The sequence below is a fragment of the Aureimonas ureilytica DSM 18598 = NBRC 106430 genome (assembly GCF_000382705.1).
Lineage (GTDB): Bacteria > Pseudomonadota > Alphaproteobacteria > Rhizobiales > Rhizobiaceae > Aureimonas > Aureimonas ureilytica.
Genome location: NZ_ARQE01000002.1, coordinates 454,989 through 508,915, shown reverse-complemented (window position 1 = coordinate 508,915; position 53,927 = coordinate 454,989). Strand labels below are relative to the sequence as shown.

The following is a 53,927-nucleotide window of genomic DNA, read 5'->3' as shown; positions in this document are numbered from 1 at the left end:
AAACGGCCTTCGCAGAGATCGTTCAGATCCTTGCGGATCGTCTGGACGCTGACCTCGTAGCGCTGGGCCAGATCGTCCACCTGAACGCGGCCCTGCCGACGGGCGAGGTCGAGGATCTGGGTCTGGCGGTCGGTGAGCACGGGCGCCCCTCCTTCGAAGGCGGGACGAGTCTTAAAGCGAAAGTCCGCTCGCGAGAAGCGAAACCGAAGCGGCTCGAAACGAAACCCGACCTACCAGCCGTAGCTGAAGGTCGCTCCGCTCCGCCCGTTGCCGTTCTGGACCACCGCGTCGCGCGCGTTCCGGCCGAACTGGAAGAGCCCGTAGGTGTTGTCGTCGCCATTCTGCTGGAGTTCGGCCGAATGCCCGTCGCCGCGCTGGCGAACGAGACCGAGATTGCCGCGCCCGCGCTGGGCGAGACCCGCGACGTTGCCGAAGCCTTTCTGATCGATCGAGCCGTTCCGCAAGTCGCGGCCGATCGCATAGAGGCGCATGCCCGTCGACAGGATATCGGCCTGCCCGCGATCGGCCGGCGCGATCGACCAGGAGACCTGACCCCCGGCGACGGCCGGGCTCGCAAGCGGCGCGAGGCCGGCAAGAGCAAGGGCGAGAGACAGGGGCTTCAGGGCGATGCGGCGCATGGGAGATCTCCAGACTGTTCGGGGCTCGTGTCCGATGCCGCCATCCTCGCATGGCCCGGCTGAACCGGGTCGGAGGGCGGCATTCAAGCGGGGTTCAGGCGATGGGTTCGTGGGGTCGGATCAGGTTCGGTCGCCGACCCGCTCGTCGCAGGACACGGTGCGCCCGCCCACGGTGACGTCCAGCGACACGTCGTAGAGCGCGCCCTGGCCGTTCAGCGTCACGGAGCCGAGCGTCAGCGCCCGTCCGGGCTCGGCCGTGAACGGGCCGCCCTGGCTCAGCTGCGTGCCGCCGCCGCGCCCGGCGCCCTCGACATCCAGCGTATAGCGTCCGGAGACGCTTCTGTCGGTTTCGACGAGGGCCGTCAGCGCCAGGAGGCCGCCCTGCGGCACGGCGCGGATTTCGCAGCGCACCGGCCCTTTGGTGGGTGCGGCGCCGGCTGACATCGTGGCGAAGGCGGCGGCCGGGACGAGGACGAGGCCGAGCACCAACACGGCCCGGCGGGACGAGGCGGAAAGTCGGGGCATGGGCATCTCCTTCGGAATTTCTACGCGGCGGTTTGTGGCGATCCGGCAAAGCGGGGATAAGCGGTCGGGGAGAGAGCGGCGCGGGGCTATCGGAGCCCGCGCGCCGATGCGGGGGCTCAGTCGCAGGTCTGAACGAAGGCCGCGACATTGTTGCCGCCGCCCTGGGCGACGTTCGCCGCGCAGCCCCGGCCGATCTGCACGCCGGCCGCGATATTGCCGTTGCCGTCCTGCGTCAGGATCGTCGTGTGGTTGGAGCCGAACTGGCCGACGCCCGCGACATTGCGGTCGCCCCGCTGGTAGGTCGCGGCGGAGTTGCCGTAGCCTTCCTGGCCGACGCCCGAGAGATTGTCGCGGCCATATTGCTGGCCGGTCATGCCGTTGTGGCCGCCGTTCTGGTAAACGCGGATGCGGTTGCGCCCGCCATGCTGCGAGCCGCCGGCCGAATTGGCCCAGCCATATTGCTCGATGCGCACGTCGTTGGCCATGGCCGGCACGGCGGCGGTGGCGCCGAGAAGGGCGGCGAGGGCGAGGGTGGCGAAGGACTTGGGCGTCATGGAGCGTCTCCGCGAAAAGGGTGGAACGGGGTGTTCACGCCCCCTTTCTGCGCCCCCGCGCCGGAACCCTCGCTGAAGGCCGCGTTCAGGAAGGGTTCACTCGTCCGCCAGCCCTACGATCACGGCTCTTCGGGCGCTCATAGGGTGCCTCCGCCGGCCGGATGTTGCGAGCCGCAGCCCTCTCAGAACGGCAGGGCGAACTGCGTGTCGTCTCGCTCGGCCTCTGCATCCTCGCCCGTCAGCGCCGACAGGGACACGCCGAGAAGCCTGACGCCGCGCCGGTCGAAGGGGCGGTCGTGCAGGAGGTGATGGGCGACCTGCGCCAGTTCGGCGCGGTTGGACACGGGCAGGGCCATCGACTGGCTGCGGGTGATCTGCCGGAAGTCGGCATATTTGATCTTGAGCGTCACCGTGCGCCCGCGCACCCCGCTTGCCTCGCAATAGTGCCAGACCTTGTCGAGGATCGGCACCAGCGCCTCGCGCATGTCCTCGGTCTCGAACAGGTCGGCTGCGAAGGTGTTTTCCGCGCCGACCGACTTGCGAACGCGGTTGGCCCGCACCGGGCGCTCGTCCACCCCGCGCGAGATGCCGTAGTAATAAGGCCCGATCTTGCCGAAATGCGTCTGGAGAAAGGGCAGGGTGCAGGCGCGCAGATCGGCCCCCGTGTGGATGCCGAGCCGTTCCATCTTCGCGGCGGTGGCCGGCCCGACGCCATGGAAGCGCCCGACGGGAAGCGATTCCACGAAACCCGCGCCCATGGCCGGCGTGATGACGAAGAGCCCGTCCGGCTTGCGATGGTCGGAAGCGAGCTTGGCGAGGAACTTTTATAGTTAGGTTCGGCTGTCAACTGAGAGAGAGAGCGTTGATAATGCTCATCGTTTCGGGTCAGTTTACGAAAAGCCGTGAACTATTCGTGGCCGACATGGTGCGATCTGAAGAACCCACCGACGGCGACGGCCACATTTGACACCCCATCAGTTGTGGATCGCATGACTCGCCCCGGTTGAGCCGAGTTCGTCCGTGGAGTACATTTCGTGAACACGGAGCGCATGGGGGAGCTCAAACTCTGGGGAATGCAAGGCCCGGCAATGCCCGACACTGACCCGGACCATACGCAGGCCGCACTTGCGTCGGATGCGCTCCGTGAGCCGGCGCGTCAGCGTAAGGTCATCCATGTCGACATGGACGCTTTCTATGCGAGCGTGGAGCAAAGGGATAACCCAGCGCTGCGCGGCAGGCCCGTCGCCGTCGGAGGATCGCGGGAACGGGGCGTGGTCGCGGCGGCGAGCTACGAAGCGAGGCGCTTCGGGGTTCACTCGGCCATGCCGTCAGTCACCGCGAAGCGCTCGTGCCCCGAACTCGTGTTCGTGAAGCCGCGCTTCGACGTGTACAAGGAAGTCTCGCTTCAGATCAGGGCGATTTTCTCCGAGTATACGTCCTTGATCGAGCCGCTGTCGCTTGACGAGGCGTACCTCGACGTCACCGAGAATCTGAAGGGTGTCGAGTACGCCACCCAGATCGCGAGGGAGATACGGGCTCGCATCTGGGACGAAACCAGCTTGACAGCGTCTGCTGGCATCAGCGTGAACAAATTTTTAAGCAAGATGGCATCCGACCAAAACAAGCCGAATGGCCAGTTCGTTATTACTCCGGATATGGCTCCATCGTTTGTCGCCAGCCTCCGTATCGGCAAGTTTCATGGCATCGGACAAAAGACCGAGGAGAAGATGAATCGTCTCGGCATCTTCACTGGCCTGGACTTGCGGGCGAAGTCGGTTGATTTCCTCCGACAAAACTTCGGGAAATCCGGGATTTACTATTATTGGATCGCCCGAGGTATCGACGAGCGCCCAGTCCAACCGGATCGCGTCAGGAAGTCCGTTGGTGCCGAGAACACCTTCGAGCACGACCTCTCCTCCTACGAGGAGATGACTGAAGTCCTGGCTCCGATCATCGACAAGGTATGGAACCACTGCGCGAGAACCGGGATACGCGGACGTACCGTCACCCTGAAGGTCAAGTACCAGGACTTCCAGCAGATCACGCGAAGCCGGTCGGTGCAGGACGAAGTCCAGAGTAGGGACGGCATCGCCCGGATCAGCGCAGAACTGCTCGCGGGTCTCTTCCCCATGCCAAGGCCCGTCCGTCTCCTCGGCGTTTCCCTTTCGGGTCTCAACACCGAGGCCGACGAGGTCGGGACGGATGATGGCCCCCAGCTCTCGTTGGCGTTCTAGGAAAGTCGAACCAGGCGCCGGGGCGAGAAGCTCCGGTCCCGTGCATCGGCAACCCGTACCGCACGCCATGCGCGCCATCGGCAGAGGTGCAGGTTCGGCTCGGGCGGCGACCGATATGCGCTTCGTCCAGTCGTTGTCCCATCGGGCGCCCCTGACCGATGCCCGCGCGCCCGCCAGTGGGCGGTGAGGGCATCCGAATGGAGCATTGGGGATGCCTGCCCATTCCTCCCGCGCCGGCCCCGACCTCCGAGCGCTTGCTGCGGTCGAGGACGCGGATCGAGGCCCACCCTTCCTTGCCGCCCCGTGCCTGGCCGGCACCCCCTTGCTATCATCTGAAGCTAAGGTGCTGACCTCCCGCCCCATCCGCAGTCGCCACGACCTGACGTCGAACGTGCCGCGCGCCGAACATGGAGTCCAGTTGGGTCAGGCCGCTCTCGAATGGAGGTGGCGGGCGGACTGCTATCAGGTTTCAGGTTCGGCTTGGTTCATCCGGCTGCGACGCTGGTCAGCTCGTTTCCGCGTCCAGTCCAAACCGGTTTCGCGAGAGACGCGAACGCCAGGACCATGCGACTCCGTCTCGCCCAAGAAGATCACGCCCTCTTCCTCCAAGACCTGCTTCAAGATCTCCAACGTGGAGAGCAGGCAGTCGGGATTGCCCGCCTCCAAGTTCAGGAGCGAGCGGCGCGACACCTGGGACCGTTCCGCCAACTCGTCGAGGGAGAGTTTGGCCAGCAGCCGCGCGGCTTGGAGGAGGTTCGGATCGAAGGGCATCTGCGCCTGAGCATCGCCCCTGTGCCACTTTTGTCAACAATTAGCGAGGCCGTGCGTTCCGCTGCACCTGAGGTGCAGTGCGTTAGCTTGAGAGTGCAGTCCATTGCATGTTTCGTTTCCACGTCGTAAGGAATCGCCATCGAACGACGGCGTCGCCGATTCGCGGGGGACGACCCTTCCCGCGGCGGGGCGCGCGAGCGGAGGTCGATGACGTGCCCCCAGTCCCACCCATTCACGAAGAGATCCTGGGAATGGCCCAGGCACGCCGCGACCGGAGGTCCGCGCGCCATGCGGACGAGGCGAACCGTCGGGAGACTTCACTCGGGGCACGCCTCCCGTCCGCCGAAGAGCTCCTGCGCGGCCATCCGCTCCTCGGGAAAGACATCAGGCGCGACATTGAAGGATTCGTGGATAGCGCCTTTGTAGAGCTGACGGACGAGGAGGCGGCAGCCTCGCTGCGCCGGCTTGCGGAGGCATCGCGCGTCGGCAAGCAGGACGGTGAACCGGACGACACGGCCATCCTGAGTGCGCTGCGGGCATGCCGCCTGTCGTCCGAAGCAGACGCAGACGGTAGCATTCGCCTCCGCTGCGTGATCTACGCCGCACTGCTGGGCGACGTCGACGCCGCGCGTGCCGTTGCCGCGGAAGCCGCGCTCGCAGCCTACGTACAGGACTGGCACCTCGAGGGCGACGGCAGCGAGCTCGTCTGGCAGGCCGCGGCATGGTCCGCCTATGCCGCGGCCCAAGTCGGCCCCTTCAGGCGGCTGCCCTACGCAATCACCGAAATGCCGTCGGCCAGGGAGCGCGTGGACGCGTTTGCCGACGAGTTCCGCCTCAGGGTTGGCCGCGTGGCGGTCGAGGTGGACTGACCGTGCGGTCCGTTCCGAAGGCAGGCTTGGCGGAGGCAAGCGCCCCGCAGGCGCCGCACCGGGGACTGGCACCTTGTCGGGTCCTGTGGCACCAAGCGGCGCCGGGTCTAGCCATCCCCACCGCACGGATATGCCTCGCCAACTGACGCCCACCATCGTCGGTACCGCGCCGCCGCGAGCGGCCAGAGCGAGAGCACACCCCATGACCATCCTTCTGACCGCTCCTGGGTGGCGAGACCAGCTCGACACCGAGATCGAGCGAGTTTCCGACCTCCTGCGCGACCTTTGCCACCTTCGCGATCGCGGCTTGCCCCGGGGTCACATCTTGGCCGCCGCGCCCCTTCTCGACGACGGGTCCCCGGCCGCGCGCAAGGTCCCTTGTCTCGTGGGACGCCCCCACGGCCATCCGCACGTCTCCGGACGAAAGGCTGCCGTGACGTCCCCGCTGTGCTTTCTGTCCCTCGAGCAAGGTTTCGCCCGCACCGCCAGCCGCTTCTGGCGCCTGGGCGACGCCGCGGCGGAGGTGTCCGATGTCTAGGCGCCTCGACATCACGCCCAACTCGATCGCCGGACGCCTGATGCCCGCAACGAGGATCGCGGACGAACTGCTGCGGGCGACGTTCACCGAGGGTCGATTTCCTCAGGCCCTGTCGCGAACGGCGAGCCTCGTCGTCGTCTACGGAATTCGTCCCGACGACGCCGCCGTCCTCAACCTGGCCGCGCAGGACCTGATCGGCGGCACCGAGGACGACGCCTGGAGCGTGGATGCCAAGGTGCGGGATTGGACGGACTTGGAGGGGCAGCGTCCAGACTACATCCAACGTCTCTTGAACGAGGCCAGCGTCGCAACCCGCACAATGATCGTGCTTTGCACGAAGCGTTCGGAGGTGCCGGCCGTCGTGGCCACCGTCGCCGACGCCGTCCTGCCGCTCGCGAGTCGCACGGCGGTGGTTGAGTGCTTCGTCGAGGAGATCGGCAAGTTTCGGGCCGACGAGGCGCTCGTCAGGCGCCTGTCGGCGTTGCCGCTCACGTACCTCAACCTTGTCCTGCGCCCCGGGGCGTCGCGCGAGCGCATGTGGACCGTCGCCGGTCGGCTGCGGCGAACGGCGAGCGGGAACGGGGACGGCAAAGCAAAGCCGCACGGCCAGAAGCAGCGGAGGACGCCGGAAGTCATTCGGCCCGTTTCCCCGTCCGGCGACGGACACCCCGAACGGCTTGAGGACCTGCACGGCATGGGGGAGGGGCAGCGGTGGGGCCTGTCGCTCGCCGCCGACCTCGCGCGTTACCGGGGGGGAGCCTTGCCGTGGTGCGACATCGAGAACGGTGCCATCCTCCATGGTCCGCCCGGGACGGGGAAAACGTTGTTCGCCCGTGCGTTGGCGGGGTCCTGCGGCATCCCGCTGTTTTCGCATTCCTTCGCTTCATGGCAGGCCAAGGGCCACTTGGGCGACTTGCTCAAGGCGCTGCGCGCTGCCTTCGACGAGGCCCGCAAGTGCGCGCCGTGCGTCCTCTTCATCGACGAGCTCGATTCCGTCGGGAGCCGGGACGAGCCTGTCGGCGACCACAGCTCCTACCAGCGACAGGTGGTGAATGGTCTCCTAGAGTCTCTCGACGGAACCGTCGGGCGTGGCGGGGTGGTAGTCCTCGGAGCCACAAACAAGTTGGATAGCATCGATCCTGCGATCCTGAGGCCCGGCCGGCTCGGCCGCATCGTCGAGATCCAGCTTCCCGACCTCCAGGGCAGGCTCGGCATCCTGCGACATCACTTGCGCGGCGAGCTGGCGGACGTCGATCTCGGTGGGCTGGCGGACGAGGTGGGAGGGGCGTCGGGTGCCGTGCTTGCCCAAATCGTTCGCGAGGCGCGTGCCGCGGCCCGGCGGGAGAGCCGTCCCCTGTCCGAGGCCGATCTTTGGGCCGCCGTTCCAAAGGGCGTCGAACTCACCGAGGCGTCGTTCCGGCGCGCATGCGTGCACGAGGCCGGGCATCTCGTCGTCGGGATGGAGTTGGCACCCGTTTCGGGCCTCGTCCCCACCGGCGCGTGTGTCCGGCGCCACGTCCGGCACGGCAAGGCGAACAGAACCGACTTCCGGATGGTCGAGGGGTTCGACAGGACGCGGGAGTGCGTCGAGGCTATCCTGATGGTGTTCCTGGCAGGCATGGCAGCGGAGGAGGTCATCCTCGGTTCTCGCGGCGACGTGTCGGGCGGCAGCGCGGACGCGGATCTCGTGAGGGCGACGAGGCTCGCCCGGTCGGCGGAGCGCTCGCTCGGACTGGGCGAGAGGCTGTCGTCCGTGCCGAAGGAGGATCTCGCAGCGGGCGACGATCCCGACTTGCCAAATCGCGTCGAGCGTCTCCTGTCGACGTGCCTGGCGGAGGCGCGGCTTATCGTCGAACGTAGGCGCGACGAGGTAGGGGCCCTTTCAGCAAAGCTGGCCGAGCTCGGAACGGTCGACCTGATCTGACGCAGCGGATGGCATCCGCCGTCACCTCCGGGGAAACCGTCGACGCCACGGCGCCCGGCTCGCGTTTCCGGCGGCCTGGCCCACAATCGGGGGTGGTGCATTCGATTGTAGGATCCGGTGCGGCTTGTTAGGGATTCGACGGAAGCGCGTCGGAGGAATCATGCTCAGCGAAGAAGAGATCGGGACACTCTCGATCGACAGGATGGTGTTCCACGTCGTGCGCCCGGACGTGCCGGACCCGCTCTTCCTGGCCGAGGCGGTCCCCCCGCAGTTCCCCGAGTTCTTCGTCAAGCGTGTGGTCGACACCCTCCGCGGGGCCTCCTACGACTTCAACGAGGGATCGGGCATGCCCGCCCTCGTGTCCGCGGCGCTCGGCGCGGAGGACGCGGACGGGGAGGACAAATTCATCGCCACGTCGAGAAGCCTCGCGAGGCGATTCAAGGAAAAGGTGAAGGGCGACAACCGCATGGCTGCGGGCGCCCTGATGCTGCTCGCGATGAGCACGGGGGACTCGAAGCTGGTCGCCCTGATCAAGTTCGACCACCACGCCGTCATCAGGTACAGCCTGGAGAACACGGACGGGGCGGATCCGAAGCCCCTCATGGAAAGCGTGAAGGAGAACTTCTCGCAGGACCGGAAGGCCATGCAGAAGTCCGTCGTGATCCGCTTGGCCGACCCCGGCCACGCGGACGCCGCGCGTCGCCGCCACCGTGTCGTGGTGATCGACAGGTCGTCGTCGAGGTACCGGGACGCGACCCAGCACTTCGAGAATTTCCTGGACGTCCGGCGGACGTTCGAGAGGGCCGACCTCACCCAGAAACTCTTCGAGGCAGCGAGGGCGACCATCGAGAGGCACAGGGAGGAGATGCCGCTCGAGGTGGCGAAGGCGCCGACCCGGCGGCTGCGCGAGACATTCGAGCGGCTGGAGGGCTTCGACAGCGACACGCCGGAGGAACTCTGGGGTGCGCTGGCGGGCGGACTGGACGGGCCGGCCAAGGAGGCCGTCCTCAAGACCTTCGGACGCGAGCTTTCGACCCGCGCCATCTCCACGGAGTCGTTCGAGTTCGACCGGAAGCAGCTCCCCAAGCGCGAGTACAAGCGCCTCGTCGCGAGGGAGGGCTTCGCCCTTTGGTTTCGCGAGGAACACGAGGAGAATGGTATCGTGAAGGTCGAACGCGACGAGGACGGGTCGGCCACGATCACGCTGAGGACCGCCAAGCTGGTGCAGGATGACGAGACCGACACCCTCCCTAAGGTTACTAGCTGAGCTGCACCCGGCCGGGGACGGGGTCATCGAGGACGCCTCTGGCTGGCGCTATGCCGGGATGTCCGGGCCGGGCGAGGCCGAGGCGCTGCGCGCGGCACACGATTTCGCCGACGCCAACGGCTGGTCGATCGAGGTGCGGGATGGCGAATTCGAACCGATCCCCGAGCAGGCGCTGGTCGCCGGCGACTGGCCCCGCGACCTCAACATCCTCGTGAGGAAGCCCGTCGACGCGGCGGCCGCTTGGTTCCTCGGGGCGGGTGCAGCCCTGAAGGCATGGGACGATGCCCAAGTCGGCGAGGCCGCCACGATACACGTGCTGGCCGACTTCCGCCCCTTCCGGGCGGGCGGCAAGGCGGTGCTCCCCTGGGACGGGACCGCCGTGCCATCCGCGGAGGCGAACGCCGCCGAAGTGCCGGATGCCGTCGCGGACGTCAGGCGCGGGATAGTGCGCGACCTCTCTGGAGGACGGATGCCCGGCGACCTTTTTCGTTGGACACCCCCGACCCCGTTGCCCGTCGACGGCTTCTCGTCCTCCTTCATGGTGGCAGCCGCCGGCCGGCTGATGCTTGCCTTCGCATCCGAGGTCGAGGCAGCCGGGGACGGCTCCCGCCGTGTTGTCCTCAGCGGACTGAGGAAGCGGACCTTCTCTGCTCCTCCGCCGGTCCGCTGTTCGCCGAGCCAGTTCGAGGCGCTGAGGGAGGCGGCGGAATGGCTCTTGGTGCCGTCCCGCGACGCGGAGGCGCGCCATCAGATGCTCGTGAGGCGGCTCGAGCCCTTGGTGCCGGACGGGATGGAGGACGACTGGTGGGGAGCGATCTCTCCCCACCTTCGGGAAGCGCTTTCGGGCGCAAGAACGGAATACCGCACTTTCGTGACCTCGAAGTCAGCCGACCTCTTGAAGACCATGGCCGACGTGCGCAAGGGAGTCGCCGACGACGTCGACAGGATCGTGGCGCGGACGAACCGCACGTCGCAAGCGTTCATCGGCGGGCTTGGCGTTCTCGCGGCCGGCCTCGGGGTGAGGATTGCCACATCCGCCGCCGCCCCGACGGGAGCGCTGCCGGCCGCAATCTTCTGCATCGTCGTCCTGTTCGTGACGTGGTCCGGCCTGAGATTGAACGAGCTGGTGTCAACGCGCTCGCTCCTGTCCGATCTCAGGCATCTGCGCCGTTGGCATTCGCGCCTTCACCAGAGCCTCACGCGGGCGGAGTACAGGACCCTGGCGGTGTCGCCCGTCATCGAGGCGGTGAAGCTCTACAACGAGACACGCCGAAAGACGCGGCGAGCCTTCAACGTGGCGGCGTGCATTTTCGTCTTGCTGGTTCTCCTCGTTCCCCTCATCGGCGCCCCATAGCGCGTCTCGGCCCCCGTTTCTCGACCGTCGACACCCCCATCCCTTGTGCGTCGGCCACGGCAAGGGCGGGGCGGCAACACCTTCGCAGCCCCAACGAGGGGTGCCTTCGACCGATCGGGACGTCGGCATCATCGACGATTGCCGCTACGCCGCCCGCGGACGAGCATCGACCTCGACCGTCAGATGGGACAGGTCGTGGATGTGGGCGAGCTTCGCCCGGTAGGCGTCGAGCGGCAGCGGGCTCTCCGTCGCGATCGAGACGATGGCCGCGTGGTGCCCGGGGCCGACCTGCCAGACGTGGAGGTCGGTGATCCGGTCCCCGTCGGCCTCGATCGCCACACGGATCTCCTGCGGTAGATCCTCGCCCTCCGGGACGTAGTCGAGCAGCACCGCCCCGGCGTCGCGGACGAGGCCCCACGACCAGCGGGCGATCACGAGAGCGCCGACGATCCCCATGACGGGATCGAGCCACACCCAGCCGTAGAGGCTGCCGAGCGCGAGTGCGGCGATCGCCAGCACGGAGGTCAGCGCGTCCGCGAGGACGTGGAGGTAGGCGGCTCGGAGGTTGTTGTCCCGCCCGCCGGCGTGACCCGCGTCACCGTGGTCATGGTGGTCGTCGTGGGCGTGGTCGTGATGGCCGTGGCCGTGGCCGTGATGGTGCCCGTGACCGTGATGGTGGTGGTCGTCCTTCAGGAGCCACGCGCTGACGAGGTTGACGACGAGCCCGACCGCGGCGACGCCGATCGCCTGCCCGAACGAGATCGGCACGGGCGAGGCAAGCCGCAGGGCGCTCTCGTAGGCGATGAACAGAGCGATCAGCGCCAGGATAACGGCGCTGGCGAAGGCGGCGAGGTCGCCGAGCTTGCCCGTCCCGAAGGTGAAGCGCGGGTTCCGGGCATGTTTGCGGGCGAAGTAGTAGGCCCCCGCCGCGATCAGCATGGCGGCGGCGTGCGTCGACATGTGCAGCCCATCGGCGATGAGCGCCATGGAGCCGTAGACCGTGCCGGCCACGATCTCGATCGCCATCATGGCAACCGTCAGGGCAATCACCGCCCACACCTTGCGTTCGTTGCGGGCGTGCCCGTCGCCGAGGAAGACGTGGGCATGCCCCGCCGCGTGGTTCGTCGTCGACATCGTCTGCGTCTCCGTCACTTCAGGTAGGTCCGGACGACCGCGAGAAGGTCGGCCGCGCCCTTCGCCCGCTCGGGGTCCGGCTCGTGCTCGGGGTCCACGACGTGGTTGCGCACGTGCTCCTCGATCAGCTCGACCGTTAGCCCGTTGAGGGCGCCGCGGACGGAGGCGACGAGCTGGAGGATGTCCCCGCAGGGGGCCTCCTCGTCGAGGCTTCGGGCAACGGCTTCGAGCTGGCCCTGAAGCCGGCGGACGCGGGCAATGAGCTTGGTCTTGTCTTTGATGAGGTGTCCCATGGCATACCCCCCTACGCTATATGGGTAACGGTGGCCACGGCTTTCTACGCGGCCGGACGGAGCGATCGCTCGTCGACGCTTGGTCGCGGGCGGCCCGGTCGATTGAATTCATGCGATACTCGAACGGAGGACTGCTTGATCAGGTCGGGCCGCCTCCAGACGGCCCGACCAGTGCTGCGACGTCAGCGACGGCCGTAGCTCGATCCGGGCACGAGGAACGAGGGCGCGACCTCGGTCGTCGCGACGGGGACATGGGACGTCCCCTCGACGACCGACTTCAGGGCCACCGCCTGCTCGGCCTTGGTCGCGTGCGAGGAGGCAATCAGCCCGGGGATGAATGCCTCGTTCCGGGGCAGGGGGTAGCCATACTGGCGGAACTCGTGGGTCAGGTTGCTGGCCGACGGATCGCCGCCATGGTGGTCGTCGGTGGCCACCCGGTGCGTCTGGATCCCGTCGGCCTGGTCGAGGAAGTAGTCCGATCCCGGCACGAGGGACTGGGCGGACGCCGCGGGGGTGGTCAGCGACAGGAGCGCGAGGGCAAGGGTAAGCTTCATGACATGGGTCTCCGTTTGCCGTCCGGTTGCGGAACGGCGATGTTTGGTCTTGGGGTCGTGGCAAGGGGTCGTGACGGTCGTCGGCTACGTGGCCGTGAGCGTGGATCGGTCAGCGATCCGGCGCGGCCCGCCCGGCGGTCAGGTCCGTCCGTCTCTCGGCACGCCGCTGGGAACGGGTGGCTCGTAGCTCCAGGCCAGCCGTTCGCGATCGACGGCGAACGTCTGCGCTCCGCCGTACCCGACGGTTGTCGCCTCGCCGTGGTCGGGAAGGACCGCCGGGCATCGTTGGTCGCAGCTCGGAGCCGGAAGCGCCGTGGCTCCGGCCCGATGGACATCGGTCTGCGCGGACAATGTCGGGACCGTTCGTGCGGCGCCGTGCGCTGCCGACGCGCCACCCGGCGACAGGGCGGCGGCCACCAGCATCAGGAGCAGGATGAGGGATCGCATGGGAAGGAGCGTCTCCGGCGATGCGGCGGATGCGAGGGCACCCGCCGCATCGACATCGTCACTTGATGTCGGTGACGGTCAGCTTGCCGCGGACCTTCTCGGCGACGAACTCGATCCGCTTGCCGACGGCGGCCTTCTTCAGGGTCGCCTCATCGGGCACGGCGAACACCATGGTCATGGCCGGCATCTCGAGCTCCTTGAGCTCCTCGTGCTTGATCGTGACCTTCTTGGCCTTCTCGTCGACCTTGGTGACCTCGCCCTTGGTGTACTCGGCGGCCACGGCGGGAAGCGCGGTCGCGCATGCGACGAGGGCCGCGAGGGTCAGCTTGGCGTACGTCTTCATCGTCTGTCTCCTGTCGGGGTTCGGTCGGGGGTTCACTTCATGACCACGAGGGGGCCGTGCATGCCGGCCTCGTAGTGGCCGGGGATCAGGCAGGCGAACTCGAAGTTGCCGGCCTTCGAGAAGGTCCAGACGATCTCGCCCTTGGCGCCCGGCTCGAGGCGGATCGCGTTCGGGTCGTCGTGCTCCATCTCGGGGAACTTCTGCATGAGCGCCTTGTGCTCGGCGTTCTTGGCGGGCTCGTCCATGACGAACTCGTGGGCGCTCTGGCCCGAGTTCGTGAACTGAAGGCGGACCGTCTCGCCTTGGCGGACCTGGATCTTCGCGGGCTGGAACAGCATCTTGCCGTCCGGGGTCTCCTTCATGGTGACCTTCAGGACGCGGGCGCTGGCGCCCTTCTCGGCGGCCTTGCCGACCGCGAGCTCGTCGTGCCCGCCGGCATGGGTGCCCGACGCGGACGCCGGCGCGGACACGAAGCCGGCGATCGCGGCGGTTGCCGCGGCGAAGGCCATGTGGGTGAACTTCATGGTGTTCGTTCCTCTGGTGGGGTTGGTGGTTTCGCGGCCGCGGTCAGTGGCCGGAATGGTCTGCCGGGTCGGCGGCGGCGGTCTTGCCCGCGGGCCTGAGGCTGCTGCCGTCCTGGCTGCCGGCGGGGGCGGACGGGGCGTCGGGAAGCGATCCCGTCCACTCGTACGCGACGGTGCCGGGAGGGTGCTCGTAGTCGCCGGGATCCGCGTAGGACCCCTTCTCGATGCCCTCGCGCACCTTCACGACGGTGAACATGCCGCCCATCTCGAGGGAGCCGAACTGGCCCCAGCCCGTCATCATCGGGATGGTGTTGTCGGGAAGCGGCATCGACATCTCCGCCATGTCGGCCATGCCCTTCGTGCCCATCGGCATGTAGTCGGGCTGCACCTGGCGGATCTTCTTGGCGACCTTGGTCTTGTCGACGCCGATGAAGGTCGGGATCTCGTGGCCCATGGCGTTCATCGTGTGGTGCGACTTGTGGCAGTGGAGCGCCCAGTCGCCCTCGTAGATCGCGTCGAACTCGTAGGCGCGCATCGCCCCGACGGGGATGTCGATCGTCACCTCCGGCCAGCGCGCCTCGGGCCTCACCCAGCCGCCGTCCGTGCACGTCACCTCGAAGTCGTAGCCGTGCATGTGGATGGGGTGGTTGGTCATGGTGAGGTTGCCGACCCGCACGCGCACGCGGTCGTCCTTCCTCACCACTAGCGGGGCGACGTCGGGGAAGACGCGGCTGTTGATGGCCCACAGGTTGAAGTCGGTCATCTCCATGACCCGCGGGATGTAGGTGCCGGGGTCGATGTCGTAGGCCGAGAGCAGGAACACGAAGTCCCGGTCGACCGGCATGAAGTTCGGATCCTTCGGGTGGATCACGAAGAAGCCCATCATGCCCATGGCCATCTGGACCATCTCGTCGGCGTGCGGGTGGTACATGAACGTCCCGCTCTTCTTCGCCTCGAACTCGTAGACGAAGGTCTTGCCCGCCGGGATCGGCGGCTGGGTGAGCCCGGCCACGCCGTCCATGCCGCAGGGCAGGATCATGCCGTGCCAATGGACGCTGGTGTGCTCGGGCAGCTTGTTGGAGACGAAGATGCGGACCCGGTCGCCCTCGACGCACTCGATCGTCGGGCCCGGGGACTGGCCGTTGTAGCCCCACAGGTACGCGGTCATGCCCTCGCCCATCTCGCGCTCGACGGGCTCCGCCACGAGGTGGAACTCCTTCACGCCGTTGTTCATGCGGAAGGGCAGCGACCAGCCGTTCAGCGTGACGACGGGGTTGTAGTGCGGCCCCTCCGACGGGACGGGCGGGACCTGCGTCGCGGCGCTCTCCATGACGGGTGCCTCGGGCAACCCCATCGCGGACGTGCGGGACCACGCGGCCGCACCCACGAGCGCCGCGCCGGCGCCGATGAAACCTCTTCTCGAAACCATCTCAGTCTCTCCGATCAGTCGTCGTCGCCGGCCGCGGCCGTCTCGACCTCGGCGGCCTCGCCGCCATCCGTTTCGCCGCCGCCGTGGACGGCGCTGGTCAGTCCCTCGTCCGCGAGCCAGAAGTTCTTCCTGGCCTCGAGGGCGGCGATGTTCGCCTCGATCCGCTCGCGGGTGTCGGTGATGAGCTCGAAGGTGGAGGTGATCATCCCGTTGTAGGTGAGCACCGCCTCCTTCTCGAGCGTGGTGCGCAGGGGCAGCACGCTGTTCTGGTAGTGCCGGGCGATGTCGAAGCCCGAGCGGTAGGCCTGGTAGGCCGAACGGGCTTCCGACCGAACGTTGACGCCGCGCTCGGCGAGAAGGTTTGCGGCCCGCAGGTACTCGAACTCGGCCTTCCTCAGGCGCGCCTGCCCGCTGTCGAAGATCGGGATCGTGATGCCCGCCTCGACGGCGGGAGCGAAGGTCGTCTTGCGCTCCTTGTGGCCGTCCTCGGACTCCTCGACCTCCTCCTCGGCCTCGATGCCGGCGCCGAGCTCTAGGTCGGACACGAACCGTGTCGCCTGCGTCAGCCCGTAGGACTTCGCGAGAGCCTCGAGGCGCAGCTTCGCCAACTGGATGTCGACGCGGTTGCGCAGCGCCTCGACCTCGATCCCCTCGCGCTTGGCGGCCGCCCTCGGCAGCCGCGGCAGTGCGTTCGGCACCTCGAAGTCGATGTCCCTGCCGTAGAGGCCCATGACGCGGACGAGGCGCTCCTTTGCGAGCCGCGCCTCGAGCCGGGCCGTCGCGGTGCGTCCGGCGAGCTCCGCGTAGAACACCTGCTCGCGTGCTTGGTCGGCCTTGGTCATCGCGCCCGTGCCGCCGAGGCCGGCAGCGAGCTCGGCGGCCGCGTCGGCCGCGACCTTGGCCCGGTTCAGGAGCGCGACGTTCTCCCAAGCGGCGACCGCCTCGATCCAAGCCCTGCGGGTCTGCGAGGCGACCTCGAGCGTGCGCAGGACGGCCTCGAGCTGGACGGCGTGGACCTGGCTCGTCGCGACGTCGAGGCGCCTTTCGCGCGTGATGAGCGCCATGATGTTGGAGACGACGAGGCCCTCGACGGTCCTCGTGAAGTCGACGGTCCCGTAGCTGAGGCCCAACCGGATGTTCGCCGGCGGCAGCGTCTCCTGCCAGAGGTCGGCGACCGCCACGCCGATGTCGGCGTAGGAGGCTTGGAGGCCCTTGTTGTTCAGCAGCGCGACCTGCACGGCCGCGTCCGCCCCGACGGTCTTGGTGGCCAGCAGCGCGCGCACCTTGGCGTCGACGGCGGCGGCCTGCTGACGGTCCTGGACCCAGGCCGTTTCCTTGCCGATCGCCTGGCCCGAGCGCAGGGCGACCGTCTCGAACCCGTCCTGCCGCAGGAACGCGTCGCCCGAAGCCAGGCACCCGCCGAGGAACAGGGGAGCGAGGATGACGGAGGCCTTGAAGACGATCGGGCTCACTGGGAAGCCTCCGGTCCCACCGGGGCCATCTCGACGCCCGTCCCGCGCCAGTTGCCCGGCGCCCTCGGCATGCGGTGGGTGTAGGAGCCGACGACGGAGCCGTAGCGGACCGGGGCGGCGCCGACGGAAGCGTCGGCCTCAGGGGTGGACGTACCGAGATCGGACAGGCCGAGGGGGCCCGTGGCGGTGCAGCCTGCCGTCAGCAGGGCTGCCGCGCACAAGAATGCGAAGCGGAACATGGAGGTGACCTATCGTCGGCATGACCGTCCGGCCGTGGCCTGTCGCCACGGGATGCGGGGTCATGCGCGAGCCGAAACATGCGTCCGTGGTGCCGCGAGGGCGGGGGACGCAGCACGACGCCTCCGGGCACCATTCGGGCGAATGGACGCGCGGAAGCCGGGCACCGCCATGCGGCGCCCGTCAGGTCAGGTTCTGGGAGGTCTGTCGGCCGTGTCGACGTGGCGGCCCGCGAAGGCCGCATGGAAGGAGGGGGCGGTCGCCGAGCGGACGACGGCCGCGTGACCGACATCGGCACCCGCCGGAACGAACACGGACGGGCAGTGGCTGGCGCACTTCAAATCGGACGGTCCGGTGTGGTCGCCAGCCTTGGACGGGTCGTCCTTGCGGTCGCCGTGCGAGTGGCCGGCCGCCGCGTGTTCCACGGTTGCCGACGCATCGGCGGCGACGCCCTGCGACGCCCGGGTGTCGTGCGCCGGGATGGAGGGCATGCTCGCATGGGCCATCTGCGACAGGACGACCGACAGGCAGAGAAAGACCGCAGCGAGCAGCCTCCTCGTAATTCCCGTCGTGTCGATCCCGTTCAGCATGCTCGATCCATATCGTGGTTTCGGGGTGGCGTCCACTCGGGGCGAACGCGGTCTCCAGCCTCGCTTCAGCGCCCGGGATCCCGTGAGGACCCCGCGACTTGGAGAAACGAATCCTCTGCCGTCAGGCGGCCAGTTCGCTGGCGTATCCGGCTTCGCCGATGGCCGACCTGATCGCGTCCGGCGCGACCGTCGTCTCCACCGTCACGAGCTTCGAGCCGAGGTCGACGCGCACGTCGGCGGAGGGATCGACGGCCTTGACCGCCTTCGTGACGGATGCGGCGCAATGCCCGCAACTCATGTCCTGGACGTTCAGCTTGAGCATGGTGGTCTCCTTTCGAGCAGAGATGGGGCTTTCCATCGTTGGAAGGTCAAGGGTTCGGTTCACCGGATGCCCCCGACCTTTGTCAGTGCCCTCGTGGGGCGGCGGCGAGGCGGGGGAACGGGTTCCGCAGCCGCCCCGTCCGCGAGGCTGCCGATGATCGGGCAGTCGGGCCGGCCGTCCCCGTGGCAGTTGCGGGCGAGGTGGCGGAGCGTGCCCGCCATCTCCTCCAGCTCGCGCATGCGGGCCTCGAGCATCTCGACCTGCTCCAGGGCGATGCGCTTCACGTCGGCGCTCGCCCGCCCGCGGTCGCGCCACAGGGCCAGCAGGTGCCCGATCCTCTCCATCGAGAAATTCAGGTCCCGCGCCCGGCGGATGAAGCGCAGCGTCGACACGTCGGCTGCGGAGTACACGCGGTAACCGGACTCGGCGCGCTCGGCCGCCGGGATGAGCCCGGCCGCCTCGTAGTGGCGGATCATCTTGGCGCTGACGCCCGAGGCCTTGGCGGCTTCACCGATGTTCATGGGTCACCTCGCGGGTTGAGGGGTCGACAAGCGGCCCTGCACCACGGCCCCGGGGGAGAGCCGCCGCAGACGCAGCGCATTGCCGAGCACGAAGACGCTGGACAGCGCCATGGCGCCCGCCGCCAGCGCCGGCGACAGGAGCGTGCCGTTCAGCGGGTAGAGCAAGCCGGCCGCGACGGGGACGAGGACGACGTTGTAGGCGAAGGCCCAGAACAGGTTCTGGCGGATGTTCCGGATCGTCGCCCTCGACACGGCGACGGCCGTGACGACGGCGTTGAGGTCGCCGGACATCAGGACCACGTCAGCGCTCTCGATCGCGACGTCGGTTCCCGTGCCGACGGCGAGGCCGACGTCGGCCGCGGCCAGCGCCGGGGCATCGTTGATGCCGTCGCCGACGAAGGCGACCTTGCCCGACAGGCCGAGGCTCCGGACGGCAGCGACCTTGCCCTCCGGCAGGACCTCGGCGAACACCTCGTCGATGCCGAGGCTGGCGGCGACGGCCTTTGCGGTCCGCTCGTTGTCGCCCGTGACCATCGCGACGCGCAGACCAAGCCCGTGGAGCGCCGCGATCGCGGCTGCGCTCGTCGCCTTCACGGGATCCGAGACAACGACCAGCGCCGCGAGGCGTCCGTCGACGGCGGCGTAGAGGGGCGACTTGCCCTCGACGGCCAACCGCTCCGCGTCCCCGGCGAAGGTGGACGGGTCGAGGCCGAGCCGCGTCATGAGTCGGTCCGCCCCGATCGCGACGGAACGCCCGCCGACGATGGCCTCCACGCCGAACCCGGGGAACGCCTCGAAGCGGTCGACGGCTGCGGCGGGCAGCCCCTCGGCCTTGGCGGCGGCGACGATGGCGGCGGCGATCGGGTGCTCCGACTTCGCCTCGACGGAGGAGACGAGCCCCAGCACGTCATGACGGTCGAAACCGTCCGCGAGGACGAGGTCCGTCAGTTCGGGTCGGCCTTCCGTCAGCGTCCCCGTCTTGTCGAGGGCCACCACGTCGACGTCGCGCAGGGACTGCAAGGCCTCGCCGCGACGGAAGAGGACGCCGAGCTCGGCCGCGCGTCCCGTGCCGACCATGACCGAGGTCGGGGTCGCGAGGCCCATGGCGCAGGGGCAGGCGATGATGAGGACGGCGACGGCGTTGACGAGGGCGAAGCCGAGCGCCGGGCCGGGTCCGAATACCATCCAGACGACGAAGGTCAGCGCGGCCGCGGCCATCACCGCGGGAACGAACCAGCGCGTCACGCGGTCGACGAGCGCCTGGATCGGCAGCTTGCCGCCCTGCGCTTCCTCGACCATGCGGATGATCTGCGCCAGCACCGTGTCCGCGCCGACGCGGTCGGCGCGGTAGGTGAAGCTGCCGGTCTCGTTGATCGTGCCCCCGACCACGGTCGCGCCGCGTTCCTTGGCGACGGGAACGGGCTCGCCCGTGATCATGGACTCGTCGACGAAGGACGAGCCCGACAGGACCGTTCCGTCCACCGGGATCCGTTCCCCGGGGCGCACCTCGACGGTATCGCCGACAGCGACCTCGTCGAGCGGCACCTCGGCGAAGCCCCCGCCGCGTGCGACCCGCGCCGTCTTGGTGCGCAGCCCGACAAGGCGCTTGATGGCCTCGCCCGTCCGGCCCTTGGCCCGCGCCTCGAGGAGGCGTCCGAGGAGAATCAGCGTGACGATGACGGCGGCCGCCTCGAAGTAGACGTTCGCCGTGCCGGCGGGCAGCCAGGCCGGCAGGAAGGTGGCGACCACGGAGTATCCCCAGGCCGCGAGCGTGCCCACGGCCACGAGCGAGTTCATGTCGGGCGCAAACCGGGCCAGTGCCGGAAGCCCCTTGCGCAGGAAGCGCAGGCCGGGGCCGAACAGCACGAGCGAGGCGAGGACGAACTGGAGGACGCGGCTTTCCCGCATCCCGATCCCGTTCATGACGAGGTCGTGGAAGGCGGGAACGAGGTGCGAGCCCATCTCGAGGACGAAGAGCGGGGCGGTGAGGACGGCCGCGACCAGGAGGTCGCGCCGCAGCCGCGCGTACTCCGCCTCCTTCGTAGCCCGGCGAAGATCCTCGGTGTCCGCGGCGCCGCGCATCGCAAGGGCGCGCGGCTCGTACCCGGCGTCGCGCACGGCGGCCTCGATCGAGCGCATGTCCACGGAAGGAAGCGCACGCACCGTGGCGCGCTCCGTCGCGAGGTTCACGGCGACCGAGGAGACGCCGGGAACGGCGGCGATCGCCCGCTCGACGCGACCGACGCAGGACGCGCAGGTCATGCCCTCGATGCCGAGCTCACGCGTCTCCTGGCGGACCTCGTAGCCAGCCTCCTCGACGGCATGCAGGACGGCGGCGCCGTCGACGGGACCCGCGAAGGTCACGTCGGCACGCTCGGCGACGAGGTTCACGGATGCGGAGGAGACCCCCGGCACCGCCGCGATGGCGCGCTCGACGCGGCCAACACACGACGCGCAGCTCATGCCCTCGATGTCGAGGCGGAGGACTTTTGCGGCGCCCTCGACCCTCTCCGACGGAAGGATCTGGTTCATCGGCTTCGTTCCCGAAATCAGTGACTTGCCGGAAGATGGGGCTTCCCATCATGGGAAGGTCAAGGGGCGCGAGATGAAGCTTCGCATGCGCCCGGCCCGTGGCATGCGGCTCGGTTCGCGCCCCGGCGAACGGACAAGTGAACGGGGCGTCTGCCGACCCTGCCCCCAGCGGGCTTGCGAAGCGGACCCGACTGCGGGCAGGGTCGGCCGGACATCTCACGGAGTTCCGACATGCTGCCGACGAAGCCGCTCCTCGCCGCCATCGCCTTTCTCACGCTGGCCGCCCCCGCGGTCGCCGAACACGCCCCGAACCACATGCACGTCTACAAGTCGCCCGACTGCGGCTGCTGCGGGGCGTGGGTCGAGATCGCCCGCAAGCACGGGTTCCAGGTGACGGTCGAGGACCGCGACGACATGGCGGGGCTGAAGCGCCTTCTCGGCGTCTCCGAACCCGTCGAGTCCTGCCACACGGCGAAGGTCGGCGGTTACGTCGTGGAGGGCCACGTGCCGATGGAGGCCGTCGACAGGCTCCTTTCGGAGAAGCCCAGGGTTGCGGGGATCGCGGCACCGGGCATGCCCATGGGATCGCCCGGCATGGGAGACGACCCGAAGGCCGAGTTCGACGTCCTTTCGTTCGGAGACGCGTCGGCGAGCCCGAAGGTCTTCTACCGGGCCGGGAGGGAGTGAAAGCCACGGCAACCCTGCCAGGAGGCAGGGGTATCGCAAGGGGACCCATAGACTTTCCGTCTACGGACCTGGTGGATGGAACTCCGTAGCCAGCCGTCGGTTCTTGACGGATCGGCAACCGGAAATCCCCATGCTCGCCGCATGCCTGCGTAGTCTCGTCGTCATCCTGTCCCTGGTCGCGGTCGCCGCGTTTGCCGGGCATGGGACGGCGATGGCCGGCATGAGCGTCCACGACCACCCGGTTGCCCATTCCCCCTCGACCCAGTCGGCGCACGCCCACGGCGAGGCGCACAAGACGGACGGCGGCATGTCTACTATGTCCTGCTGCGGGAAGTCCTGCACCAGCATCCTGCCGTTCCCAGCACCGTCGGGCGTATCGCGCGACGCCCATCCTGCGAAGCCCGACTCGGTCCTCCACTTGGAGGAGGAAGGCATCCTTCCGCCCGGCCTGAAGCGTCCGCCCAAGTTGGCCTGACGCTACCCGCCGGCCTGAGGCCGGCGGCACGGTCGGGGCCGAAGCCGCCTGCATCGGCGCGCCCGCCTGCCACTACCCATCCGAACACAACCTGCGACGGACGAGGGCCAACGACCCGTCGTCGCGTCATGCCTGTCCCACAAGGAGAAGGCGACATGAACCACATGTCCCCCGAGATGCAGTCCTGCATCGACGAATGCCTGCGCTGCTACCAGACCTGCCTGTCCATGGCCATGAACCACTGCCTCGAGATGGGCGGCGAGCACGTAGAAAAGCGGCACTTCACGCTCATGTCGGCATGTGCCGAGATCTGCCGTACCTCCGCGCACCTCATGCTCGTCGGGTCGGAGCACCACAAGCTGACCTGCCGCGCCTGCGCAGAGATCTGCGAGGCCTGCGCTGCCGACTGCGAGCGCGTCGGCGGCATGCAGGAGTGCGTCGAGGCTTGCCGCAAGTGCGCCGAAAGCTGCCGCAAGATGGCGGCCTGACGCCGTCGGACGCGCATTCCGCGGCTTCCCGCCGCGTCACCACCAAAATCAACGAACGGTCCCGAGGGACCTATCCACAAGGAATGAGACCATGCGCAAGATCACGATCCTGTCCGCCGCCCTCCTCGCCGCCGCCGTCTCCCACGCCTCGGCGCAGGACCAGCACGGCAAGGCGATGTCCTCCGAGCAGGTGACCCTCCCGGCTGCCTGCGAGGCCGCCGCCGGGTCCATGGACATGTCGTCCATGATGGGCGGCATGCAGAACGCGATGTCCGGCGGTCAGATGAACGACGTCCAGAAGGGCAACATGGACGCGATGATGAAGATGCACGGCCCCATGATGAAGGCCGCGATGATCAAGGACCCGGACCTCGCCTTCAACTGCGGGATGATCGCCCATCACCAGGGCGCCATCGCCATGTCCGAGGTCGAGCTCAAGCTCGGCAAGGACGAGAAGTCCAAGGAGATGGCGCAGATGATCATCGACGCGCAGCGGAAGGAGATCGAGGAGATGACGGCCCGCGTCGAGGCGCTCGCCAAGTAAGCGACGGACCCGTGCCCCGGGGGCGGTCGCCTCCGGGGCATCCCGACACCCCGACGAACGGGAGCAGGACCCATGGGCTACGGACGCTTCGCCGCGATGATCGCGACCTCGACGGTCGTGATGTTCGGCTTGATGTACCTGAACACCTACGCGCTCGACCACGTCTTCTACAGCCAGACGCGGACGTGGATGGCCGTGGTGATGGGCGCCGCCATGGCGCTGATCATGATCGGCTTCATGTGGGGGATGTACCCCAGGAAGGGCACCAACGCGGCCATCGTCGCGGCGGGCGTCGTCGTGTTCGCCGGGGCCCTGTGGCTCGTGCGCAGCCAGGAGACCGTACACGACGTCGCCTACATGAAGGCGATGATCCCCCACCACTCCATCGCGATCATGACCAGCGAGCGGGCGCACATCCGCGACCCGCGGGTCCGCGAACTCGCCGACGGCATCGTCGAGGCGCAGGTCCGCGAGATCGGGGAGATGAAGCGGCTCATCGCCGACCTCGAGGCCAACCCGCCCGCCGACGGCGCTCCGGACCTGCCGCCGCGCATGCCCGAGGCCGCCATCGCGGCCGGCAACTGACCGGGGAAAGGAAACGGACATGTCCACGACGATCGCAGGTGGGGGCACGGCCCCATCGAGCGCGGTGGAGGCCAAGCGAGCGACCATCTACCGAATGGTCATGCCCAAGCACATCTGCCCCTGGGGCCTGCGCGCCGTCGACCTCTTGAAGCGCGAGGGCTTCGAGGTCGACGACCGCTGGCTGACGACCCGCGAGGAGACCGACGCCTTCAAGGCCGAGCATGGGGTTTCGACGACGCCCCAGACGTTCGTCGACGGGAAGCGCGTCGGCGGGTACGACGACCTCCGGCGCTTCCTTGGCAAGACCGTCGCCGATCCCAAGGCGGTCACCTACAAGCCCGTCGTCGCCATCTTCGCCATGGCCGCCCTGATGGCGGCGGCGGTGACCTGGGCGCTTCTCGGAACCCTGCTGACGGTGCGAACCGTAGAGTGGTTCATCTCGATCGCGATGTGCCTCCTCGCCGTGCAGAAGCTGCGGGACGTGGAGGGCTTCGCCACGATGTTCCTCGGCTACGACCTCCTCGCTCAGCACTGGGTGCGCTACGCCTACCTCTACCCCTTCGGCGAGGCGCTGGCGGGCGTGCTCATGTTGGCGGGTGCCGCGATGTGGCTGTCCGTTCCCGTCGCGCTCTTTATCGGCACGGTCGGGGCCATCTCGGTGTTCAAGGCGGTCTATGTCGACAGGCGCGAGCTGAAGTGCGCGTGCGTCGGCGGGGACTCCAATGTGCCCCTAGGCTTCGTGTCCCTCACCGAGAACCTCATGATGGTGGGCATGGCGCTCTGGATGGCGGCCCGCATCTTCGCGTGACGGAACCGCCGGATCGTCGTCGGCTCAGCGCGTGCGCAGGACCGCCTCCGTGCCGGCGACGGTGCCGCCGCCGTTCGGGAACGCCTCGACGGAGGTGATCGTGCCGAGGCCCGGCACGACAGCCCCCACAACGACGCGGACGAGGTCGTTCGGGGTCGCCAGGAACGCCTCGCCGTCGAAGACGGAGACGATCGAGTAGGCGTCGGCCTTGAGCGCCTGCGGCTTGCTCGCCACGGGCATCGGGACGCGGATCTCGGCCTTCTCCTCCGCCACCGCGGGCGTGTCCCCGCCGTCGCTGCGCAGGGCGGCGTATGCCCCGCAGCAGGCGAGAAGCAGTGTCCCGCCGGCGATCGCCGCCAGACCGCCCTTCGAGACCATCCACGCGGGGAGCTTCCCCTTCCGGCGTTCCGGTTCAGCCACCACCTCCTCAGCCATGCGATCGCTCCGGTCCCTTCCGTTCAAGCCGCGGCAGGATGCGGGCGGAGGATTGGGTTCCGATGGAGGAAACCGTTCGCATTTGAACGGACGTGGTCGACCCGTTGCCCTCGCTCGTTTCGTCGCGGTCACGATCGTCCGGCTTCCCCATCCGCCTCGGCGTCGTTCCAGCGTTCCCTCCGAGGCGGAAGGCAGAGGCACCGATCGGAAGGATGATCGTGGCCATCCTGAAACGGGTACGGGCATCGTTTTGACAATGCGCTGTCCTTCCCACGCATCGGCCACTTGAATTCTACAACTATGTTTGCAATGTAGCAGGGATGAACGACGTCTCAGCCGTTGCCGCCCTGTCCGCCCTTGCCCACGCCGACCGCCTCGCGGCCTTCCGGATGCTCGTCCGGGCCGGCCCGAACGGCATGGCGTCGGGGGAGATCGCCGAGGCCCTGTCCATCCCGCCGACGCGCATGAGCTTTCACCTCGCGACGTTGGAGCGCGCCAAGCTCCTGCGCTCGTGGCGCGACGGGCGGCGCATCCTCTACGCCGCGAGCTACGACGACATGCGCCAGCTCCTCGCCTTCCTCACCGAGGACTGCTGCTCGGGGAACCCGGAGATCTGCGGGAACCTCGGCGACGCCTTCGCTTCCACCTGCGCCCCGGAGACCTGCCGATGAGTGCCCAGCCCTTCAACGTCCTGTTCCTCTGCCTGGGCAACTCCGCCCGCTCGATCCTGGCCGAGAGCATCCTGCGCAAGGACGGCGCGGGCCGCTTCAACGCCTTCTCGGCCGGAAGCCAGCCGAAAGGCGAGGTGAACCCGATGGCGCTGGAGGTGCTTCGGGAGTTCGGCTACCCGACCGACGGCATGCGCTCGAAACCATGGGACGAGTTCGCGACACCCGAGGCGCCCGTCATGGACTTCGTCTTCACCGTCTGCGACCAAGCCGCGGGCGAGGCGTGCCCAGTATGGCCGGGCCAGCCGATGACCGCCCACTGGGGCATCGAGGACCCGAGCCACGAGGACCGCGGCGACATGTGGAAGCGCGCCGCCTTCACGCAGGCCTTCCGCTACATGAAGAACCGCATCTCCGCCTTCACGGCGTTGCCCGTCGAGAGCCTGGAGCGCACCCGGCTCGCCACCAAGGTGCGCGAGATCGGCCAGCTCGAGGGCGCCTCGTTACGCACGCCCGACGTCGCCTGAGGACCATCATGACCGTCACTATCTACCACAACCCCACCTGCGGCACGTCCCGCAACACGCTGGAGATGATCCGCCAGTCCGGCGAGGAGCCGGAGGTCGTCGAATATCTGAAGAATCCGCCGAGCCGCGAGCGGCTGGTCGAACTGATCGACGCCATGGGCATCCGCCCGCGCGACCTCCTTCGCGAGAAGGGCACGCCCTACGCCGAACTCGGCCTCGGGGACCAGACGCTGTCCGACGACGCACTCCTCGACGCCATGATGGCGCACCCGATCCTCATCAACCGCCCGATCGTCGTGACGGACAAGGGCGCCGCGCTCTGCCGCCCGTCGGAGAAGGTTCTGCCACTCCTCGACAACCCCGTCGCCACCTTCACCAAGGAGGACGGGGAGACCGTCGGAGGCTCCCCAGCATGACCCTTCCGCTCGTCGCGACCGCGGTCGCCGATCCGGTCGGCCTCGTCGGTCTCCTGTCCGAGGCGGGGCTGCCGACGGAGGACGTGGCGGAGCCCGGCCGGGTGTTCCTACGCTATGCCACCGAGGGCGGCGAGTTCGTCGCGATCGGCGGCTTCGAGCCGCTCGGCGCCGCCGTCCTCCTGCGGTCCATCGTCGTCGTGCCCAGCTATCGTGGGTACGGCGTCGGCGGCGCTGTCACGGCAGACCTGATGCGCCGCGGCCGCGAGCAGGGTGCGGCCGACGCTTTCGCCTTCACGACAGGGGAGCCGACCTTCCTCGCGGCGCTCGGCTTCCGACGGGCCGAAAGGGCGGAGGCACCCGCTGCGGTGCTGGCGACCCGGCAGGCCATGGGCCTGTGTTCGGTCTCGGCCGTCTTGTGGCGGAAGGAGACTGTACGATGACGGACCCTGCCGCTCTCGACCTGCCCTCCGTCGACCTAGACCAGCTTCGCCCGATCAACGGGAACGCGCTCGCCGGCCCCGGCGCCCCGATGCATCCGCCGCGCATCCTCGTCCTCCACGGCTCGATCCGCGAGCGGTCCTATTCCCGCTTCCTGTCCGAGGAGGCCGGTCGCCTGCTCCGCTGGTTCGGCTGCGAGGTGCGCACCTTCGACCCCCGCGGCCTGCCGCTCCCAGACGGGGCGGAGCCCGACCACCCGAAGGTCACGGAGCTCCGCGACCTCGCCGACTGGTGCGAGGGCATGGTCTGGGTCAGCCCGGAGCGCCACGGGGCCATGACCGGGATCATGAAGGCGCAGATCGACTGGATACCCCTTGCCCTCGGCGCCAAGCGTCCGACGCAGGGCAAGACGCTGGCCGTCATGGAGGTGTCGGGCGGCTCGCAGTCCTTCAACGCCGTGAACCAGATGCGCATCCTCGGCCGCTGGATGCGCATGGTCACGATCCCCAACCAGTCATCGGTCCCGAAGGCGTTCCTCGAGTTCGACGAGGCCGGGCGCATGAAGCCGTCGGCCCTCTACAGCCGAGTCGTCGACGTCTGCGAGGAACTGGTGAAGTTCACTTGGCTGGTTCGCGGGCGGTCAGACTATCTGACGGACCGCTACTCCGAGCGCGTCGAGAGCGCCGAGAAGCTGTCCGAGCGCGTGAACCAGCGCACCCTCTGATCCTCACGCCCGCGGACCCTCCATGCTCGCCCTCGCGATCTTCGTCGCCACCCTCGTCCTCGTCATCTGGCAGCCCCGGGGCCTCGGCATCGGATGGTCGGCGCTTGCCGGCGCCGCGGTTGCATTGGCGACCGGCGTCGTCGGCTGGGGCGACGTCGGGACGGTCTGGGAGATCGTCTGGGACGCGACGTTCACCTTCGTCGCGCTGATCGTTATCTCGCTCGTTCTCGACGAGGCCGGGTTCTTCGCCTGGGCCGCGCTCCACGTCGCCCGCTGGGGCGGAGGCAACGGGCGGCGGCTGTTCCCGCTCGTCGTTCTGCTGGGTGCGGCGATCGCCGCCGTCTTTGCGAACGACGGGGCGGCGCTGCTTCTCACCCCGATCGTGCTCGCCATCCTCCTGCGCCTCGACTTCCCGCCCGCCGGGGCGCTCGCCTTCGTCGTTGCCTGCGGCTTCGTCGCCGACACGACCAGCCTGCCGCTCGTGGTGTCGAACCTCGTGAACATCGTCACCGCGAACTTCTTCGACGTGTCCTTCGGACGCTACGCCGCGGTCATGGTGCCGGTGAACCTTGTCTCGCTGGCGGCGACGCTCCTCGTCCTGTGGGCGTACTTCCGAAGGGGCATCCCGGCGACCTACGACGTCGGCCGGCTTGAAGCCCCCGGCAGCGCGGTCCGCGACCCGGCCGTGTTCCGCGCCGCGTTTCCTCTCCTCGGGATCCTGCTCGTCGCCTACTTCGTGACCGGGCCGCTCGGCGTGCCGATCGCCCTCGTCACCGGTGCCGCTGCCCTCGTCCTCATGGCAGTCGCGGGGCGCTGGTTCACCAGTGGACGCGGTGCGGTGGTCGACCTGCCGAAGGTCCTGCGCGGCGCGCCATGGCAGATCGTCCTGTTCTCGATCGGCATGTACCTCGTCGTCTACGGACTCGGGAACGCCGGGCTGACCGACATCGCGGCAGGCGTCCTGCGGTGGCTTGCCAACAAGGGGACGTTCGTCGCCACCGTCGGCACGGGCTTCGTAGTGGCGGCGCTCGCCTCCATCATGAACAACATGCCCGCGACCCTCGTCGGGGCGCTCGCCATCGACCGGGCCGGCGTGGCTCCCCTGACCCACGAGCTCATGGTCTACGCCAATGTCGTCGGCAACGACCTCGGGCCGAAGTTCACGCCGATCGGCTCGCTCGCGACCCTCTTGTGGCTCCACGTCCTCGCGGGCAGGGGACAGCGGATCACCTGGGGCCAGTACATGCGGGTCGGCCTCGTCCTCACCCCGCCCGTGCTGCTGGCGACGCTCGTCGCCCTCTGGGTGTGGCTGCCGATCGTCTCGCCTCAATGAGGCCGCGCTGGCAGGTGATCTCGGCGCTCGGGGTCTTCGAGATCCTGGCTTGGGGCTCCTCGGTCTACCTCCCGGCCGTGCTCGCGCTCCCGACCTCGCGTGACACGGGCTGGCCCCTTCCATGGGTCGTCGGCGGGGTCAGCGTCGGCCTTCTTGTCTCGGCCGCGGCCTCGCCCCGGGTCGGCGCGACCATCGCGGCGCGCGGCGGCCGGCCCGTGCTGGCGCTGGGCGCCGTGCTGCTGGCGCTCGGCCTTGCCGTCCTCGCCCTGTCGCCAAACCTGCCGACCTTCCTCGCCGGATGGGTCATCATCGGCCTCGGAATGGGCATGGGGCTCTACGACCCGGCCTTCGCGACGCTCGGGCGGCTTTACGGGTCGGATGCGCGCTCCGCCATCACGACGCTGACCCTTTGGGGCGGCTTCGCCAGCACGGTCTGCTGGCCGCTGTCGGCGTTCATGGCCGAGCACGTCGGCTGGCGCGGCGCCTGCCTCGCCTACGCCGCGCTCCATGTCTGCGTCTCGCTTCCGTTGGCGCTGTTCTTCATACCTGCCGTTACGGGATCGGCCACTGTGTCGACGCGGCGTGACGAACACCTCGCCCCGTCTGTCGGGGAACGCCGGGACTTCCTGCTGCTCGTCGGGGTCATCGTCCTGTGCAGCACGATCTTCGGGCTGGTCTCCGTCCACCTGCTCACGCTCCTTCAGGCCCGCGGCGAGACGCTCGCCGCGGCCGTGGCGTTCGGCGCGATGGTCGGCCCCTCGCAGGTGGGCGCCCGCGTCCTCGAGATGGCGGGCCGCGGGCGGCACCACCCGCTGTGGACGATGCGGGCCGCCGTCGCGCTCACCGCCGTCGGCGTATGCGCGCTCGCCTTCGACGTCCTGCCGATCGCCGCCGCCATGGTGTTCTACGGGGCGGGCAACGGCATCCTGTCCATCGCCCGCGGGACGGTGCCGCTGGCCCTGTTCGGGCCGGGCGGCTACGCGAGCGTCATGGGTCGGCTGGCACGCCCGGCGCAGGTCGCGCAGGCACTGGCGCCGACCGCCGGGGCGGTGCTCCTCGCCCGCGTGGGATCCCATGCGACGCTGGTGACCTTGGCTGCGCTGTCGATGGCCGCCGCGGGCGTCGTGCTGCTTCTACAAGAGCGCGGGGGCGACCCCGACGGCCGGAGGCCCATCTAGGCTCACACCGAACCGTACGTCGAATGCGCCCGTCTTCCCCGCGGCACCTTCCGCGTCATCGAGGACGCTGGCGCATGCCGACGATTGTCGTCATGGTCGCGCGACCGGAACGAGAGGGCATACGCATGAGAAACCTAGTGTTCGCCGCCGCCGCATTCACCGCGATCGGCACCTTTCCGGCCGCTGCCGCCGGATGCGGCATGATGGAGCAGGCGGCGGCGCCGGGCATGTCCCAATCCGCGCCGGCCAGCGAAGGGATGATGTGCGGCAAGCCCGCGACGGCGGCCCCGCAGTCCGCCCCCGGCCAGTCCGCCGAGGCCGCGGGCGGGTGCCCCTGCTGCGCGAAGATGGCGTCGATGAAGATGCCCGAGCCGAAGGGCGAGGCCATGCCCGGCATGGACATGCCCGCGACGCCCCCGGCCGGCGGTCGGTAAACCGCGCCGGGGCGCTTCGGGAGCGGCCGACGGGCCGCTTCCCGGACCGGCGCCCTTCTTGACGGCGCCACCGACGGTTTCCACATCGATCGTCGCCCGGCTCGCGGGAGCCGGACCTGTGCCTCCGGCACGTCGCGCGGCGGCACAGCGTATCCATGTTGCTCAATGGAGGATGTGGCTATGCAAACCCCATACGGAACAGAACCCGGCCAGACCCTAGCGGGGCTGCCCTCGAACGCGGAAGGGTCCCCCGTGCCCGGCGCGGACACCTTCAACCATCCCGATCAGGTCGTCTCGGCGGCCGGGCTCACGAAGGGCCAGAAGCGCATGCTTCTGGCTTCCTGGGCTTCGGACCTCCGGGCCGTCGAGGACGCGCCCTCGCTCCGTCGGCTCGACAGCGGTGCCGTGGTCTCGATCGACGACATACTCGAGGCCATGACGGCGCTCGACGGACATGGGGAGCCCGTTCGAAGCGTGACGGGCGGCGGGTTCGCGCCGCGGCGGACGAACCGTCTCCTCGGGAGGCTCGTGCGCCGTGGTCCGGCGCCGTGGACGGATCGGGACGACGATCCCCCGCCCTCGGCCGCGGCGGCGGCGCGGCCGTTCTCGCCGCTCTTCACCGAGGCAGTCGCCAGGTCGGCGTGACGCGCTCGCGCGAGCCGTTGCGATCTCGCCGACCGTGAAGGTGCACCCTCCGCGCCCCGGGGAACAGAACCGGGGTGCGGAGGCTTCAGGCGCCGACCGAGAGCAGCCGCTCCACCTTCTCCCGCCGCACCTCCATGTCCTCGTGCATGTCGAGGGTGCCCACGAAGCCGCCGTCGCGGTCGTAGAGGTAGACTCCCGCCGAGTGGTCGACCGTGTAGTCGCCGCCCTCCGTCGGCACCTTCCGGCGGTAGGCCTTGAAGGCGGCGAAGGCCCGGTCGACCTCCGCCTCCGGCCCCGTCAGTCCGACGATCCTCGGGTCGAAGGACTGGAGATAGGCATTGAGGACCTCCGGCGTGTCCCGCTCCGGATCCCCGCTGACGAGCACGACCTGAAGGTCGTCGGAACGACGGCCGAGGTCCGCGAGTAGGACCGAAAGCTCGCCCAGCGTCGTCGGGCAAATGTCCGGGCAGTGCGTGAAGCCGAAGAACACGGCGACCGGCTTGCCGCGGAAGCTTGCCCACGTCCTTGGCTTGCTGTCCTCGTCGACCAGGGCGAACTCGCCGCCGATCGGTACGGCCGCGGAGGTTCCGGCGGCAGGAGCCGACGGGCCGCCCGGAAGGGTCCATGCCGCGCCTACGAGCGCGCCCGCGGCGACGACGACCGCGCCCCAGAGCGCGATCCGAACGGTGCGCAGGTTCACGGCCGGTGTCCTTCGTGGGAGGGGGCAGACGCAGTGGCGCCGAAGTCCTCGACCGAGAAGCGGACCGGCACGGTTCCGGCACGCTCGAACACGAGGGTGCCGTCGAACGACTGGCCCTTCACGATCGGCTCCTTGAGGTCGAGAAGCATGACGTGGGTGCCGCCCGAAGCGAGCGTGACGGTCGCTCCCGGCTCCAGCGCGATCCCGTCCTCGACGCGACGCATGCGCGCGACGCCGTCCTCGATTGTGGAGGCATGGACCTCGAAGCGGCCGGCGACGGTGGCCGAGCCGCCGACCAACCGGTCGGGCTCCGTCCCGTCGTTGCGGATCGAGATGTATCCGACGCCGACCTTGGCGCCCGGCGGCGTGGGCCGGGACGAGGGATGGTCGATCGTCAGGTCCCCGGCCTTGAACTCGTGCGCCACAGCGGTACCGGAGACAGCGATGCAGGCGACGACAGCCGCCGCGAGGATCGAGGCCCTCACTTCGGGTACCTCGCGAAGACCGTCGACGTCCCGTCGCGCGCCACGAGGAGCACCTCGTAGGGCTCGTCGCCCGTCCCCATGCCGGGGCTTCCCGCGGGCATGTCGGGAACCGCGAGGCCGGCCGCGTCCGGGCGCTCGGCGAGGAGCCGCTTCACCTCGGCCGCTGGGACGTGGCCCTCGACGACGTAGCCGCCGACGAAGCCCGTGTGGCACGAGGTCTGCCCGGGCTTCAGTCCGGCACCCGTCTTCTTGGCATGGAGGTCCGCCATGGCGAGGTTCTCGTTCGTGACCTCGAACCCCGCTTCCTCCAGGTGCCTGATCCAGCCGATGCAGCAGCCGCAGCCCGAGGTCGAGAACACCTCGACGGTCTCGGCCGCGAGCGCGGGCACGGAGAGGAGGGCGAGCGCCCCGGCCAACAACGTCTTCCGCTTGCTTCCCATGGATCGGTCCTTTCGATGTCAGATCCAGCGCCTGACGGCGCTCCGGTAGGTGACGTACGCAGCCCCGAACGAGCGTTCGAGGAAGCGCTCCTCGTCCCGCACTTGGACCTCGCAGGCGACCCAAAAGGCGAACGCGCAGGCGATCACCGCTAGGGACGGCACCGCGACCGCAAGGCCGGACGCCATCGCGAGCATCCCGAGGAACACGGGGTTGCGGCTCAGGCCAAATAAACCCGTCGTGACCAAGGCGTCGGGGGCCCTGTCGGGTATGCCGATCCGCCACCGTCGACCCATCTCGCTCCGGGCCACGACCGTCAGGACCTGCCCCGCGACGGCGAGCGCCAGCCCGGCCAAACGAACGGCTGAAGCCTCGCCCGCGATCGGCGTGAGGACGCTCCACGCACTTCCCGCAGCGTGCAAACCCAGGGCCGCAAGGGCACCGACGACGGCAGCAGCGAACAGGACGCGGGCCAGCGTCTGCCGGAGGCTCCTTCCGAAGCCGTAAGCACGTCCCCCAATCTCCCGCGACGTGCGGCGGGTGGCGAGCGCAAGCCATGCCGCGGTGACCGCCAGCACGATCGCCGGCCCGAACCGCAGGATGTCGTCGACGGCGGCGCTCACCTTGGCCTCCAGCCGAGGAGCCGCATGGCGTTCGCGGTCACGAGGACGGTCGCGCCCGTGTCGGCGAGGATGGCAGGCCAGAGGCCCGTGATACCAAGGACGGTGGTCACGAGGAACACCGCCTTCAGCCCGAGCGCGATCGCGATGTTCGCGCGGATGTTGCCCATGGTCGCCTTCGACAGCGCGATCATGTCCGGAACGTCGCGGACGCGCCCATGCAGCACCGCCGCGTCCGCCGTCTCCAGCGCGACGTCCGTCCCCCCGCCCATGGCGATCCCGATGTCGGCCGCGGCAAGCGCCGGGGCGTCGTTGATGCCGTCGCCGACCTTCGCGACCTTGAACCCCTCGGACTGGAGCTCTCGCACGATGCGCTGCTTGTCCTGCGGCAGGAGCTCGGCGCGCGCCTCGATGCCGAGGCCCGCCGCGACCGCCTCGGCCGTCGTGCGGTTGTCGCCCGTCAGCATGACCGCGCGGATGCCGTCCGCCTTCATGGCCGCGAGGGCATCGCGTGCGTCCGGACGTGCCTCGTCGCGCATGGCGATGTAGCCCGCGATCCCGTTCCGAGCGAGGACGACCGACACGGTCTTGCCCTCGGCGTTCAGCGCGGCGATCGCGGCCGTCTGCTCGTCGCCGAGAGGCACGCGGCGCCCGGCGGCCTGAGGCGAGCCGAGGAACACGGGTTCGCCGCCGACCTTGCCCTCGACGCCCTCTCCCGGGACGGCGTTGGCATCGAAGGCGGGCGGAACGGGAGCGTTGTCGGCCTTGGCGCGGTCGAGGATGGCGAGGGCGAGCGGGTGGCTCGATCCCTTCTCGAGGGCGGCCGCGAGGGACAGGACGTCCCGCACCGGACGGCCGACCGCGACGACGTCGGTCACGACGGGCTTGCCCGCGGTCAGCGTCCCCGTCTTGTCGAGGGCGATGGCCGTGATCTTGCCGAGCGTCTCCAGCACCACGCCGCCCTTCATCAGCAGCCCGCGGCGCGCGCCCGCCGACAGGCCGGCCGCGATGGCGGCGGGCGTTGAAATCACCAACGCGCAGGGGCAACCGATCAGGAGGATGGCGAGGCCCTTGTAGATCCACTCGCTCCAGTCCGCGCCGAAGAGCAGCGGGGGCACGACGGCGACGAGGAAGCCGACCACGAGGACGGCGGGCGTGTAGACCTTCGAGAAGCGGTCGATGAAGCGCTCGGTCGGCGACTTCGACTCCTGCGCCTCCTCCACGAGACGGACGACGCGGGCGATCGTGTTGTCGGCGGCGGCGGCGGTGACGCGCACCCTGAGGACGGAGCCCGCGTTGACCGTGCCCGCGAAGACGGGGTCGCCGACACCCTTGCGCTTCGGCACGCTCTCGCCCGTCACCGGAGCCTCGTCGACCTCGCCCGAGCCCTCGACGACCGAGCCGTCGGCCGGGATGCGGTCGCCGGGACGCACGAGGATGGTCGCGCCGACCGCGAGGCTCTCCGCCGGGACTTCGGTCGTCTCGCCGTCCTTCTCAAGGAAGGCCGTCTTTGGGACGAGCGAGGACAGGCCCTGGATGCTCGCCCGTGCGCGGCTGGCCGCCAGCCCCTCCAGCATCTCGCCGACGAGGAACAGGAGCACGACCGTCGCGGCCTCCTCCTCAGCCCCGATGAAGACGGCGCCGATGGCGGCGATCGACATCAAGGTCTCGATCGAGAACGGGGTGCCGAACCGGGCGGCCGTGATCGCGCGCCAGGCGACCGGAACGAGGCCAACCGCGAGTGCGGCGAGGAACGCCGGACGCTCAAGCGAGGGCGCGAGGTGGCCGAGGACATAGGCCGCGAGGAGCGCGACGCCGCAAGCGGCCGTCAGCTTCGCCTTCTTCGTGCGCCACCAGGGCAGGCCCGCTTCCGCCGGGTCGTCGTGCGTGTGGCCCGCAGGGTCGTGGGCGGCCGGCCTCCCGTGATCGTGGTCGCCGTGGTCGTGACCTTCGTGGTCGTGGTCGGCGTGGTCGTGATACTTGGCCGGGGTCGCGGTTGCCGAGGGGCTCGGCCCGTTCGCCGCCTCCGCACCATAGCCGAGGTTGCGCACCTGCCGCGTCACCGCGTTCGCATCGAAACCATCCGCGTGGCGCACCTTCACCGTGCCCGTCGACACGGAGACGGTGACGTCCTCCACGCCCGGCAGCCGCCGGATCGCGGTGTCGACCTTGTTGCCGCAGGCCGCGCAGTCCATGCCAGTGACCCGGAAGCGGCTCTCGCCCGTCGTGGCGCTCATGGCGCTCTCCTTGCATCGTTCTCAGGAGAGGCCTACCTCCTCTAGTGGCTAGAGGAGCAAGCGGAAAAATGACGGGCGGCGTGTCCATCGGCGAGGCCTCGCGGGCGAGCGGCATCAAGGTGCCGACGATCCGCTACTACGAGCAGATCGGCCTCCTGCCGTCTCCGCCGAGGACGGAAGGCAACCGCCGCCTCTACGATGCGGCCGACCTGCGGCGACTGCGTTTCATCCGGCACGCACGCGAGCTCGGCTTCGAGATCGAGCCGATCCGCGAACTGCTGGCGCTGGCCGGCGAGCCGGACCGTCCCTGCGAGAGCGCCGACCGCATCGCGGCGGCGCACCTGGCGGACATCGACCACAAGATCGCCCGGCTGACGGCGCTCAGGGCCGAGGTCGCCCGCATGACGGACTGCTCGAACCACTCGGTGGCGGAGTGCCGGGTGATCGAGGTCCTCGGCGACCATGGCGAGTGCCTGCACGAGACGCACTGACGACCGACGGACGCGTCCGCCTCACTTCCGCCGGATCGAGACGTCTCCTGTCGGCTGTCGCGACGGTTGCACCCTCCGGGTCACCCCCGCGACAGCCCGACCGTCGATGATGGACGGAGATCGGCCACGTCCAACCCTCGGATCGAGATGCACCTTCCCGCACGACCAAGCGCCCGCACCGCCACGCGCCGAGCCGCGCTGGCGGCCGCCCTTCTCGGTCTCGCGTCCGCGGGCGGCTGCATGTCGATGTCGGACGAGACCTACAAGGACCTCGTGCCGACGGTCCATGCCGAGACGAAGGCCAGGCCGCAGGGGTCGATCCTGGTTCGCATCTTCAAGGAGGAGAGCGAGCTCGAGGTCTGGAAGCTCGGGGCGGACGGACGCTACGCCCTCCACAAGACGCACCCCCTATGCCGTTGGTCCGGCAAGCTCGGGCCGAAGAAGACGAACGGCGACCGCCAGGCCCCCGAGGGCTTCTACCGGGTCACCCGGGCGCTGATGAACCCGAACTCGAAGTACCATCGGTCCTTCAACCTCGGCTACCCGAACCCGCTGGAGAAGTCGCTCGGCTACACGGGCGACTCGCTGATGGTCCACGGGGCCTGCTCGTCGTCGGGATGTTTCGCGATGACCGACGAGGGCGTCGGCGAGGTGTACGCGGACGCGGAGAAGGCCTTCTCGATCGGACAGGGCGACTTCCAGGTCCAGTCCTTCCCGTTCCGGATGACGGCGGAGCAGATGGCGCGCCACAGGAGCGACCCGAACATCGCCTTCTGGCGCAACCTCAAGCTCGGCTACGACATCTTCGAGGTGACGCGGAAGGAGCCCGACGTCGCGGCCTGCGGAGGCCGTTACGTGTTCGACTCACGCCGCAAGGACGGCCAGCCGCTCGATCCAGCCGCGTCCTGCCCGCCGCTCGAGGCGCGCGTCGCGCCCGAGGTGGCCGCCAAGCGGGAGCGTGACGACAAGCTGCTCCAGTCCCTCTTGTCCGAGGGGCGTGCGGGCATGCCGATGGCCTACGTCGACGGGGGCATGCACCCGCGGTTCCGCGACATGCTGAAGCGGCTCGGCACCAAGGAACTCGCGGTGAAGACGTCCATGACCGCCGTCCAGGTCAGCCGGCCGGACGCCTTGGTCGACGATCCCGCCGACGCCGAGCGCTGACCGACGCACCGCCGTCAGCGGGCCAGGAACCTGCGGAAGGCCTCCAGGGTGTCCTTTCCGACATGGTGCTCGATCCCCTCGGCATCCATCTCGGCCGCGTCGGGCGCGACGCCGACCGCGACGAGGAAGTCGACGACCACGCGGTGCCGTTCCCTGACGCGTTCGGCGAGTTCCTTGCCCTCGGCCGTCAGGAAGATCGCCCGGTAGGGCTTGGACTCCACGAGACCATCGCGAGCGAGGCGCTGGACGGTGCGCGCGACGGTGCCCGAGGACACGCCGAAGCGTTCCGCGAGGTCGGTCGCCCGCGCCTCCCCGAACTCGCCGATCAGGTCGTCGATCATCTCGACGTAGTCCTCCGACAGCTCGGACTGGTTCGCCTTGCGCACGCGGGCGAAGCGCGCGGCGATGGGGGCGGCCCCGGGTTCGTCTCGCTCGGCCGTCATCTCGTGTTCCCTTGCATGGCGGCACGGTAGCAGGATGCAGCCTCACGCACAAAGTTTGTCACTGGACAAACCATGTGTCGTGAAACAAATCTATGCGATCGCGGGCGAGGCACGGAACGATGACCGGTTCGAACGAAGGCGTGGACGATGCCGGATGGAAGCGGGACCGCGGGGACGGGTCGCTCCTCGACGTTCACCGCACCGTCCGCGTCGACCGGAACGCCCCGCCCTGGCGCAAGGCAGCCGCCTTCCTCGGCCCCGGCTATCTCGTCGCCGTCGGCTACATGGACCCGGGCAACTGGGCGACGTCGATCGCCGGAGGATCGGCCTTCGGCTACACGCTGCTCTTCGTCGCGCTCCTGTCCAACGTCATGGCGATCGTGCTCCAGTCGCTCTGCGCAAGGCTGGCCATCGCTTCCGGACGCGACCTCGCGCAGGCCTGCCGCGACGCCTATCCCGGCTACGTGGCGCTGCCGCTTTGGTTCCTGGCCGAGATCGCCATCGTGGCGACCGACATCGCCGAGGTCATCGGCACGGCAATCGGCCTCAACCTCCTGTTCGGTATCCCGCTCGAGATCGGCGTCCTGATCACCGCCGTCGACGTGTTCCTGATCCTCTGGTTGCAAAGGCTAGGCTTCAGGTGGGTCGAGGCGCTGATCGTGACGCTGCTCGGCGTCATCGCGGTGTGCTTCGCCGTCCAGATCGCCATGGTCGACCCGAACTGGGGCGACGTGATCCGCGGGTTCGCACCGACCACCGAGATCGTGTCGAACCCGGAGATGCTGTACCTCGCGCTCGGCATCCTCGGCGCGACGGTCATGCCTCACAACCTCTACCTCCACTCGGGCATCGTGCAGACCCGAGACTACGGCACGAGCCTGCCGGAGAAACGCCAGGCGCTGCGCTTCGCGACGATCGACTCCACCGTCGCGCTCTGCTTCGCGCTCCTCGTGAACGCGTCGATCCTGATCCTGGCGGCCGGGGCCTTCCACACGTCGGGCCGCACGGGGATCGCCGAACTGGGCGAAGCGCACAGCCTGCTGGCGCCGATCCTCGGTGCCGCCGTCGCGCCGATCCTCTTCGGCGTCGCCCTCCTGTGCTGCGGCATCAACTCCACGGTCACGGCGACGCTGGCCGGGCAGATCGTGATGGAGGGTTTCCTCAACATCCGGCTCGCGCCGTGGCTGCGCCGTCTGATCACGCGGATCATCGCCATCGTGCCGGCGGCATCGGTGACGATCTGGTTCGGGGATGCGGGCACAGCACGGCTGCTGATCCTCACGCAGGTGGTCCTCAGCCTTCAGCTTTCCTTTGCCGTGTTCCCGCTGGTGCTCTTCACGATGGACCGCCGGAAGATGGGCGAGCTCGTCGCCCCGCGCTGGTTGGCTGGTGTGGCGTTGGCGATCGCCGTGGCCATCGCGATCCTGAACGTGAAGCTGCTGTTCGATTTCGTCGCCGGAACGTTGTCGCACTGAGTGTCCGCCGGGCGACCCTCCGTCAGGCAACCCGCGCCGCAGCCCGAGCTCGACCGGCGGCATTCCACTCCCGACGCAGGATCGCGTACTGCATCGTGTCCTCGCGGACGGGCATGCCGTCGGGGTCGCCGGTGAAGGTGACGAACTCGACGAACGTGCCCTCGACCCGCATGCCGAGCCTCTCGCAGAGGCGGCGGGACGACGCGTTGTCGACCTCGACGTAGGCATGGAGGCGCCGTGCTCCCCGATCGTCGAAGATGTGCCGGAAGAGCGCCCGCGCCGCCTCGAGCGCGAACCCGGCGCCAGCATGGTCCGCGTTGAGGTTCCAGCCGACGGAGTGGGTGTCCGGTTCCTCGCGCGCGGCGAAGAGGTCGCCGATCAGGTTGTCGGTCCCGGCAAGGGCGATCGCCGCGTGCTCGTCGGACGAGCCGCCTCGCGCCGCCTCCGTCCCGGCGGCCGCGAGGTCGGCAAGCTTCATGGACAGGAAGCACCGTGCCCGCGGCTCGCGCAGGTATGCAAGGAGCCCTTCGGCGTCGACGGCCCGGAAGTTCCTCAGGCGCAGCCGCTCCGTCTGGATCGGTCGGCTCCCGTTTCCGCCGCGTATCGGCGCCCCGTCAGTCTCTGTCGGTGACCGTTGCCGGCCGCCTCATGCGACGCCGAACTGGCGGCGCACCTCTCCCTGGCCGATCAGGTCGTTGAGCAGCCTGTAGTTCCGCTGCTCGAAGCGGATGCGTCCCGCGATGATGGCGGGGCTGACGGACAGCTTGCGGGCGAGCGCCCGAACCTCCGCCTCCCGCCGGACGGGTCCGGCGCCGGCCCAGGCGTCGGCGGGCAACAGCGCCTCGAGGGCCCAAGCGTCGGCCTCGGCCTCGCGTGACGTCTCCCCGCCCTCGGCGTCGGACTCCAGGTCGTCCACGAACCACTCGTCCCCGCCATCGCCGAGGTGCAGGGCGACGTGCCCCAGCTCGTGGGCGAGGCAGAACCAGAAATTGTCGAGGCGGTCGAACCGGAGCGACAGGCCGATCACCGGGGAGCCGTCGGGCAGCACGGTGGCGGCGCCGTCGACCCTCGTCTTCGGGAGGTGCCTCTCGACGACGAGGTGGATGCCGTGCTTGGCGAGGTACTCGCGGGCGAGACGTGGCCCGTCGTCGAGGAAGCTGAGGCGCACGAGGCCGGACACGAACGCGTCGTCGACGACGCCCCGCTCGTACCGGCCGGGGAGCGCCTGGGCGCAGGCCAGCGACACGACCCGCGACGTCCACGCCGTGACGGCATGGTCGTCCATGGCGGCCCCGCCGCGGATCGACCTGCGGTACAGGGCGGGCTGGAGGCAGGAGCCGGCCGACTGCGGGACGAGCGAGGCCACGAGTTCATGGCAACGCGACCTCGCCTCGCGCGCGGTGCCGGCGAAGCCCGGGATCCATCCCCGCTTCACGATCTCGCCCCACGGCAGGCGCTCGGCGTCGAGGGCATCCTTGCGGGGGCCGCGCGCGGGCTCGCGCAGCAGCACCTCGGCCGGGATGCCGAGCCCCGAGTGCAGGTTCTTGATCATGGCGAGCGTCAGCGGCCGCTGGCGCTTCATGACCTCGGACACCTTGCTCGCGCTGCCGATGAACGGGACGAGGTCCCGCTGGCGCAGGCCCGCCTGTTCCATCCGGAACGCGATGGCGTCGATCGGGTCGGGATGCGCGATGGCGTGGTGTTTCGCCTCCCACGACTCGACCAGCGTGGACAGCACCTCAAGCTCGTCGAACTCCGGCGAGCCCGGCTCCGCCGCCATGAGGTCGCCGACCCGCGCCAGCGCGGTCTCGTAGTCGCTCTCGGACTTGATGGGCCTCACGTGCATCTGACCGTCTCCGCGTCGATCTCGTCGTAGTCTTCGTGCGTCCCGACCCAGCATACGAACACGATCTGTGCCGCGTAGTTGATGCTGACGATCAGGCGGTAGTCGTTCCCCTTGATGTTGAAGACGACCCGGCCGCCCTTGAGGACGCTCGCGTTCTTGTAGGTGGCCTTCAGGTCGTTCGGGTTCTGCCAGCTCGCGGCCAGCGCCTCCTGGTGCCATGCCTCGAGCGGCCCCTGCGAGACGGCGTGCTTGCGCTCCGACTCCCAGAACTCCCTCAGCGTCTTCTTGGAGAGGACACGCATATCGATATAGGGTTCCCCCACAGGGCACAATGCCGAAATTCCCTTAAGGGGAACAATGTTCCGTGCCGGACATGCGTTTTACCCGGAACGGATGGACGGGCATCCGAGCGGGGGCATGCGCGCTGGCGCGGGCGACCCGAGGACGGTGCCCGATCGGGTCGGACGGGTAAAGGGCCGCGGCCGGCGCACGTGGGCAAAAGGCGGCGACGCTGGCGCGCCCGTATCGGTCGGGTCGCATGTTGACTGGGCGGCCCCGGTCGGGATCATGGGGCGCATGAAGTTCGCCGCGCTCGCGCTCGTCCTGCTGGCCTCCCTGTTCGCCTCCCTCGCCCATGGGATGGCGGCGGTGCCCGGCTGCGCCGAGACGGTGACGGTCTCGTTCGAGGCCGGGGCGCACGATGCCGACGCGGCAGGCGGATCGGACGGAACCGCGTCGCCGGACGACGTGCACTGCGGCGTCGGTCTCGTGACGGACGTCCGTCCGGATCTCGGATCGCGCGTGTTCTCGGCAGCGCGCGTCGGCCCCCTGCCGGCCGACCTCCTCCTCGGCCGCGACCGGATGCCCGACGAGCGCCCGCCGGACCGGACGCGGGCCTGAACCCGGCCCCCGCGGCCGGACCGTCACCGTTTCCGTCTCCCCGCGCCGCCGCCCGAGGGCCGCCCGCGCGCATCCAGGACCATTCCAATGACCCGAACCGTTCGCGGCGCCCGTCGGCGCGCGCACCGATCCCTCGTGCCCGCCCTCGGCATCGTCCTTCTCGCGCTCGCTGGATGCTCGGACGAGGGCGCTCCGCCCGCTGCCGTCGCGGAGAACACGTCGCCGGCCCCGGCGGCGACGTCCGCGCCCGCGGCCCCGGTCGCTGCCGCGCCCGTGCCGGACGGCGAGGTCGACGTCGCTGCCCTCATGTCCGGGCAGGTACTGCCCGACGTGGTTATCGGACGCGCGGACGCGCCGATCACCATCGTCGAGTACGCCTCGATGACCTGCGACCACTGCGCGGCCTTCCACGCCAACACCTACCCGACCCTGAAGCGGGACTACCTCGACACGGGGAAGGCCAAGCTGATCGTGCGCGAGTTCCCGTTCGACCCGCGCGCGGTCGCCGCCTCCATGCTGGCGCGCTGCACCCCTGGCGAGAACGGGCGGACGGCGATGGTCGACGCCCTGTTCGAGCAGTCCGAAAGCTGGGCGCACGCGGACGACGCGGCCAGCAGGTTGATGTCGATCGCGCGCATGGCGGGCTTCACGGAGGAAAGCTTCAGGGCATGCCTCTCCGACGCCGACTTACAGGCCAAGGTCGTCGCGACGAAGGACCGCGGTGCGAGCGAGTTCGGCGTCGACTCCACGCCGACCTTCTTCGTCGACGGCAAGAAGTACCGCGGGGCGCTGCCGCCCGAGCAGTTCGCGGCGATCCTCGACGCGGCGGCAAGGTAAGGCTCCTCCCGCGAAATGCTTGCCGATGCAGTGCTGGACGCTCTTGTGCATGAAGCGACCGGGACGCGTCGGCCGGCTCCTGACGAAGCTTGTCCCGATGCGTGTCTTGAAGGCTGGCCGGCATCCGGTCGCTCACTACCGGGATGCCGGTCGACTCCGGCGCCGCCGCTGCGAGGTGCTGGGCACGGGGACGGGCGGACGCGGCCCGGTCCAGCTACGGCGCTATGGGGAGCGCGCCGGACCGGGCCGCGTCCGCCCTGAGGGTATTCTGGAACGGCGCGAATGCTGGCAGGACCGTGGATCCGGGGTCCTGGCTCCGCGCGATCATCCGCCCATTCGACGAGGTGCGATCCATCAGACGGCAAGCGCGACGTCGCGCGCAAGCGAACTCGGTTGCTGTGTAACCACACGGTGCAGATGCCCGAGGTCGCCGACCAGGACCACGCGTCGCTCGGCTCGTGTCAGCGCCGTGTAGAGGAGGGCCCGATCGAAGAGACGGCTGGAACTCAGCGGCACGATGATCGTGCCCCACTGCGACCCCTGCGCCTTGTGCGTGCTGATCGCGTAGGCGAGGTCGATCCGGCCGGACAGGTCGGCAGCCAGGAGGTCGAAGGTCCGACCGTCGAGCCGGACCGTAAGGCGGTCTTCCTTCACGACGAGGACATGCCCCATGGTTCCGTTCCAAAGGCCGCGCTCGTGGTCGTTCTTCGTCCAGATGACCGGGTCACCCTCGGCGAAGCGCTTGAGCCGCAGGCGACCATGGGCGTTGTAGCGGTGGAAGTGCGTGTTGATCGCGTCGATCCCGGCGGGGCCGGCATAGGTCGCTCCCACGACCTGCACTTCCTCGCCGCGGAGGTCGTCGCGGATCCGCTCGATCTCGTCGATGACGCTTTCCGGCCCGCATCCGACGACGCTGCACCCGGTGCGACCGTCCCCGTAGGTCGGTAGCTCGGGCAACTTGCCTTCACGTACGGCTCGGGACACCGCCGGAATTCCCGTCGCCTCGTCGGCCCGCATGATGCGGGTCAGCTCGACACGGGGGATCCGGGGACTGGAAACAAGACGGTGCAAGGTGAGGCCGTATCCGATCGGGGCGAGCTGGGCGACGTCCCCGACCAGCAGCAGCCTCGCATCCTGGTGGAGATGGAACAGGATGCGGTAGAGCGTGGGTAGGTCCAGCATGCTCGCTTCGTCGACGACGACGAGCGTGTGCGCTCCCGTTTCCGCGCGGCCTTTCGAGGCATCCCAAAGCCAGGAGGCGATCGTACGGGCCGCCCGGCCGGTGGCGTCCGCCACTCGCTGCGCGGCCCTCCCTGCGAGCGCGAGCTGGTGCACGTGGAATCCGAAGTGTTCGGCGGCCTCGTTTATGGCGCGGAGCGTCGTGGTCTTGCCGACCCCCGCGCCGCCGACGAGGATCGCGAACCGATGGTTCAACGCCATCGTCACCGCGTCTGCCTGCTCGCTCGTCAGTCGCTGGGAGGCGAGACTGTTATAACGTTCCAGGAAGGTCGACATCGCAACTGGGGTGGGTCGGCTCGCCAGCAGATCCCTCGGCTGTCCGTCATCGGCCAGCGCCGCACGGATGCGGGTCTCGATGAACCGCTCGGCGTAAGCGGCGCCCGCGGGCTGGTAGCCACCGGGACAAGGGACGGCCGCACCGTCGTCCACCGCGATGGCCACGGCGCGTTCCGCATCCGCAGGCGTCGCTCCGAGCAGCGTGCAGGCATGGCGGACGAGCTTCTCCCGGGACGTGACCGTGTGTTTCCCGTCGAGCCGCTCGTAGAGCGCCGCCTCCACCGCCCCGACCTGCCGTCGCGGGTCGTCAGCTCCGACCCCGAGCCGCCTCGCGGCCCGATCCACCTCTCTCCAGGTGCACAGCGTCAACAGGCGGTAGGGGTTCTCCTGGAGCTTGGCGATGGCTTCGTCGCCCCACAGCTCGACGGCCTTCCGGGCGTAACGGATGTCGATGCCGTGCCGGTCGAAGAACGCGACCGCTTTCGTGATGGTCCTTTGGTTCCGCCACGCATCGCAGACGATCTCGGCCTGCGTCCGCGGCAGGACCTTCGTCAGGCGCTCGACGTCGCCTTCGGCGAGGATGTCGTCAAGGCTTTCCCCGAAGACATCCCACATCCGCTGGGCCGTAGCGGGACCCACGCCGACGAACTCCGGTCGTCCCGCCAGGAACCGGACGACATGGTAGCCGCGCGGCAGCTCCGTTCTCCATGCCGCCATCGGGGAGGAACTCATGGTATCACCCTCCGCCCCGACACCGCCACGTGGTCCACGATGGCCTCGTAGCGGCGCAAGCGCCGCCTCAACTCATGGTTCTCGCTGCGGACGGCGGCGAGCTGTTGCTCAAGACGCATGATCCTGGACTTGTCCCCGCTGTCCCGCGGCTCCGGCTCCTCCGCCTGCGGCACGTCGATGCCTAGCTCCGCGACGGCCTCTTCCAGGGTGCGGGCGAAGCGGGAGTTCTGCTGGAAAACCTCACGCGCAAAGCCGCACGCCCTCGCGACGGCGGTCTTGTTGACCTTGCCCAGACGCCCGGGGAGTTTCAGGCCGGAAGCGCGTAAGCGCTCCACGAACTCGACAAGCTTGGCATGGTTCTCCTCGCTCACCTCTAGGAACGACTTCTGCGCCATCATCGGTTCTCGGATCGCTTGATCTGTACCAGGGGCTGATCCAGGAACGCTTCGTCGAGGCCGCGCGAGCTGGCGTTCACCGCCCAACGGGCGAACTTCTCCAGCAGGGCGTCGTTCACGGTCGTCAGCTCGGCGACCTTCCTTTCGAGGCTGATGATCTTCTTCTGCGTCCTGCTCGGTCCTTTTTGTTTGGGTGCCGGGGTCGCATTCCCGCCGGGTGCTTGGGTGGGCTTCTCGACGTAGGCCTTGTAGGCAGCCTTGATCTGAAGGTAGTTGTTGAGCGACGCGCGCCTGTAGCTTGCGCCGGTCTCGCGCGCGACCGCTTCGCAGAGCGCATCCCACGTGAGGCGACCCGTCCATCCGTCGATCAGGGCAACGATGCGGGCGATGCGCTCCGGGGTCATGGGCGGCGCGCGGGGACGGCGGGCAGGGGGCTTCCTGCGTACGCCCCTAGGCACCGGCAGTCCCTGCACCGATCCCCCGCATGCCGTCGACGTTCCGCGGCAGCAGGACGCCCGTGACCACCTCGTTGTCGCGCATGGCCTGTTCGACCAGGGAGTAACGGCCGGACTTGGCGAGCCGGATCACCGAACCGTCCGGCACGGTCGGGTCGGACAGGATGCCGTGCAATTGCTCGAGGCGCTCGATCGTCTCGCGATGGGCTCGGACCCAGTCGTCGGCACCCTCGTACTCCTTCGCCAGCGCCACCTCTGCCTCCACGAGGCTTTGCCGAGCGCGCTCCAAGCCGAGCTCCACCCTTTCGAGGTGTCGCGGATCATGGCCCTTGACGCACGTGTGCTTGGTGCAGTGCAGGCACTGCATGAACATCATGCAGGGGGACGAGGCGAAGTCGTGCCCGCAGAAGCCGATGTCGGTCGCATGCCCGTGGACGGCGCGCGCCGCAGCCTCGTTCCGCGCGACCGGTGGGTTCACGCTCACCGCCGTACCCTTGATGGTGGCCACCTCCTTGTCCCGGCGGCGCATCGCTTGCAGCATCTCCTCGGGCGTCCGGTGGTCGTAGGGTTCGTTCTGCCGGGGGTCCAAGCGGCCGCTCCAGGCCGCGGTCTCCGCCTCCGTCAGGCCGCCCCGCTGTGCCAGCGTGTTGAGCCAATGTCTCAGTTGGTGGGTCTTCAGGACGATCGGATGCTCGGGCGTCGACAGTCCAAGACGCGCGAAGACGCCGTCGGGCCTGTGGAAGCTGTGCATGATGTTGCCATAGGAAACGGGGGCGACCATGCAGCGCCATCGTCCGCGTCCGCGGTCGGCGAATTCCTGCCGGCGCACCAGCATCAGCGCTTCGCTGTAGCGGAGGCCCGTTTGCTTGTCGAAGATCGGGAAGCCATGCGGCAACTCGGACAGGATGGCGCTTTCGACGTCCGAGAAGCGGAACGCAAAGATCCTTCGCCCGCCAGAGGATCGCATCCCTTCGATCGGCTTGAGCTTGCGGTCGATTGCCCAGTCTCGTCCGTTGGCAGCTTCGTTGAAGCCGATGATACGCGCGATGTCCGCCCCGGAGAGGTCCTTGCCCCGCAGGTGAACGCAGTCGTCCGGCAAATAGAGACGATCGGGATGATGCTCATACCAAGCCGCGATGCGTCGTGCTTCCGCCGTATGCTTCTTCAGCCGAGCGAGCGCCTCCCTGGCGACATCGGCCATCACTGCGGGGATGCCCTTTACGAAGTCGTGGTGGCCCTTCGAGCCCGCCCACCGCAGCATGTAACCCTCGTCGCCATCCGTCAGGGGCTTGATCTCGCAGTCGTGGTGGAGTGCGAAGAGCTCGTTTATGCGACTCGGGGCGCACGCCAGCAGCGCCATCACCGACGTGGCGATCACGTCTCGGGGTTCCGTCGCTTTGCGAAAACTCCGTGGGAGCGCTTGGAGCGCCTCGTCTGAAGGCATCAGTGCCGCACGGCGCTCGTCTCTCGAGCGCTTGTTGTACAGTTCCCACTCTTGGCCGTGCTTCCAGTCGATCGGGGCGTTCGCTGCGAGATTGTTCTCTCTGAGGAACTGCGAGATCGGCGTCAAAAGAACGCCGATGCTCGCTGCATGGTTGCCGGGTCTCCTTGCGGCGGCAAGTTGGACGGCATGGTCGAGGAGATGGGCATCCACCGAACCCAAGTCCGGCGCCACTGCTTTGTCGAGGAACGCCGCGAGCAACGCCCTGAAAGCGAGGATTTCATTCTGTGGAGGAGCCTTCGCCGGACCTCGACCTACCTGGTAACGGATGTAGGCCTTCACCTGACCCGCGAACGGCTCCGGCATAGCGGCACCCAGTTGCCCCCGCCGCGGTGCGTTCATGGTGAAGTTCAGGATGTGCTTATGGGACTTGCCACGGATATGGTAGGATTTCGTGACGTTCCAGGAAGATGAGGTGAACTCGAGATCGGCGCCGAACACGGTGAGTTCTTCGCGGCAAAACCGTACGAACTCTTCCATGTTCGCCAAGGCGGCGAGATGGGCTTTCGGCACGAACGGGATGACGTCAGCCATTTCGGTCGTTTTCCAGCGATGCCGCCCTCGCTTGGCATTGGCGGACCACCTCGGCACACGCGACGATCGTGTCGTCAAGTGTGGCGGCGACGGCCATGGATCCGTCCTCGGCCATCTCCCTGCGCCTACCGAGAAGCCAGTCGAGGATCTCTTCATGCGGTCCATCCAACCATGGATGGAACAGCCGGCACGTGTAGCAGGCAATCGGTTTCCCGAGGCCACAGAAGCCGTGCTTCCCGCATCCGCCCAAGGCCACGGGCCCTTCGCTTTCATCAACGGATCCAAGGATGTGCCGCTCGATGCCTTGCCCGACGTCGTTTCCACGCGCCGCAAGGGTTCCCGCAAAGCGCTGCGCCATGGGTGCCAGCAACATGGCAAGCTTCTTGTCGAGGCGCTGGAGAAGCTCGGAACGAACCTCGATGTAACTTTGAGCTGCGGTACGTGACGTATGGTCGAGGATCACCATGATCTCGTCTAGGGATCTGCCCTCCTGTGCCGCCCGCGTACCGACCGTGCGTCGCGCGCGTGTGGCGTTCACGTTGATCGCCTCTCCGGTTCGTTCGGAATTAACGCCCAATCCCTCCATCACGTTGATGATCCTCATCGTTATTGAAGCTGACGTCGGGCGGGCAGGGGTTTTCTTACCGTCATAGAATGTACCGCTCGCGTGAACTGCCGGGAACAGGGGTGCCTGGTCGGGGACGGGCATCCCGCAGAGCCGCGCCTGCTCGCGAACCAACAGGGATTGCGCCTCGATGACCATTCCGATCTCTTCGATGAGCGGGCGTTCGGTGAACTGTGTCCGGTATCGTGCGCCCCTTTGCTTCGCCCGGGGGATCGATAGGACGTACGTTTTTCCCGCGGGGCCCATCGTGACCGTCAAATCGCCGACCGTAAGGCTGGCGATCTGAACGGGCCTGGGCCCGATCGCTCCGCTGAGAAGGCAGAGACCGTAGTTGTCGATGGCGATTTTGCCCCCGGCGAAAGCCGAATGCAGGGCCTTGTACAGTCCGTCATACTCGAGGTTCGTGTACGCACCTTGGACTGGGCACCGCAACCGGACAGCGAGCGCTCGCTTCCTAGATTGCTTCGGCATGTCAGTGGCGGTGACGAACGCTTCCCTCGAGACACCGGGGATGCCGAGGCGCGCCCACGTTCGTACAGCGCTGTTGGCGTCGGTCGAACGGTAGCCTTGGCCCTCTTCGAGCGAAGCGGAATAATTCATCAGGTGGGCGGATGAGATCGCACGTGCGTTTGGGTCGTAGGTCGCGATGTGAAGGACCAGTCCTCGGACCCACTGGTAATTCGCATACGCCGACTTAGGGTTCTCGCTGCGCAGTCGCGCCGTGACGAACCCCTTGAACCCGGTCTTCAGCGTGTAAGCGACACCAAGATCGCCGAAGTGGAAGTTCAGCCGACCGGTTTCGGTGACGATGGGCCAATCATCGTCGCAGGGACGGTAGACGTATCCGTCGCGGGTCTCGGCTTGGTCCGGAAGCTCGTAGGCCGCCTCCGCGTGTGGCGGCTTGCCGACGGGTGGTTTACGCACCGATCACCTCCCCGAGCCATGCCCTGTCGTCCTGCAACGCCTTGGTTGCCCGTTCCATGTCCTGCATCCGTTGCCGGATCGCGGACCCGTGCTTCATCAGCCGGCGCTGCATGTCCCTGCTGTGTTCGTCGGCTTTGACCTTCGTCCGGCGCTTCAAGTAGTGGCCCGGCATCTTGGACGTCCGGGACCACCCCATCAGCAAGCGGCGTTCACGGACTTCTTCTTCGGCGCTCAAATTGATCGCGTCGGCGTAGGCAGAGAAGTCCTCGTTCCACTGATGCCGGAGGACGTGAGCGCTCACCGGGCCGACGTCCGGATGCTTCTCGCGCAGCAACGCGAACAATCCCGTGATCGCGCTCTCCGAAAGGGCTTTGCCGTCTTGCGCGACGAAGAGGAAGCCGTGCTTGCGCGCGGCCTCGATCCGGTTGCGGGCTTCGAGGTACTCCTCCCCGAGCTCGGTCAGGTCCTCGTCCAAAGGGGCGAAGCGCTCCAATGTCTTTGCGTTCGGCTGCCTACGTCTACGGTCGCGCTTGTCGTCATGGCGGCGTTTGATCTCGCAATAGGCTTGGCCCCGATTGAAGTCCCGCACTCGGAGGCCGAGCAGTTCACCCCGTCGCATCCCGGTGGCCAGGAGCCAGCGCACGATCACCCAGTTCCGCCGACGCACGAACGGATCGCTCCATGGATTGTCCAGGCTGTCCGGGTGGGCGACCGCGAGAAGGCGGGTCCGCTGTTCGGGCTCAAGGCTCGTGCGGTCCGAGTCGGTGGCGGACGGCATCCGTTCCTCGATCTGTCCGACTACTTCCAGCAGCCTCGCCCCGTATTCCCGCATCCTCGCGAACGCCTCGTCGGTGCTCATGGCCCCGGTGGGGAAACGGGGTCGCTGTCGTTCTCCGAGCCACTTGAGGTAGCTCGCGGCGTAATGCAGTCTGATCATCGCAGTGGCGGGAGTGACCACTTGCACGCGGGCCGTCGAAGGAAGCCTTCGATGCATTCTTGCAACGGAGCGACGGCGTCTCCTGGCGACCGCAGCTTCGGGAACCATCTTCAAAGTTCCCCGCAGCCGGGCGAACGGTTTTGAGGCGTCCGATGCGAGGGCATCCAGCTCTCCGACGTCGAAGAACGCGCCGCTCCTGATGCGTTCGGCCAGGTCGATGCCTTGGCGCCAGCAGAACAGGTGGATGAGCATGGCCCCGCGGAGGGCTTGCTCCAAGGTGGATGCACTCCTCCTCCGATACTTCGTGAGCGACCAGACTGTCGGGTCAAACAGGGGGATGCCGTCGCTCGCCACGAGCATTGGGCATCGCTCGCCATCAGAAAAGACGACCAAAGCGACCTTGAGTTCGGCGATGCCTTCGGACTTCAACAGATGCTTCATAGGGCGGAGGCAGTTACCCCAGGGAAGAAACTATGTCAAACGCGCATTTTGCAATGTTTTACAGCGGCTTGCCCCTAATTGTTGACAAGAAACGCCTGTGGGTGTGCGTTAAAACTTGTTGTAGGACACACCGGCCGAGGCGGTGAGGCCCGTCACCTCGCGAATGCGCTCGCGGATCGCCTCGGCGATCGCGGTGGCCGAGGCGATGTTCTGCTTGTTGAGGGACACGTCGAGATAGGCCTCGTCCAGCGACAGGGGCTCGATCAGGTCCGTGTGCTCGGCGAAGACGGCGCGGATTTCGCCGGAGATCGCCTTGTAGACGTCGAAGCGCGGTTTGACGAAGACGAGGTCGGGACATTTGCGCCGCGCCGTGACCGAGGGCATGGCCGAGCGCACGCCGAAGGTCCGCGCCTCGTAGCTCGCGGCTGCGACCACGCCGCGCTCGCGCGAGCCGCCGACGGCCACCGGCCGGCCGCGAAGCGAGGGGTCGTCCCGCTGCTCCACCGAGGCATAGAAGGCGTCCATGTCGATATGGATGATCTTGCGCGAGGGTGCGTGGGGGGCGACGGGCGCGGTCGTGTGCTCGGCGAGCTCCTCGCCGATCTCCGCTTCCTCTTCGTCCCGGTCCGCTTGTCGCAAGGGAGCACCTTCGAATTCGTCTGAGCGCGGAGCGTCCAGGGCGCACCGCGATTCTCGCCGCGCCCGGGAGGATAGCCGGTTTCGAAGGGAGAACAAAGACGGAACTATTCGGTGTCAGGCATAGCGCTTCGCACCGGCGACGCAGGCGACGACTAGGGACGTCGCCGCGACCATGGTCCACGCCACGGGCTCGCCGAGGAGCGCGGCGGCGAGAGCCAGTCCGAGAAAGGGCTGAAGCAATTGAAGCTGGCCGACGCCCGCGATGCCGCCGAGCGCCAGCCCGCGATACCAGAAGACGAAGCCGATCAGCATGCTGAAGACCGCGACATAGGCGAGCCCGAGCCAGGCCGGCGCCGATGCGGGCGGCAGCGCGTCGGGCCAGGTCGCGAGAGCCAGCGCGAGCATGGCGGGGAGGGCGAGGAGAAGCGCCCAAGAAATCACCTGCCATCCGCCGAGCCTTCGCGACAGGACGGCGCCTTCCGCATAGCCGAGGCCGCAGACGAGGATCGCGGCGAGCATCAGAAGATCGCCCGTGGCCGAGCCGTCTCCGCCCTGGCCGAGAGCGAAGCCGGCGACGCAGGCCGCGCCGAGCGAGGAGAAAAGCCAGAAGGCGGGTTTGGGCCGCTCGCCGCCGCGCAGGACGCCGAACAGAGCCGTCGAGAGCGGCAGAAGGCCGATGAAGACGATCGAATGCGCGGAAGTGAGGTGCTGGAGCGCCAAGGCCGTCAGGAGCGGGAAGCCGAGAACGACGCCGAGTGCCACGACAAGGAGCGAAACGAGGTCGGCCTTCTCAGGCCGACGGGCTCGGAAGGCTCCGAGCAGAAGCGCGCCGAGCGCCGCCGCGATCACCGCCCGCGCCGAGGTGAGGAAGAGCGGCGAGAAGCCGGCGACGGCCACGCGCGTCGCCGGCAGCGAGCCGCTGAAGATCGCGACGCCCAGGAGTCCGCTTCCCCATCCTGTTGAACGATGTTCCATAATACCCTCTCATTTACCACACGGATGTATCGCATCCGTGCGAAATCGTTCGAGATACGGTTTGTATGGATTATGCCAAACTGTGCTAGGAAAGGGTTCGATACGGTTGGCGGGGATGGAATGTCGCGCACGAGGGATCTGGTCGAGGACATCCGCCGAAGGCTGGCGTCGCGCAGCCTCATGCCGGGCGAGCGCCTGCCTTCCATCCGGCGTTATGCGAGCGCCATGGGCGTGTCGCCATCCACCGTCGTCGAGGCCTACGAGCGGCTGACGGCGGAAGGGGCGATCCGCTCGCGGCCGGGCTCGGGCTTCTATGTCGCCGGGGTGCCGCTGGCGCTCACCGCCAACGAGACGGCGCCGAAGATCGATCGGGAGATCGATCCGCTCTGGGTCTCGCGCCAGTCGCTCGACACCGGCGCGAACGTTCTGCGCCCCGGATGCGGATGGCTCCCGGCCGACTGGATGCCGCAGGACGCGATCCGCCGCACCTTGCGAAAGCTCGCCAAGGGGGAGGACGGGAGCCTCGCCGATTATGGCGAGACGCAGGGCTCGCCGGCGCTGCGCGGCGCGCTGGCGCGGCGCTTCGCTTCGGAAGGGCTTGCCTGTCCGCCGGATCAGATTCTCCTGACCGCCTCCGGCACGCAGGCGCTCGACCTGATCGGGCGATTCCTTCTCCAGCCCGGCGACACGGTGCTGATCGACGATCCCGGCTATTTCAACTTCCAGGCGCTCCTGCGCGCGCACCGGGTGAAGATCGTCGGCGTGCCCTACACACCCGCCGGGCCGGACCCGGAGCGCTTCGCCGAGCTCGTGCGCACGCATTCGCCCAAGCTCTACATCACCAATTCCGCCATCCAGAACCCGACCGGCGCCTCGCTTTCACCCGCCGTCGCGCACCGGGTTCTGCTGGCGGCAGCGGCCTATGACGTGACGATCGTTGAGGACGACATCTTCGCCGATTTCGAGCCGGAGCCGAGCCCGCGCCTCGCCGCGCTCGACGGGCTCGACCGGGTCATCCGCATCGGCAGCTTTTCCAAGACGCTCTCGGCCTCGATGCGCTGCGGCTATATCGCGGCCAAGCCGGAATGGATCGACGGGCTGATCGACTTGCAAGTCGCGACGAATTTCGGCGGCCCGAGCCCACACGCGGCCGAACTCGTT

The 53,927-nt window shown here is 68.5% G+C and carries 61 protein-coding genes and 2 pseudogenes (2 of these 63 cut by a window edge); 27 read left to right on the top strand and 36 right to left on the bottom strand.

Going from position 1 to position 53,927, the window contains the following annotated elements:
- The 5 genes and pseudogenes from B146_RS0106230 to B146_RS25230 all read right to left on the bottom strand — a co-directional run.
- On the bottom strand, positions 1-140 hold the start of the coding sequence (locus B146_RS0106230) for a DeoR/GlpR family DNA-binding transcription regulator (protein WP_019995562.1). It extends 652 nt beyond the left edge of the window; the window shows 140 of its 792 coding nt (coding positions 1-140); its start codon is at positions 138-140; the stop codon falls past the left edge of the window.
- A 90-nt stretch (positions 141-230) separates the two neighbouring features.
- On the bottom strand, positions 231-638 hold the full coding sequence (locus B146_RS0106225; protein ID WP_019995561.1) for a hypothetical protein: 408 nt from the start codon (positions 636-638) through the stop codon (positions 231-233).
- 120 nt (positions 639-758) lie between these two features.
- On the bottom strand, positions 759-1,163 hold the full coding sequence (gene csgH / locus B146_RS0106220; RefSeq protein ID WP_019995560.1) for a curli-like amyloid fiber formation chaperone CsgH: 405 nt from the start codon (positions 1,161-1,163) through the stop codon (positions 759-761).
- Positions 1,164-1,279: 116 nt separating this feature from the next.
- Positions 1,280-1,717 carry a hypothetical protein gene (locus B146_RS0106215; RefSeq protein ID WP_019995559.1) on the bottom strand — a complete coding sequence of 146 codons (438 nt, stop codon included), beginning with the start codon at positions 1,715-1,717 and terminating at the stop codon, positions 1,280-1,282.
- 182 nt (positions 1,718-1,899) lie between these two features.
- Positions 1,900-2,541 (bottom strand): annotated as a pseudogene (locus B146_RS25230) (DinB/UmuC family translesion DNA polymerase); the annotation flags it as partial.
- 264 nt (positions 2,542-2,805) lie between these two features.
- Here B146_RS25230 and dinB (B146_RS0106205) point away from each other — a divergent pair.
- Positions 2,806-3,951, top strand: coding sequence for a DNA polymerase IV (gene dinB, locus B146_RS0106205; RefSeq protein WP_051091521.1), 1,146 nt, complete (start codon positions 2,806-2,808; stop codon positions 3,949-3,951).
- A 462-nt stretch (positions 3,952-4,413) separates the two neighbouring features.
- Here the strand turns inward: dinB (B146_RS0106205) and B146_RS0106200 are convergent, their stop codons facing one another.
- Positions 4,414-4,722, bottom strand: a complete 309-nt coding sequence (locus B146_RS0106200) for a helix-turn-helix domain-containing protein (RefSeq protein WP_019995556.1) — start codon at positions 4,720-4,722, stop codon at positions 4,414-4,416.
- 251 nt (positions 4,723-4,973) lie between these two features.
- On the opposite strand from B146_RS0106200, the gene B146_RS0106195 reads away from it, so the two are divergent.
- From B146_RS0106195 to B146_RS25215, 5 genes are all read left to right on the top strand, one after another.
- Positions 4,974-5,591 carry a hypothetical protein gene (locus tag B146_RS0106195; RefSeq protein WP_019995555.1) on the top strand — a complete coding sequence of 206 codons (618 nt, stop codon included), beginning with the start codon at positions 4,974-4,976 and terminating at the stop codon, positions 5,589-5,591.
- Positions 5,592-5,793: 202 nt separating this feature from the next.
- Positions 5,794-6,129 (top strand): hypothetical protein, encoded by a 336-nt coding sequence (locus tag B146_RS25225; RefSeq protein ID WP_019995554.1) that lies wholly within the window; start codon positions 5,794-5,796, stop codon positions 6,127-6,129.
- Positions 6,122-8,053: an AAA family ATPase gene (locus tag B146_RS27605; protein ID WP_019995553.1), complete on the top strand. Its 1,932-nt coding sequence runs from the start codon at positions 6,122-6,124 to the stop codon at positions 8,051-8,053. The genes B146_RS25225 and B146_RS27605 overlap by 8 nt, the downstream gene beginning before the upstream one ends.
- Before the next feature lie 160 nt (positions 8,054-8,213).
- On the top strand, positions 8,214-9,320 hold the full coding sequence (locus B146_RS0106180) for a nucleoid-associated protein (RefSeq protein ID WP_019995552.1): 1,107 nt from the start codon (positions 8,214-8,216) through the stop codon (positions 9,318-9,320).
- Positions 9,283-10,674 (top strand): hypothetical protein, encoded by a 1,392-nt coding sequence (locus tag B146_RS25215; protein ID WP_155897390.1) that lies wholly within the window; start codon positions 9,283-9,285, stop codon positions 10,672-10,674. Before B146_RS0106180 ends, B146_RS25215 begins: the two co-directional genes overlap by 38 nt.
- 144 nt (positions 10,675-10,818) lie before the next feature.
- Here the strand turns inward: B146_RS25215 and dmeF are convergent, their stop codons facing one another.
- The 12 genes from dmeF to B146_RS0106110 all read right to left on the bottom strand — a co-directional run bounded on the left by dmeF (position 10,819) and on the right by B146_RS0106110 (position 21,072).
- Positions 10,819-11,808, bottom strand: coding sequence for a CDF family Co(II)/Ni(II) efflux transporter DmeF (gene dmeF / locus B146_RS0106170; protein WP_019995550.1), 990 nt, complete (start codon positions 11,806-11,808; stop codon positions 10,819-10,821).
- Between the two features lie 14 nt (positions 11,809-11,822).
- On the bottom strand, positions 11,823-12,101 hold the full coding sequence (locus B146_RS0106165; protein ID WP_019995549.1) for a metal/formaldehyde-sensitive transcriptional repressor: 279 nt from the start codon (positions 12,099-12,101) through the stop codon (positions 11,823-11,825).
- Positions 12,102-12,283: 182 nt separating this feature from the next.
- Positions 12,284-12,655, bottom strand: coding sequence for a hypothetical protein (locus B146_RS0106160; RefSeq protein ID WP_019995548.1), 372 nt, complete (start codon positions 12,653-12,655; stop codon positions 12,284-12,286).
- Between the two features lie 505 nt (positions 12,656-13,160).
- Positions 13,161-13,445, bottom strand: a complete 285-nt coding sequence (locus tag B146_RS0106150) for a copper-binding protein (RefSeq protein ID WP_019995546.1) — start codon at positions 13,443-13,445, stop codon at positions 13,161-13,163.
- Positions 13,446-13,477: 32 nt separating this feature from the next.
- Positions 13,478-13,969: a cupredoxin domain-containing protein gene (locus B146_RS0106145; protein WP_019995545.1), complete on the bottom strand. Its 492-nt coding sequence runs from the start codon at positions 13,967-13,969 to the stop codon at positions 13,478-13,480.
- Positions 13,970-14,012: 43 nt separating this feature from the next.
- Positions 14,013-15,398, bottom strand: a complete 1,386-nt coding sequence (locus tag B146_RS0106140; RefSeq protein ID WP_026358370.1) for a multicopper oxidase family protein — start codon at positions 15,396-15,398, stop codon at positions 14,013-14,015.
- A gap of 14 nt (positions 15,399-15,412) precedes the next feature.
- Positions 15,413-16,870 (bottom strand): TolC family protein, encoded by a 1,458-nt coding sequence (locus B146_RS0106135; protein ID WP_019995543.1) that lies wholly within the window; start codon positions 16,868-16,870, stop codon positions 15,413-15,415.
- Complete coding sequence (locus B146_RS0106130; protein ID WP_019995542.1) at positions 16,867-17,109, bottom strand: hypothetical protein; 243 nt, start codon at positions 17,107-17,109, stop codon at positions 16,867-16,869. Before B146_RS0106130 ends, B146_RS0106135 begins: the two co-directional genes overlap by 4 nt.
- Positions 17,110-17,295: 186 nt before the next feature.
- Entirely contained in the window at positions 17,296-17,697 is a 402-nt protein-coding gene (locus B146_RS0106125; protein WP_019995541.1) for a hypothetical protein, read from the bottom strand.
- 121 nt (positions 17,698-17,818) lie between these two features.
- The gene (locus tag B146_RS0106120) at positions 17,819-18,019 is read right to left on the bottom strand and encodes a heavy-metal-associated domain-containing protein (protein WP_019995540.1); all 201 of its coding nucleotides are present in this window, start codon (positions 18,017-18,019) and stop codon (positions 17,819-17,821) included.
- Between the two features lie 59 nt (positions 18,020-18,078).
- Entirely contained in the window at positions 18,079-18,540 is a 462-nt protein-coding gene (cueR, locus tag B146_RS0106115; protein WP_019995539.1) for a Cu(I)-responsive transcriptional regulator, read from the bottom strand.
- 3 nt (positions 18,541-18,543) lie between these two features.
- Entirely contained in the window at positions 18,544-21,072 is a 2,529-nt protein-coding gene (locus tag B146_RS0106110) for a heavy metal translocating P-type ATPase (protein WP_019995538.1), read from the bottom strand.
- 231 nt (positions 21,073-21,303) lie between these two features.
- Between B146_RS0106110 and B146_RS0106105 the strand changes: the two genes are divergently transcribed.
- The 6 genes from B146_RS0106105 (at position 21,304) to B146_RS0106080 (ending at position 24,659) form a co-directional block, all read left to right on the top strand.
- Complete coding sequence (locus tag B146_RS0106105) at positions 21,304-21,759, top strand: DUF411 domain-containing protein (protein ID WP_019995537.1); 456 nt, start codon at positions 21,304-21,306, stop codon at positions 21,757-21,759.
- Positions 21,760-21,889: 130 nt separating this feature from the next.
- A complete protein-coding gene (locus B146_RS0106100; RefSeq protein ID WP_019995536.1) occupies positions 21,890-22,234 on the top strand; it encodes a hypothetical protein in 345 nt (114 codons plus the stop codon).
- Between the two features lie 155 nt (positions 22,235-22,389).
- Complete coding sequence (locus B146_RS0106095; protein ID WP_019995535.1) at positions 22,390-22,722, top strand: four-helix bundle copper-binding protein; 333 nt, start codon at positions 22,390-22,392, stop codon at positions 22,720-22,722.
- A 91-nt stretch (positions 22,723-22,813) separates the two neighbouring features.
- Positions 22,814-23,266, top strand: a complete 453-nt coding sequence (locus B146_RS0106090) for a DUF305 domain-containing protein (RefSeq protein ID WP_019995534.1) — start codon at positions 22,814-22,816, stop codon at positions 23,264-23,266.
- Between the two features lie 72 nt (positions 23,267-23,338).
- On the top strand, positions 23,339-23,851 hold the full coding sequence (locus B146_RS0106085; RefSeq protein WP_019995533.1) for a DUF305 domain-containing protein: 513 nt from the start codon (positions 23,339-23,341) through the stop codon (positions 23,849-23,851).
- A gap of 19 nt (positions 23,852-23,870) precedes the next feature.
- Positions 23,871-24,659, top strand: a complete 789-nt coding sequence (locus tag B146_RS0106080) for a glutaredoxin family protein (RefSeq protein WP_019995532.1) — start codon at positions 23,871-23,873, stop codon at positions 24,657-24,659.
- Positions 24,660-24,683: 24 nt separating this feature from the next.
- On the opposite strand, the gene B146_RS0106075 is transcribed toward B146_RS0106080, so the two are convergent.
- Positions 24,684-25,094, bottom strand: coding sequence for a hypothetical protein (locus B146_RS0106075; protein WP_155897389.1), 411 nt, complete (start codon positions 25,092-25,094; stop codon positions 24,684-24,686).
- A gap of 320 nt (positions 25,095-25,414) precedes the next feature.
- Between B146_RS0106075 and B146_RS0106070 the strand changes: the two genes are divergently transcribed.
- From B146_RS0106070 to B146_RS25210, 9 genes are all read left to right on the top strand, one after another.
- The gene (locus tag B146_RS0106070; protein WP_019995530.1) at positions 25,415-25,765 is read left to right on the top strand and encodes an ArsR/SmtB family transcription factor; all 351 of its coding nucleotides are present in this window, start codon (positions 25,415-25,417) and stop codon (positions 25,763-25,765) included.
- Positions 25,762-26,289: an arsenate reductase ArsC gene (locus B146_RS0106065; protein WP_019995529.1), complete on the top strand. Its 528-nt coding sequence runs from the start codon at positions 25,762-25,764 to the stop codon at positions 26,287-26,289. The genes B146_RS0106070 and B146_RS0106065 overlap by 4 nt, the downstream gene beginning before the upstream one ends.
- Positions 26,290-26,297: 8 nt before the next feature.
- Positions 26,298-26,705, top strand: coding sequence for an arsenate reductase (glutaredoxin) (gene arsC / locus B146_RS0106060; protein ID WP_019995528.1), 408 nt, complete (start codon positions 26,298-26,300; stop codon positions 26,703-26,705).
- Positions 26,702-27,145, top strand: a complete 444-nt coding sequence (locus B146_RS0106055) for a GNAT family N-acetyltransferase (protein WP_019995527.1) — start codon at positions 26,702-26,704, stop codon at positions 27,143-27,145. Before arsC ends, B146_RS0106055 begins: the two co-directional genes overlap by 4 nt.
- Positions 27,142-27,867: an arsenical resistance protein ArsH gene (arsH, locus tag B146_RS0106050; RefSeq protein WP_019995526.1), complete on the top strand. Its 726-nt coding sequence runs from the start codon at positions 27,142-27,144 to the stop codon at positions 27,865-27,867. Before B146_RS0106055 ends, arsH begins: the two co-directional genes overlap by 4 nt.
- Before the next feature lie 22 nt (positions 27,868-27,889).
- Positions 27,890-29,200, top strand: a complete 1,311-nt coding sequence (locus B146_RS0106045; protein ID WP_019995525.1) for an arsenic transporter — start codon at positions 27,890-27,892, stop codon at positions 29,198-29,200.
- On the top strand, positions 29,197-30,378 hold the full coding sequence (locus tag B146_RS0106040) for an MFS transporter (RefSeq protein ID WP_019995524.1): 1,182 nt from the start codon (positions 29,197-29,199) through the stop codon (positions 30,376-30,378). Before B146_RS0106045 ends, B146_RS0106040 begins: the two co-directional genes overlap by 4 nt.
- Before the next feature lie 74 nt (positions 30,379-30,452).
- A complete protein-coding gene (locus tag B146_RS0106035; RefSeq protein WP_019995523.1) occupies positions 30,453-30,812 on the top strand; it encodes a hypothetical protein in 360 nt (119 codons plus the stop codon).
- A 180-nt stretch (positions 30,813-30,992) separates the two neighbouring features.
- Positions 30,993-31,457, top strand: coding sequence for a hypothetical protein (locus B146_RS25210; protein ID WP_155897388.1), 465 nt, complete (start codon positions 30,993-30,995; stop codon positions 31,455-31,457).
- Between the two features lie 85 nt (positions 31,458-31,542).
- Here B146_RS25210 and B146_RS0106025 read toward each other — a convergent pair whose 3' ends face one another.
- Genes B146_RS0106025 through B146_RS0106005 form a run of 5 tightly spaced genes read right to left on the bottom strand, consistent with a single transcriptional unit; the run spans position 31,543 to position 35,937 of the window.
- Positions 31,543-32,157 (bottom strand): SCO family protein, encoded by a 615-nt coding sequence (locus B146_RS0106025; RefSeq protein ID WP_019995521.1) that lies wholly within the window; start codon positions 32,155-32,157, stop codon positions 31,543-31,545.
- The gene (locus B146_RS25205; RefSeq protein ID WP_019995520.1) at positions 32,154-32,642 is read right to left on the bottom strand and encodes a copper chaperone PCu(A)C; all 489 of its coding nucleotides are present in this window, start codon (positions 32,640-32,642) and stop codon (positions 32,154-32,156) included. Before B146_RS25205 ends, B146_RS0106025 begins: the two co-directional genes overlap by 4 nt.
- Complete coding sequence (locus tag B146_RS0106015; RefSeq protein WP_019995519.1) at positions 32,639-33,082, bottom strand: DUF411 domain-containing protein; 444 nt, start codon at positions 33,080-33,082, stop codon at positions 32,639-32,641. The genes B146_RS25205 and B146_RS0106015 overlap by 4 nt, the downstream gene beginning before the upstream one ends.
- Before the next feature lie 18 nt (positions 33,083-33,100).
- A complete protein-coding gene (locus B146_RS25200; protein WP_019995518.1) occupies positions 33,101-33,703 on the bottom strand; it encodes a methyltransferase family protein in 603 nt (200 codons plus the stop codon).
- Complete coding sequence (locus tag B146_RS0106005) at positions 33,700-35,937, bottom strand: heavy metal translocating P-type ATPase (RefSeq protein ID WP_019995517.1); 2,238 nt, start codon at positions 35,935-35,937, stop codon at positions 33,700-33,702. The genes B146_RS25200 and B146_RS0106005 overlap by 4 nt, the downstream gene beginning before the upstream one ends.
- 68 nt (positions 35,938-36,005) lie before the next feature.
- On the opposite strand from B146_RS0106005, the gene B146_RS0106000 reads away from it, so the two are divergent.
- Both B146_RS0106000 and B146_RS0105995 read left to right on the top strand, forming a co-directional pair.
- Positions 36,006-36,428, top strand: a complete 423-nt coding sequence (locus B146_RS0106000) for a MerR family transcriptional regulator (protein ID WP_019995516.1) — start codon at positions 36,006-36,008, stop codon at positions 36,426-36,428.
- Positions 36,429-36,575: 147 nt separating this feature from the next.
- The gene (locus tag B146_RS0105995; protein WP_019995515.1) at positions 36,576-37,592 is read left to right on the top strand and encodes a L,D-transpeptidase family protein; all 1,017 of its coding nucleotides are present in this window, start codon (positions 36,576-36,578) and stop codon (positions 37,590-37,592) included.
- Positions 37,593-37,606: 14 nt separating this feature from the next.
- Here B146_RS0105995 and mntR read toward each other — a convergent pair whose 3' ends face one another.
- On the bottom strand, positions 37,607-38,035 hold the full coding sequence (gene mntR, locus B146_RS0105990) for a manganese-binding transcriptional regulator MntR (protein ID WP_019995514.1): 429 nt from the start codon (positions 38,033-38,035) through the stop codon (positions 37,607-37,609).
- A gap of 119 nt (positions 38,036-38,154) precedes the next feature.
- On the opposite strand from mntR, the gene B146_RS0105985 reads away from it, so the two are divergent.
- Positions 38,155-39,510 carry an Nramp family divalent metal transporter gene (locus B146_RS0105985; protein WP_019995513.1) on the top strand — a complete coding sequence of 452 codons (1,356 nt, stop codon included), beginning with the start codon at positions 38,155-38,157 and terminating at the stop codon, positions 39,508-39,510.
- A gap of 22 nt (positions 39,511-39,532) precedes the next feature.
- On the opposite strand, the gene B146_RS0105980 is transcribed toward B146_RS0105985, so the two are convergent.
- The 3 genes from B146_RS0105980 to B146_RS0105970 form a co-directional block, all read right to left on the bottom strand.
- Positions 39,533-40,066 (bottom strand): GNAT family N-acetyltransferase, encoded by a 534-nt coding sequence (locus tag B146_RS0105980; RefSeq protein ID WP_244877421.1) that lies wholly within the window; start codon positions 40,064-40,066, stop codon positions 39,533-39,535.
- A 90-nt stretch (positions 40,067-40,156) separates the two neighbouring features.
- Positions 40,157-41,356, bottom strand: a complete 1,200-nt coding sequence (locus tag B146_RS30170; RefSeq protein ID WP_019995511.1) for an ImmA/IrrE family metallo-endopeptidase — start codon at positions 41,354-41,356, stop codon at positions 40,157-40,159.
- The gene (locus B146_RS0105970) at positions 41,347-41,658 is read right to left on the bottom strand and encodes a type II toxin-antitoxin system HigB family toxin (RefSeq protein ID WP_019995510.1); all 312 of its coding nucleotides are present in this window, start codon (positions 41,656-41,658) and stop codon (positions 41,347-41,349) included. Before B146_RS0105970 ends, B146_RS30170 begins: the two co-directional genes overlap by 10 nt.
- Before the next feature lie 274 nt (positions 41,659-41,932).
- Between B146_RS0105970 and B146_RS0105965 the strand changes: the two genes are divergently transcribed.
- The gene (locus B146_RS0105965; RefSeq protein WP_019995509.1) at positions 41,933-42,256 is read left to right on the top strand and encodes a hypothetical protein; all 324 of its coding nucleotides are present in this window, start codon (positions 41,933-41,935) and stop codon (positions 42,254-42,256) included.
- A gap of 135 nt (positions 42,257-42,391) precedes the next feature.
- Positions 42,392-43,093, top strand: a complete 702-nt coding sequence (locus tag B146_RS0105960) for a DsbA family protein (RefSeq protein ID WP_051091520.1) — start codon at positions 42,392-42,394, stop codon at positions 43,091-43,093.
- Between the two features lie 354 nt (positions 43,094-43,447).
- Here B146_RS0105960 and B146_RS25195 read toward each other — a convergent pair whose 3' ends face one another.
- From B146_RS25195 to B146_RS0105915, 8 genes and pseudogenes are all read right to left on the bottom strand, one after another.
- Positions 43,448-45,340 (bottom strand): ATP-dependent DNA helicase, encoded by a 1,893-nt coding sequence (locus B146_RS25195; protein WP_019995507.1) that lies wholly within the window; start codon positions 45,338-45,340, stop codon positions 43,448-43,450.
- Positions 45,337-45,738, bottom strand: coding sequence for a hypothetical protein (locus B146_RS0105945; protein WP_155897386.1), 402 nt, complete (start codon positions 45,736-45,738; stop codon positions 45,337-45,339). Before B146_RS0105945 ends, B146_RS25195 begins: the two co-directional genes overlap by 4 nt.
- Entirely contained in the window at positions 45,735-46,139 is a 405-nt protein-coding gene (locus tag B146_RS0105940; RefSeq protein WP_019995505.1) for a hypothetical protein, read from the bottom strand. The genes B146_RS0105945 and B146_RS0105940 overlap by 4 nt, the downstream gene beginning before the upstream one ends.
- Positions 46,140-46,185: 46 nt before the next feature.
- On the bottom strand, positions 46,186-48,225 hold the full coding sequence (locus B146_RS0105935) for a hypothetical protein (protein ID WP_019995504.1): 2,040 nt from the start codon (positions 48,223-48,225) through the stop codon (positions 46,186-46,188).
- On the bottom strand, positions 48,218-49,774 hold the full coding sequence (locus tag B146_RS0105930; RefSeq protein ID WP_019995503.1) for a hypothetical protein: 1,557 nt from the start codon (positions 49,772-49,774) through the stop codon (positions 48,218-48,220). The genes B146_RS0105935 and B146_RS0105930 overlap by 8 nt, the downstream gene beginning before the upstream one ends.
- Complete coding sequence (locus tag B146_RS27600) at positions 49,767-51,152, bottom strand: tyrosine-type recombinase/integrase (RefSeq protein WP_081630922.1); 1,386 nt, start codon at positions 51,150-51,152, stop codon at positions 49,767-49,769. Before B146_RS27600 ends, B146_RS0105930 begins: the two co-directional genes overlap by 8 nt.
- 111 nt (positions 51,153-51,263) lie before the next feature.
- Positions 51,264-51,755, bottom strand: a pseudogene (gene dinB, locus B146_RS25185) (DNA polymerase IV); the annotation flags it as partial.
- A gap of 150 nt (positions 51,756-51,905) precedes the next feature.
- Positions 51,906-52,766 (bottom strand): DMT family transporter, encoded by an 861-nt coding sequence (locus tag B146_RS0105915; RefSeq protein WP_019995500.1) that lies wholly within the window; start codon positions 52,764-52,766, stop codon positions 51,906-51,908.
- 120 nt (positions 52,767-52,886) lie between these two features.
- Between B146_RS0105915 and B146_RS0105910 the strand changes: the two genes are divergently transcribed.
- A protein-coding gene (locus tag B146_RS0105910; RefSeq protein ID WP_019995499.1) for an aminotransferase-like domain-containing protein crosses the window boundary here: on the top strand, positions 52,887-53,927 show its 5' portion. 339 nt of this gene lie beyond the right edge of the window; the window shows 1,041 of its 1,380 coding nt (coding positions 1-1,041); its start codon is at positions 52,887-52,889; its stop codon lies off the right edge, out of view.

What these genes read in the sequence shown, in the direction of transcription:
- B146_RS0106150 (WP_019995546.1), bottom strand. Translation starts at nt 13,445, where the DNA reads ATGAAGACGTACGCCAAGCTGACCCTCGCGGCCCTCGTCGCATGCGCG.
- B146_RS0106080 (WP_019995532.1), top strand. Translation starts at nt 23,871, where the DNA reads ATGTCCACGACGATCGCAGGTGGGGGCACGGCCCCATCGAGCGCGGTG.
- B146_RS0106095 (WP_019995535.1), top strand. Translation starts at nt 22,390, where the DNA reads ATGAACCACATGTCCCCCGAGATGCAGTCCTGCATCGACGAATGCCTG.
- B146_RS0106200 (WP_019995556.1), bottom strand. Translation starts at nt 4,722, where the DNA reads ATGCCCTTCGATCCGAACCTCCTCCAAGCCGCGCGGCTGCTGGCCAAA.
- B146_RS0105935 (WP_019995504.1), bottom strand. Translation starts at nt 48,225, where the DNA reads ATGGCTGACGTCATCCCGTTCGTGCCGAAAGCCCATCTCGCCGCCTTG.
- B146_RS0106015 (WP_019995519.1), bottom strand. Translation starts at nt 33,082, where the DNA reads ATGGGAAGCAAGCGGAAGACGTTGTTGGCCGGGGCGCTCGCCCTCCTC.
- B146_RS0106070 (WP_019995530.1), top strand. Translation starts at nt 25,415, where the DNA reads ATGAACGACGTCTCAGCCGTTGCCGCCCTGTCCGCCCTTGCCCACGCC.
- B146_RS0106090 (WP_019995534.1), top strand. Translation starts at nt 22,814, where the DNA reads ATGCGCAAGATCACGATCCTGTCCGCCGCCCTCCTCGCCGCCGCCGTC.
- B146_RS0106195 (WP_019995555.1), top strand. Translation starts at nt 4,974, where the DNA reads ATGGCCCAGGCACGCCGCGACCGGAGGTCCGCGCGCCATGCGGACGAG.
- B146_RS0106160 (WP_019995548.1), bottom strand. Translation starts at nt 12,655, where the DNA reads ATGAAGCTTACCCTTGCCCTCGCGCTCCTGTCGCTGACCACCCCCGCG.
- B146_RS0106040 (WP_019995524.1), top strand. Translation starts at nt 29,197, where the DNA reads ATGAGGCCGCGCTGGCAGGTGATCTCGGCGCTCGGGGTCTTCGAGATC.
- B146_RS0106055 (WP_019995527.1), top strand. Translation starts at nt 26,702, where the DNA reads ATGACCCTTCCGCTCGTCGCGACCGCGGTCGCCGATCCGGTCGGCCTC.
- B146_RS0106105 (WP_019995537.1), top strand. Translation starts at nt 21,304, where the DNA reads ATGCTGCCGACGAAGCCGCTCCTCGCCGCCATCGCCTTTCTCACGCTG.
- B146_RS0106035 (WP_019995523.1), top strand. Translation starts at nt 30,453, where the DNA reads ATGCCGACGATTGTCGTCATGGTCGCGCGACCGGAACGAGAGGGCATA.
- B146_RS0106165 (WP_019995549.1), bottom strand. Translation starts at nt 12,101, where the DNA reads ATGGGACACCTCATCAAAGACAAGACCAAGCTCATTGCCCGCGTCCGC.
- dmeF (WP_019995550.1), bottom strand. Translation starts at nt 11,808, where the DNA reads ATGTCGACGACGAACCACGCGGCGGGGCATGCCCACGTCTTCCTCGGC.
- B146_RS27600 (WP_081630922.1), bottom strand. Translation starts at nt 51,152, where the DNA reads ATGAAGCATCTGTTGAAGTCCGAAGGCATCGCCGAACTCAAGGTCGCT.
- B146_RS0105940 (WP_019995505.1), bottom strand. Translation starts at nt 46,139, where the DNA reads ATGACCCCGGAGCGCATCGCCCGCATCGTTGCCCTGATCGACGGATGG.
- B146_RS0105915 (WP_019995500.1), bottom strand. Translation starts at nt 52,766, where the DNA reads ATGGAACATCGTTCAACAGGATGGGGAAGCGGACTCCTGGGCGTCGCG.
- mntR (WP_019995514.1), bottom strand. Translation starts at nt 38,035, where the DNA reads ATGACGGCCGAGCGAGACGAACCCGGGGCCGCCCCCATCGCCGCGCGC.
- B146_RS25225 (WP_019995554.1), top strand. Translation starts at nt 5,794, where the DNA reads ATGACCATCCTTCTGACCGCTCCTGGGTGGCGAGACCAGCTCGACACC.
- arsC (WP_019995528.1), top strand. Translation starts at nt 26,298, where the DNA reads ATGACCGTCACTATCTACCACAACCCCACCTGCGGCACGTCCCGCAAC.
- B146_RS0106075 (WP_155897389.1), bottom strand. Translation starts at nt 25,094, where the DNA reads ATGGCTGAGGAGGTGGTGGCTGAACCGGAACGCCGGAAGGGGAAGCTC.
- arsH (WP_019995526.1), top strand. Translation starts at nt 27,142, where the DNA reads ATGACGGACCCTGCCGCTCTCGACCTGCCCTCCGTCGACCTAGACCAG.
- B146_RS0106140 (WP_026358370.1), bottom strand. Translation starts at nt 15,398, where the DNA reads ATGGTTTCGAGAAGAGGTTTCATCGGCGCCGGCGCGGCGCTCGTGGGT.
- B146_RS0106225 (WP_019995561.1), bottom strand. Translation starts at nt 638, where the DNA reads ATGCGCCGCATCGCCCTGAAGCCCCTGTCTCTCGCCCTTGCTCTTGCC.
- B146_RS0106100 (WP_019995536.1), top strand. Translation starts at nt 21,890, where the DNA reads ATGCTCGCCGCATGCCTGCGTAGTCTCGTCGTCATCCTGTCCCTGGTC.
- B146_RS30170 (WP_019995511.1), bottom strand. Translation starts at nt 41,356, where the DNA reads ATGCACGTGAGGCCCATCAAGTCCGAGAGCGACTACGAGACCGCGCTG.
- B146_RS0106125 (WP_019995541.1), bottom strand. Translation starts at nt 17,697, where the DNA reads ATGCTGAACGGGATCGACACGACGGGAATTACGAGGAGGCTGCTCGCT.
- B146_RS0105965 (WP_019995509.1), top strand. Translation starts at nt 41,933, where the DNA reads ATGAAGTTCGCCGCGCTCGCGCTCGTCCTGCTGGCCTCCCTGTTCGCC.
- B146_RS0106110 (WP_019995538.1), bottom strand. Translation starts at nt 21,072, where the DNA reads ATGAACCAGATCCTTCCGTCGGAGAGGGTCGAGGGCGCCGCAAAAGTC.
- B146_RS25215 (WP_155897390.1), top strand. Translation starts at nt 9,283, where the DNA reads ATGACGAGACCGACACCCTCCCTAAGGTTACTAGCTGAGCTGCACCCG.
- B146_RS0106215 (WP_019995559.1), bottom strand. Translation starts at nt 1,717, where the DNA reads ATGACGCCCAAGTCCTTCGCCACCCTCGCCCTCGCCGCCCTTCTCGGC.
- B146_RS0105995 (WP_019995515.1), top strand. Translation starts at nt 36,576, where the DNA reads ATGCACCTTCCCGCACGACCAAGCGCCCGCACCGCCACGCGCCGAGCC.
- B146_RS0105945 (WP_155897386.1), bottom strand. Translation starts at nt 45,738, where the DNA reads ATGATGGCGCAGAAGTCGTTCCTAGAGGTGAGCGAGGAGAACCATGCC.
- B146_RS0106000 (WP_019995516.1), top strand. Translation starts at nt 36,006, where the DNA reads ATGACGGGCGGCGTGTCCATCGGCGAGGCCTCGCGGGCGAGCGGCATC.
- B146_RS0105970 (WP_019995510.1), bottom strand. Translation starts at nt 41,658, where the DNA reads ATGCGTGTCCTCTCCAAGAAGACGCTGAGGGAGTTCTGGGAGTCGGAG.
- B146_RS0106065 (WP_019995529.1), top strand. Translation starts at nt 25,762, where the DNA reads ATGAGTGCCCAGCCCTTCAACGTCCTGTTCCTCTGCCTGGGCAACTCC.
- B146_RS0105985 (WP_019995513.1), top strand. Translation starts at nt 38,155, where the DNA reads ATGACCGGTTCGAACGAAGGCGTGGACGATGCCGGATGGAAGCGGGAC.
- B146_RS0106045 (WP_019995525.1), top strand. Translation starts at nt 27,890, where the DNA reads ATGCTCGCCCTCGCGATCTTCGTCGCCACCCTCGTCCTCGTCATCTGG.
- B146_RS25195 (WP_019995507.1), bottom strand. Translation starts at nt 45,340, where the DNA reads ATGAGTTCCTCCCCGATGGCGGCATGGAGAACGGAGCTGCCGCGCGGC.
- B146_RS0106085 (WP_019995533.1), top strand. Translation starts at nt 23,339, where the DNA reads ATGGGCTACGGACGCTTCGCCGCGATGATCGCGACCTCGACGGTCGTG.
- csgH (WP_019995560.1), bottom strand. Translation starts at nt 1,163, where the DNA reads ATGCCCCGACTTTCCGCCTCGTCCCGCCGGGCCGTGTTGGTGCTCGGC.
- B146_RS0106180 (WP_019995552.1), top strand. Translation starts at nt 8,214, where the DNA reads ATGCTCAGCGAAGAAGAGATCGGGACACTCTCGATCGACAGGATGGTG.
- B146_RS0106130 (WP_019995542.1), bottom strand. Translation starts at nt 17,109, where the DNA reads ATGTTCCGCTTCGCATTCTTGTGCGCGGCAGCCCTGCTGACGGCAGGC.
- B146_RS0106005 (WP_019995517.1), bottom strand. Translation starts at nt 35,937, where the DNA reads ATGAGCGCCACGACGGGCGAGAGCCGCTTCCGGGTCACTGGCATGGAC.
- B146_RS25210 (WP_155897388.1), top strand. Translation starts at nt 30,993, where the DNA reads ATGCAAACCCCATACGGAACAGAACCCGGCCAGACCCTAGCGGGGCTG.
- B146_RS27605 (WP_019995553.1), top strand. Translation starts at nt 6,122, where the DNA reads ATGTCTAGGCGCCTCGACATCACGCCCAACTCGATCGCCGGACGCCTG.
- cueR (WP_019995539.1), bottom strand. Translation starts at nt 18,540, where the DNA reads ATGAACATCGGTGAAGCCGCCAAGGCCTCGGGCGTCAGCGCCAAGATG.
- B146_RS0106120 (WP_019995540.1), bottom strand. Translation starts at nt 18,019, where the DNA reads ATGCTCAAGCTGAACGTCCAGGACATGAGTTGCGGGCATTGCGCCGCA.
- B146_RS0106145 (WP_019995545.1), bottom strand. Translation starts at nt 13,969, where the DNA reads ATGAAGTTCACCCACATGGCCTTCGCCGCGGCAACCGCCGCGATCGCC.
- dinB (WP_051091521.1), top strand. Translation starts at nt 2,806, where the DNA reads ATGCCCGACACTGACCCGGACCATACGCAGGCCGCACTTGCGTCGGAT.